Below are 57,671 nucleotides of genomic sequence, written 5' to 3'. Positions count from 1 at the left end.
GCCGGAGCCGAGGAAGAAGCCGCCGCCCACGATGTGGCCCGAGGTGCCCGAGCCGACGATCGTCTTGTCGGAGGCGACCTTGATCTCCTTGCCCACCGGGTTCATGTCGATCGTCGCCGCCACGACGATGACGTACGGCTCGGGTGCGGTCGCGTACTTCTCCAGGTCGGCCAGGGTCCGCACCGTGACCGTCTTTCCGTCCCGGCCGCCGTAGGTCCCGTTCTGGCCCAGCGCGTTCACCGAGGCGAAGCCGTCGGCGGTCTCCGTGGCCCAGGCGGCGGTGGCCGCCGCCGCACGGGGCTGCGCGGCCTCGCCGAAGACGCCGAGGACCGTGCCGTAGGCCAAGGTCCCGGCGGCGGCCAGGGTCAGGGGGACACCGGCCACGAGGGCCGTCTTCCTTCTGCGGTGGCGGGCCTTGCCGTGGTTGTCGCTCACGCGTCGCTTCCGTTCCGTGCGGGGATGGCCGTCAGCCGAGCAGTCGCCGCCCACGGGGGAGAGGTTGCCGTCCTTCGGCGCGAATTTCGGTCAGGTGAAAGGAACTTCGAGGCGAAGGTGAAGTGGCTGAGAATCGCCCACCGCGGAGCGGGTGGAACGGTTCAGTTCGCTCGGGTCGGGCCCATGACGGCCGTTGACACGTGCGCGCAGGTCAGGCCGGTGGCTGTCACAGCAATACATCGATTCCGTTGTTCACTTGACTACCGGGCGTCACACGCGATTGGCTCCGCCCAGCGATAGTCAGCCAGTCGCCGCACGTCATCGCGGTGGCGGCGACGATTCCGCTCTCCACAGCCGTTCCACCCCGGTCGCACAGCGAGGTGCCGCGCCCCCATGAACCCACCCCCCGCCTCCCGAAGGATCTTCACGGCGTTCCGTGCCACGGCGCTCGCCGCGGCCCTCTGCCTGACCGTCGCCGGCTGCTCGGTGTTCGGCGGATCGGATGCCGATTCGGACACGGGTACGTCGGGATCCTCGGGCGGGATGAAGATCGCACTGATCACGCACAGCGCCGAGGGGGACGCCTTCTGGGACCTGGTCCGCAAGGGGGCGGAGGTCGCCGCGGCGAAGGACGGTGTCGAGCTGACCTTCGTCAGCGACCCGGACCCCGCCGGGCAGGCGAAGCTGGTGCGCGACGCGATCGCCGACAAGGTCGACGGCATCGCGGTGACCCTCGCCAAGCCGCAGGCGATGCGCGGCGCGGTCGCCGCGGCCCGCGCCGCCGGTATACCCGTGGTGGGCCTCAACTCCGGTATCGACGCCTGGCAGGCGCAGGGTCTGCTGGCCTTCTACGGCCAGGACGAGAGCGTCGCCGGCCGGGCCCTCGGCAACGAACTCGACGCCCGCGCCGCCAAGCACGCCCTGTGCGTCATCCACGAGCGCGGCAACGTCGCCGTCGAGGCCCGCTGCGCCGGTGTGCGCAAGGCCTTCGCCGGGCGGACCGAGAACCTGTACGTCGACGGCACCGACATGGGCTCGGTGACCGACTCCATCGCCGCGAGGCTCCGCCAGGACCCCACCATCGACGAGGTCGTCACCCTCGGCGCCCAGTTCGCGCTGGCCGCCGTGGACTCGGTGGACGAGGCCGGCAGCAAGGCCCAGGTCGCCACCTTCGACCTCAACAAGGAGCTGGTCGAGGCGGTGAAGAGCGGTGACGTCCAGTTCGCGGTGGACCAGCAGCCCTACCTCCAGGGCTATCTCGCGGTCGACGGGCTCTGGCTCTACCGGACCAACGGCAACATCAGCGGCGGCGGTGTCGAACCCGTGCTCACCGGCCCGGCGTTCGTCACCAAGAAGAACGTCGCCGGAGTCGCCGCGTTCGCGGCGAACGGGACCCGGTGACACCGACAAACGGAACCTTCCGTTCGGACATGACCTCGCCCCAGAACCCAAGCATCCGGAACGGTCGTGTAACGGCGACCCCAAACTTCCGGCCACCCCTGCGACGTGCGTTCACTTGTGCGGATAACATCCTGCGCATCCCCTGTGCGCCGTACTGACAGGTGTCCACCCACCACCCCCGGACCCCTGTCACCCCCGCTCTCCGTCTCTTCCGCTCCCCGCCAACCGCCCAAGGACGACGATGCCCTCACGGACCGGCGCCCGGCGCCGTCTCGGCTCCATACGTCTCTCGCTGATCCTCCTGGCTCTGATCCCCAGCGTCACGCTGGCCGCGACCTGGGGTGTGACGACGACCCAGATGTTCTCGGAGGGACTGCGGCTGCGGACGCAGACCGGACTGAGCAAGTCCACCGGCGCCATGGGAACCGAGGCGACCCTCGCCCTGCAGCGTGAACGCGCCCTGTCGGCGGCCTACATGGCGGCCCCCGGCAGCTCCATGGACATCCTGGACCAGCAGCGCCGGGTGACCGACCGGGCGGTCGCGAAGCTCGCCTCGCGCGCCGGCGCCATCGAGGACGCCCCCGACCGCATCGGCGACCGCCTGTACTCGGTGATGGCCGGCTCCGGCAGCCTGGAGTACTACCGGGACCAGGTGGACAACCCCACCGACATCACCCCCGAGCAGATCCTCGACCAGTACACCGAGATCATCGACGGCCAGATCCACGCCTTCCAGGCGCTGTCCCAGGTCGACGACGGTGACCTCACCTCGCAGGCCGGACCGCTCGTCACCCTCGAACAGGCCGCGGAACTGGTCTCCCAGGGCGACGCGATCCTCACCCTCAACTGGCCCTCGGGCGAACTCGACGAGGCCAGTCGCCAACACTTCGCCCAAGTGGTCAGCGCCCGCCGCTGGCTCGTCGACGACCAGCTCGTCCACTCGGTGGAGGGCGAGGTGAAGAGCAAGATCGAGAAGATCACCCATGGCAAGGACTGGCAGACGCTGCAGAAGGTGGAGGACCAGGTCCTCTCGGCCCACACGGCGGGCACCGGGGACGCCCGCAGAACCAGGCTGCCGCAGGCACAGGCCGAGTGGGACGCCGCGATGACGCGGCTGTCCGTTCAGTACGAGAAGCTGATCCGCGAACAGACCGGGGCGCTGCTGGACCGCAGCGGCGAGGAGGCGCGCGAGCTGCTCATCACGGCCGGTTCGCTGAGCGCCGGCGGTCTCGCCGCGCTGCTGGTGTGCGTCGTGATGTCCTGGCGCATCACCCGCTCCCTCTCCCGGCGCCTCACGGGCCTGCGCACGGCCACCCTCAGCCTCGCCGAGCACCGGCTGCCCGACGTCGTCGCCCGCCTCGACCGGGGTGAGAAGGTCGACGTGGACGAGGCCGCGGCGCCGTTGGACTACGGCACCGACGAACTCGGCCAGGTCGCCAAGGCGTTCAACGCCGCCCAGCGCACCGCCGTGCACACCGCCGTGGAACTCGCCGACACCCGGCGCGGTTTCCAGCGCGTCATCCTCGGCATCGCCCGGCAGAGCCAGAACCTGGTCAACCTCCAGCTCGCCAAACTCGACAAGCTGGAGCGCCAGCACCAGGACCCGGAGATCCTCAAGGGCCTGTACGAACTGGACTCCACCGCGAGCCAGTTGCGCCGCTACGAGGAGAACCTGGTCATCATCAGCGGCGAGCGGCCCGGCCGCAGCTGGACCGAACCGGTCGCGCTGATCGACATCCTGCGCAGCGCCGTCGGCGAGGTCGCCCAGTACCAGCGGGTGGAGGTGCACACCGACGACGAGGTGTGGATCGCCCCGCCCGCCGTGGCCGACGTCATCCACCTCCTCGCCGAACTCATCGACAACGCCACCTCCTACTCGCCCGCGCCCAGCCCGGTGAGCGTTCGCGCCGCGACCGTCGCCAAGGGCCTCGCCCTCGAAGTGGAGGACCGGGGGCTCGGCATGTCCGAGGAGGACTACACCTCCTTCAACGCGCAGCTGGCGGTGCCCCCGCAGTTCGACGTGGTCGCGCTCGCCGACGACCTCCGGCTCGGCATGTTCGTCATCGCCCGGCTCGCCACCCGGCACGGCATCACCGTCACCCTGCGCGCCTCGCCGTACGGCGGCACCACGGCGATCGTGCTGATCCCGGACGAGGTCGTGGTGCGGGAGGCCCCCGTCCCCGACGCGGACGGCACCGATCCGGTCGAATCCCCCTCCCGTACCTCGGCGGTGGCCGCCCGGGTCGCCGCCGCCACGGCGGCGGAGCCGCAGCCAGAAGCCGTACGGCAGGACCCGGACCGCGTGACGGAGGACCGTACGCCGGAGGAACGGTCCGCCGCGCACGCGCGGGCAGCGGACACCGTCGAGGACGCGAACGGCACCCGGCCGGCCCCCGCCGAGAAGCCCCGAGCCGAGAAGGCCCGAGCCGAAAAGCCGCGAGCCGGGAAGAAGGGCGGCCCGATGCCGTTGCCCCGCCGGATCCCGCAGACCAGTCTGGCGGCGGAGCTGAAGGAGGAGGCGGAGCCCTGCCCGGACGGCGACGCCGACGACTTCACCGCCGAGCGGGCCGCCTCCTCGCTCGCCGGTTTCCAGCGCGGAACGCTCCAGGCACGTGACGACGACGCGGAACCCGATCACGCACCAGGGGAGGAAACCGCATCCGAAGACCCAGGAGACCGAGTCCCCGCCTCCGGCACCTGACGTCCCCACGACTCCCTCCCCCGCAGACCGCTCATCGAAGGACACACAGATGACACGCCCCATCCCCGCCACCCACAGCCAGCTCGACCAGCTGCTCACCGGTTTGGTGGACCGGGTCGCCGAGGTCGACCACGCCGTCGTGCTCTCCGAGGACGGACTGGTCGTCAGCAAGTCCACCGCGTTCCTGCGCGACGACGCCGAGCGGCTGGCGGCGACCGCGTCCGGCCTGATGAGCCTCAGCAAGGGCGTCAGCATGGACTTCCGCGGCGGGCCCGTCCGCCAGCTGCTCATCGAGATGGGCAACGCCTTCCTGATCCTCACCAACGCCGGACCCGGCGCCAACCTCGCCGTGCTGACCCGGCAGGGCGCCGACGTCGGCGTGGTCGCGTACCAGATGAACATGCTGGTGAAGAAGATCGGCGAGCACCTCAGCGCGGCGCCGCGCGCCGGTGTCGTCGCGGCCGACAGCGGCGAGTGAGGTGAACGGAGGCGACGCGGCGGGCCGGCTGGTTCGCCCGTTCACCCTGACGGGCGGCCGGACCCGGCCCGCCCGTGGCGACTTCACCCTCATCACCATGGTGACGGCCGTGGACCCGCAGCCGGCGGGGGGCACCCGGCCGCAGCCGGAGCAAGCACGGATCGTCAAGCTGTGCGCGAGACCGATCGTGGTGGCGGAGCTGGCCAGCAAGCTGGACCTCCCGGTCAGCGTGGTCGCCATCATGCTCTGCGACCTGCTGGAAGCGGGCCGGATCAGCGTCCGCCAGCCACGCCTGATCGCCCGCGCCCCCGACCTGGACCTGCTGAAGAAAGTGAGGGACGGCCTTGGCCGGCTCTGACCACACCGCACAGGGCATCTCGGCACCCGACACGGTGAAGATCCTCATCGCCGGCGGGTTCGGCGTCGGAAAGACGACCATGGTCGGGTCGGTCAGCGAGATCGTCCCACTGCGCACGGAGGAACCCCTCACCACCGCCGGGCTCGGGGTCGACGACCTCGACGGCATCCCCGAGAAGCACGCCACCACGGTGGCCCTCGACTTCGGCCGGATCAGCATCGGCCAGGACCTCGTGCTCTACCTGTTCGGTACGCCCGGACAGCAGCGGTTCTGGTTCATGTGGAACGACCTCGCGATCGGTGCCCTCGGCGCCGTCGTCCTCATCGACGTACGCCGCCCCGAGTCCAGCTTCGCCGCCATCGACTTCTTCGAACGCCGCAAGATCCCCTTCGTCATCGGCGTCAACGGCTTCCACGGCGAACACCCCTACGAGCCCGACGTCATCCGGGAGTCCCTGGCCCTCCCCGAGAACACCCCGGTGCTCCTTTTCGACGCCCGCGAACGCACCTCGTGCCGCGACGTCCTGATCGCCCTCCTGGACCAGCTGATCGCGGCGTCGACCCACTGAGAGCGGGCACGGGCGCGCCCCGGTAGGCCGGGGCGCCCGGCTACGGAAGGGCCCGCTGGACGTCGGCCAGCATGCTCTGCGCGAGCTGCGCCGCGCCGGCTCCGGCACCGGTCACCGCCCCGGTCGCGAGCACGCCGAGCACCGCCCGGATCCGCTCGTGGAGCCGGTGCAAGCGGCCCGGGTCGGGGGCGTCGGCGGATGCCTCGTCCAACAGCGCGTCGGCGTCCGTGCGCACGGACACCGTGTCGGCGGGGGACAGCCCGAGGTCGTCGAGCCGGTCCAGCAGGGTCTGGACGCTGACCTGGAGGTCGTCGAGGGCAGGTGCGGAGTCGAGCCGCTGGTTCTGCACGACGTCCCGGTTGCCCCAGGCGATCTGGCTGCCGCTCACCGGTCCGTGGAACACCGGCCCGCCTCCGACATCAGCCACGGAGGCCACCTTCCTCCTCGGGAGCGTGGGGAGCGTCAGGGGCCGGGGTGGCGGTGGGCAGAGCCGGGCGCAGCACGTCTGCCAGCTCCTCGGCCTGTGCCGAGCGCTCGCCTTCGACCGTGTCCAGAGCTTCGACGACGACGGCGACGAGGCGCGTGGCAGCCTCCCGCAAGCGGTCCGGTCGGGGCACGGGGCTGGTGACCTCGTGGTGAAAGGCGTGTGCGGCCTGGCGGACTTCCCGCAACTTCTCGGGCTTCACCCCGACACGGCGGACGGCGCCCATCATGGCCCGCACCTGAGGGAGCGTGATCAGCTCTGTGACGACGACCTGCTGGACGACCTGTTGGATGACCTGGTGCTGGTGGACGGTGCCGTTGTTGACGGCGATCTGGCTGCCCGTCACGGCCTTCCTGAAGACGACGAAGTGGTTGTGGACCTCCGCCGTGAGGGGGACGGTACCGGGCTTCGGCCGGGACTCCGATGAGGGAGGGCCGAACACCGCCGGTTCCGCCGGGACGACGGCCCCGCGGCCCGTACGCCGGGTGTGTTCCGGCGAGGGGGTGGGCGAGGTCGGTGTGCGGGGTGCCGGCGAGGTGGTGTTTGGGGTCCGTGTTCGTATCGGCGAGGTGCTGGGCGTGCTCTGTGTGCGTTCCTGCGGGGTGGTGCGCGAGGTCTGTGTGCGTTCCTGCGAAGTGGCGGTCGAGGTCTGTGTGCGTTCCCGCGAAGTGGCGGTCGAGGTCTCCTGGCGCCCGCTCTCAGTCGCCTGAGCCCCGGGGCGCCGTCCGGCTGTTGTCCGCTGCGACGGAACGGTCTGGTTCTTGGGTGCTGATGGTTTGGGAATCAGCATGCGCTCCCCCTCGCGCTGCGCGAACCGAGCGACAGGTTCGCATGGATCGTCCGATTCTTATGCGAATCGGGCGATACGCCTAGGGGTTGGGTGTGGTGGCTTCCTCCCGTACGAGCCCCGCCACATGGTCCGTGATCGTGTCCAGGATGTTCGTCCACGCCGCGTCGTCGCCCAGGACCAGGAAGTTCAGGGTGAGGCCGTCGGTCATGGCGGCGAGGTAGCGGGCCAGGACCGGGACGGGAACCGTCAGTTCGAATCGCATCGACAGCCTCAGCTGTTCGATCAGGTCGGCGTAGGTGTCCTGGTACAGCACGTACTGCCGCCGGGCCAGGTGCTCGAAACCGGGCTCGCGCAGGGCGTACTGGGTGAGCTCGTAGGTCAGCATGTGTTCGCCCGGGTGGGCGGAGACATGGTCCCAGTAGGCCTGGAAACCGGCCCGGACGGTCTCCCTGAGCGTGTCACGGGGGCGGAGCGCCTCCCGTACCAGCGTGACGTAGTGCCCGGTGATGGTGGTGATGACGGACTCGAGCAGTTCCTGCTTCGACTCGAAGCAGTAGTGGAAGACGCTCAGTGACACGCCCGCCTCGGCCGCGATGGACCGGGTCGTCGTCCTGGGGACGCCGTCCCGGGTCATCGCGCGGATCGCGGCCTCGGTGAGCTGTCTGCGCCGTTCGGCCGACGGCAGGCGTGCCATCTGGATCCCTCTTCCCCCGTGGTGTGCGGTCAGCCGCTGTAGACGCCGACCTCGTAGAGGGAGTAACCCCAGTCCGTGCCGCGGTCGGTCCCCAGCATGCGAACATATCTCGCCGACACCGAGGAGAACGTCGCCGTGTCCAGACCGCCGTCACCGGAGGTCGTGGACCACACGGTCCTCCAGGTCGAGCCGTCCGTGGAGACGTCGACCTGGTACGCCTTGCCGTAGGCACGCTCCCAGTCGAGGGTGACCTTCTTGATGACGCGCGAGGAACCGAGGTCCAGCTTCAGCCACTGGCTGTCGCTCCAGTCGCTCGCCCAGCGGGTGGAGCCGTCGCCGTCCACCGCCCGGCCGGGCTGATAGCTGGTGACGGGGTTGGACTCGGACGAACTGGCCGTCGCCGGCACGCCCTTGGCGAGGTTCACGCCCGCCTGGTGGGCCTCGGAGGAACCCCAGGTGCCGAGGTAGGACTCGGCGCCCTTGAAGAGGTCGTCCACGACGCCCTGGCCGCCGACGAGTCTGATGTCCTCGATCCAGTCCGGGACCATGCCGACATGGGCCGCACCGTCGGTGTTGTAGTTCCAGGTGCGCCGGCCCGTGGTCTGCTTGTCGATCGTCGAGCCGCCGTCGGCGCTCTTGAAGGGGTACGTCACCGGGTTGGAGGTGTTCGCGCCGCGCGGGGCGGGGTGGTCGCCGATCCCGTTGAAGTCGGTGCCGAAGCCGTAGCCCACGTCGTACTTGGTCCGCAGCGCGTCGGTGCGCTTCGCCTCCGTGCTGAACTCCTCGGAGCCGTGCATGTACTGGGCGACGAAGCCGCCGAGGGAGTAGACGCGCTCTGTCCAGTTGAGGTCCATCCAGCTGTGCGAGGACAGCACGCCCGGGTAGGACGCGGCCTCGAACATGTCCAGCACCTGGCCGGTGGCCTTGACGCTCATGTGGTCGATCTCGAGCATCATCTTGCGCTTCATCATGCCCTGGACGGCGTACTCACCGAGATCGGTCAGCCCCCGCACGTTGCACTGCGCGTCCGCGTCGTACTCCGGCACCTCGGTGCCCGCCGGCAGGTCCTCCTCGGCCTCCGTCGAGGCGCCGCCGATCGGGTTGTCCTTCTGCGGACCCTTGCACTTCTCCGTCTGCCAGAACGTGCCGGTCGACAGGAACTGCCCGACGTTGATGGCCGTGCCGAGACCGTGCTCGTCGAAGCGGACCCCGCAGAGCGCGTTGTCGAACTTGTGGCACAGGAACATGCTGCGCACACCCAGGTCGTACAGCTCGTCGAGGCCCTTGTCGATGTCCTCCTTGCCGCACTGCGGGATGTCGAGGATCTGCTTGCAGCCGAACGGCTCGGAGGTCTCCACGCCCAGGACGACGGCGAGCTTGCCCTGCTTGACCACCTCACGGGCCTGCGCACTGTCGGTGACGATGCGGAACCAGCCCTTCCCGGTGCCGCCGTACTGCGCGTCGATGTACGCCTGGAGGTCGTACGTCAGCTTCGCCTGGAGCCGGATCGAGGTCATCTCGTCGCAGCTGCGGTCCTTGAACGGGTAGATGGAGCAGATCATCCCGTTGGTGACCAGGTCGTTGACCAGCACCCGCTGACCGCCGCGCCAGGCGCGCTCGATCCAGGCGTAGTAGTTGGCCTGGTGGGTCATCGAGTCGTACGCCGGCCAGTCCTTGAACGTCGGGTAGCCGACCGGGTCGTGCTTGCCGTCGCCGCCGTGGGTGATGTAGTCGAAGATCGCGAGGGAGCCGTCCGGGTAGTGCTCGGGACAGTCCTTCAGCGCGTCCGCGATGCCCGTGGTCGAGAACACCTTGCCGCAGATGAGCCGGCCGCCGAACGCCTCGTTGGAGAACAGATGGTTGTGCGCGTCGACGAACCCGCGCACGTCACCCGCCGAGTCGGTCCCCTTGAACGGCTCGCCCGTCACGTTGATCTGGGAGTCGGGGGACGGCCGTGAGGTGGGCAGCCACCATTCACCGGTGGCCGCCGAACTCGACGACGGGCTGAGCAGCATGCCCATCGCGGTCAGGAACAGCGCCAGCACCATGAGGGGTCTGCGTCTGCGGTGGGCGCGTGGAGTCCTGGTCATACTCACGTCCTCGGTCGGGGGATGCGCGGTCGATCGGCCAGACCTTCCGGGACGCGTTGAACACCCACGACGCCATAGTCCGATTGTCATGGCTGGCACAAGCGATGTGACGAGAATCGCTACTGTGGTGATCCGAGTCAATAGTCCGGGACGGTTGACCTGATGGCGCCTGCCGTCCTACGACGGAGTGACGCTTCGTCAAAATCCTGTGGCGAGGTGGAGGTTGTCCCGGGTTGTCGCGGCCTCGGTCGTCACCGGCCGGTGGCCACGCTCACGAAGCGCGCGGGCGATCCGCCGGATCACGAGAGTGCCGTACCGGCGGGCGGATCACCAGAGCGTGCGTACCGGTGGGCGGATCACCAGAGCGTGCGTACCGGTGGGCGGATCACGAAGGCGTGCGTACGGACTGGCCGATCACGAAAGCGTGCGTACGGACTGGCCGATCACGAAAGCGTGCGTACGGACTGGCGGATCACCAACTGCGTGCCCAGCACCACATGGTCGTCGCCGCCCAGGCGTTCCTCGCGCTCCAGCGCCAACCGGACCGCCGTGCGCCCCAGATCCTCGTACGGCACCCGCACCGTGGTCAGCGCGGGGGAGAGGTCGGCGGCGAACGGGACGTCGTCGAAGCCGATCAGGGAGACGTCGCCCGGGACGTCGAGCCCGGCCTCGCGCAGCGCGGCGAGCGCGCCCGTGGCCACCATGTCGGTGCCCGCGAAGACCGCCGTGAAGTCGAGCCCGGCCGCCAGCGCCTCCCGGGTGCGCTGGTAACCCGAGACCCGGGTGTACGGGCCGGGCAGCTCCAACTCCTCGGCGTGTTCGACGCCGTGGGCGCGCAGGGCGTGCAGGAAGCCGTCCCGGCGCTGGTCGGCCGTGCTGAGCCCGGGGTCGCCGCCCAGAAAGAGGACGCGCCGGTGCCCGGCGGTCAGGAGGTGGTCGGTGGCCTGGAAGGCGCCGCCCCGGTTGTCGTACTGCACCACCGTGACCGGCAGGGAGCCGGGCAGCGGCGGACGGCCCACCAGCACCAGCCGGGAGCCCGCCGCGTCCAGCGCCGTCGCGTACTCGGCCATCCGCTTCCGGTACGCCTCGTCCTGCCGGGCGCCGCCGACGAGGAGGACCGCCGCCGCGTGCTGCTCGCGCATCAGCTGCACCAGGTCGTCCTCGCGGGCCGAGTCGTCGTGCGTGGCACACACCAGGCTCAGTCGGCCCCGATCGGCGGCCGCCTGCTCCACCCCCGCCGCGACATGGGCGAGGGAGGGGCCGGTGATGTCCTTGATGACCAGGGCGACCGGTCCGGCGACGCGGCCGGAGAGCGCCTTGGCGTGCACGTTCACCACATAGTGCAGTGACTCGACCGCCGCCATGACCCGGGCCCTGGTCTCCGTGGAGACCGGGTAGTTCCCGGCTAGGGTGCGGGAAACGGTTGCTACGGAGACCCCGGCCCGCGCGGCGACATCCCGGATCGTGCTGGGCCGCTCCCCGCCCGAGGTGCTGCTCCGTCGACGCCTGGCACCGCCGGATTCGGCGCTGCTCCGGCGACCGTTTTCATTGACCGTCACGGTTCGACGTTACTGCATGGCAGCCTGGGGACGGCGCGCGGTTGCGTAACTGACGCCCCGAGGAAGGGTAATCGTTTACTTCGCTCCTCTCTTGGGGGCTCCGGTCAGTGTGCTGCGTCTCCCGCCGGAACGGTGGCGGGCGCGGCGACCGTGATGGCGGGGCCGGCCGTGGGTCCGGGTGCAGCGGGTCCCGGTACGGCGGGGAGCGGTGCCTGGGCGCGCCGGCGGCCGGCCAGGCGGCAGCCGAGGCAGTCGACGTGGCCGCCGCGCGCGGAGCGGTCGCGGACTCGGAGGCTCCACTGGTCGCGGGGGCGGGGGCCCGGAGGCTTGCCCCAGCCGGCGAGGTGCAGGACCCAGGTGACGACGAGTGCCGCGACCGAGACGACGGCGCCGAGGGCGAACCCGGGGGCCCAGCCGCAGACGCCCAACCCGAGTGCCGTCGCCCCCACGGCGCCGACGGCCGTGCCCGTCCAGCCGGCGACGGTGTGTCCCTCGTCGTAGAGACTCATGGTGTCCGCTCCCCTCGCGCGCCGGGGCGCACCACGGCATGCCGCGGCCACGCCCAGGGCGCCGTAAGATATCTTAGCGAGTAAGGAATTTAGCCCGCCCCGGAGGCAATTTCAATGGAGGCCGAACGCCGCCCCACCGTCCCTGACGCGATCGGTGCCATGGACGGCCTGATCGCGACGATGATCGTCGGCCAGCAGGAGTTCGCCCGGAACCTCGGGCTGAGCGTCACCGACCTCGTCTGCTTCGCGTACGTCCTGGAGGCCGGGGACACTCCGGTCACCGCCGGTGATCTGGCAACGCGCGCCCATGTCACCACGGGGGCGGTGACCGGTGTCCTCAACCGTCTGGAGCGCGGCGGCTTCGTGACCCGGCAGCCCGACCCGGCCGACCGGCGCCGGGTCCGGGTCGTCGCGGTGCCGGACGCCGCCGAGCGGGTGGTGGCCGTCTACGGTCCGTTCTACGCGCGCCTGGCCGAACTCTTCGCCCGGTACTCGCCCGACGAACTGGCCCTGCTCGTCGACTGGTTCACGCGCGCGGGCGAGCTGGCGCGCGGGTATCTGGACGAGTCCTGTTAGACGACTTCGGCCGGGGTGCGGCGCCCGAGGTGCGGGTGCGGGTGGGGGTGCGATGGGTCCCCCGTGGTTTTCGACCGGGGCCGTCACTACCGCGGTGCCCTCACGACAGCGGTGCCGTCGAACCCCTGATCACCACCTTGCAGGGGAGGGTCTCGACCCCGGTGCGGGGCGTGCCGGCGATCGCGGCGAAGAGGGCGTGGGCTGCGACGCGGCCGACCTGTTCGAGGTTCATGTCGACGCTGGTCAGCGGGGGGCGCGAACCGGCGGTCATGATCTGCCAGTTGTCGAAGCCCATGACGGCGATGTCCTCGGGGACGCGGTGGCCGCGCTCCCGCAGCACGTCCATGACGCCCCGGGCTATCTGGTCGCTGCCGCAGAGGACGGCGTCGATCTCGGGGTGCCGGTCGAACAGCATGGCCGTGGCGGCCCGCCCCCAGCCCTCCGACCACGCGCCGAACCGGGGCTCACCGATCAGGGCGAGTCCGGCGTCGTCGAGCGCGGCCCGCGCCCCATCGGCCCGGTCCCGCGCGGCGAGGTAACCCGGGTCGCCGGTGATGTGGGCGATCCGGGTGCGGCCGCAGGCGAGGAGGTGCTCCACGGCGATGCGGCCGGCGCCGACGCTGTCCGGGACGACGGAGAAGTCCGCCGGGTCCTCGGAGGGGGCGTAGGCGTAGACGACGGGGACGGGCACCTCACGGCCGAGCGAGGGACGGGGGTCGGTGCGGCTGCCGACCACGATGAGACCGTCGACGCGGCGGCCCAACAGGGCGCGCAGATGGTGCTGTTCGCGGATCGCGTCGCCGCGCGCGTCGCACAGGAAGACCGCTACCTCGCCCGCGCCGAAGGCGTCCTCGGCACCCATCAGGATCGGTATGCCGAACCGGCCCTCCAGGTCGCTGGTCAGCAGCCCCACCGTGCCGGTGCGCCCGGCGAGCAGCCCGCGCGCCACCTGGTTGGGGCGGAACGACAGCCGCTCGGCGGCCTCGACGACCCGTTGTCTCGTCTCCGCGCGCACCTGGCTGCGGCCGTTGAGCGCCTTGGACGCCGTGGCGATCGAGACGCCCGCCAACCGGGCGACGTCGCCGAGCGTGGCGGGCTGCGAACGAGAGGGGCCGGTGGCCTGTGCCATGGGTGATCTCCTGTCTCGCCACGCGTGTCGACCTCGCCGAGGATGACACGCCCCACCTCGAACCTTACGGGAAACGTTTCGGTCCGGATGCCCGAACGGTTTTCCGTGGCCCCCGAAAACCGCTCTCCGCAAGGGGATTGACGGGTATTCGGGTGCCGCCTAGCGTCTCAGAAAGCCTTTTCGGTTTCTTTCGTCTCCGTCACCCGGTTCAGCGCCACCGCTCTGTGACACCACTTTGTGACAAGGGGGATCGAACATGGGGAGCACGGTCGGACCACGTGGCCGAGCGGGGCGTCTCGCCGCCGGGGCCGTCGCACTGCTCGCCGCCGCGAGCCTGGTCACCGCCTGCGGGTCGGGGGACGGCGATTCGGGCGGGGGCGGCGGAGACGGCGGAGCGGCGAACGCCACCGGCGTGGACGACGGCGCCACCCTCACGATGTGGACGCGCGCCGCGACCCGGCCGCAGAGCGAGGCCCTGGTGAAGGCCTACAACGCGAGCCACAAGAACAAGGTCGAACTGACCGTCGTCCCCACCGACGACTACCAGGCCAAGGTCGGCGCCGCCGCCGGCTCCCGCGACCTGCCCGACCTGTTCGCGTCCGACGTGGTCTTCGTCCCCAACTACACCTCCAGCGGCCTCTTCGCCGACCTCACCGAACGCGTCGACGCCCTGCCCTTCGCCGAGAACCTGGCACGGTCGCACATCGAGGCAGGCACGTACGAGGACAAGAAGTACGTGGTGCCGCACACCCTCGACCTGTCGGTGCTCTTCTACAACAAGGACCTCTACCGCAAGGCGAAACTCGACCCCGAGAAGCCGCCGACCAGCCTGCGCGAGTGGGACGAGCAGGCGCGCGCCGTGGACGGGCTCGGCGGAGACGTCAACGGCACCTTCTTCGGCGGCAACTGCGGTGGCTGCGGTGTCTTCACCTGGTGGCCCTCCATCTGGGCGGCCGGTGAGGAGGTCCTCGACGAGGACGGCACCGAGGCGCTCCTCGCCTCCGCCACCGCCAAGAAGGTCTACGACACCTACCGGGGCTGGGTCGACGACGACATCGTGGCGCCCGGCGCGAAGGACGAGACGGGCACCACCTGGACGGGGATCTTCCCGAAGGGGAAGGTCGGGGTCATGCCCATGCCGTCGACCACGCTGGGGCTGATGCCCGCGGACCTCGACCTCGGTGTCGCCCCCATCCCCGGCCCCGACGGCGGCAGGTCCACCTTCGTCGGCGGCGACGCCGTCGGGATCTCCGCGACCAGTGGGAAGGCCGACCAGGCCTGGAACTTCCTCGCCTGGACCCTCGGTGACAAGGCGCAGGTCGATGTGGTCGCCGCCCACAAGGACGTGGTGGCCCGCACCGATCTGGCGTCCAACAAGCACTCCGCCGCCGACCCCCGGCTCGTCACCATCAACGAACTCGTCGCCGACGGGCACACCCCGTACGCGCTGAAGTTCGGCCAGACCTTCAACGACCCCAACGGGCCCTGGCTGACGCTGATGCGCGACGCCGTCTTCGGCGACGGGACGTCCGTGGACGAGCACAACGAGGCGGTCAGCGCCTCGCTGGCCGACTGAACAGGTCGTCGAGGTGAGGGTGGCCGTCCGAACAGGGGCGTTCCGGTGACGGTGGCCGAGCGAACAAGGCCGTTCCGGTGACGGTGGCCGAGCGAACAGGGCCGTCCGGTGAAGGCGCCGGTCGAAGAGGGCCGTTCCGGTGCGGGTGGCCGACCGAGGAGGTTCATGCCGGTGAAGGTGTCCGACCGAGGAGGTTCATGCCGGTGAAGGTGTCCGACCGAGGAGATTCATGCCAGTGAAGGTGGCCGAGTCCGCGCCCGCCGCGCGCCGGCCCCGGCCGGACCACCGGGGGCGCCCGGCGCGGGCGTCGGTGCCGAGGTGGAGCTCCCGCCAGGCCAAGGGGCTCGCCTACGCCGCCCCCACGGCCGTGTTCGTCGCGGTCTTCTTCGTCCTGCCGCTTCTGCTCGTCGGGCAGATGTCGCTCAGTGACTGGCCGCTGCTCGCGGGGGACCGAGGGGGCAACGCCCCCGAGAACTACACGGACGCCATCGACTCCACCCTGTTCTGGCCCGCCGTCCGCTTCACCCTGCTCTACACGGTGATCGTCACGGTGATCCTGCTCGGCCTGGCCCTCCTGCTCGCTCTGCTGGTGCAGGAGTCCCGCCCCGGCGCCGGGTTCTTCCGCACGGTCTACTTCCTGCCCGGTGCCCTGGGACTGGCCTCCGCCTCGCTGCTCTTCTGGGGCCTCTACAGCCCGACCACCGGCCCGCTCGGCGGTGTCCCGGAGCAGCTCGGCCTCGCCGACGAGCCCGTGTCGTTCCTCGGTTCACCGACCTCCGCACTGCTGTCGACGGTGTTCCTCGTCGTCTGGAAGTTCGCCGGCTTCTACATGCTGATCCTGCTCGTGGGCCTCCAACGCATCCCCCACGAGGTGTATGAGGCGGCCCGGATGGACGGCGCGAGCCGCGCCCAGGTCTTCCGCTCCATCACCCTGCCGCTGCTGAGGCCGTCCCTGGCCCTGTCGCTCCTGCTCTGTGTCACCGGATCGCTGCTGGCGTTCGACCAGTTCTTCGTCCTCACCAAGGGCGGACCGGACAACAGCACCGTCACCGTCGTGCAGTTGATCTACCGCGAGGCCTTCCAGCGGATGGACCTGGGCACGGCCGCGGCCCTCTCGATCCTCGTCCTGGCCGCGCTGCTGCTGCTCAACGCCCTCCAGTTCCGCGGTCTGCGCCGCGCCGACGAGTCATGAGAGGGGACCGGACCGTGCTCGCCCGCGCCCTCGGCCGTACACCCCACTATGTCGTCGCCGGAGGTCTGGCCGTCATCTTCCTCTTCCCGCTGCTGTGGAACACCTGGGCCTCGGTCAGCCCCCAGCCCGGCACCGCCCAGGAATCCGGCCACGGCCTCGGCAACTACCGGACCCTGCTGGAGTACGACGCGGGACTGTGGCAGTACCTGCTGAACAGCACGATCGTGTCCGCACTCACCGTCGCCCTCACCCTCGGCGTCTCCCTGCTCGGCGGCTACGCCTTCGCCCGCTTCGACTTCCCCGGCAAGAACCCGCTGTTCCTGCTGACCCTGGCCATCCTGATGGTCCCGTACGCCACCCTGCTCATCCCGCTCTACGTGCTGCTCGGCAAGCTGCACCTGCAGAACTCGCTGATCGGGCTGAGTCTCGTCCTCGCCATGTTCCAACTGCCGTTCGCCACCTTCATGATGCGGATCTCCTTCGAGGCGGTCCCGCGTGAACTGGAGGAATCGGCGCTCGTCGACGGCTGTGGCACGGCGGGCGCGCTGCGCCGGGTGCTCCTCCCGGCGGTACGGCCGGGGCTGATCACCGTGGGCCTCTTCGCCTTCCTCGCCGCCTGGAACGACTTCATCGCACCCTTGATCCTGATCTCCGACAGCGAGAAGGCGCCCCTGCCGCTGGCCGTCGCCAACCTGCGGCAGCAGAGCATGGGCGCCGTCGACTACGGCGCGACCGAGGCGGGCGTGGTGGTGCTCGCCGTGCCCTGCCTGCTCCTCTTCCTGCTCCTGCAACGGCACTACGTCCGGGGCTTCATGTCGGGCGCGCTCAAGGGCTGACGCATCCGCGTGACCGGCGTGACCCGCGTGACCGGGCGCGACCCGCACGGCCCACCGACGACCGAAGGGACGAACCGGAGGCATGAACAGGTGAGGGAGAACGGGGTGATGTCATCCGTCCTGCCCGTGGCGCCGACCCGTGGCCGACTGCGGCCGCTCGGACTCGACGAGGTCAGGATCACCGGGGGCTTCTGGGCCCGACGACGGCACACCAACACGACCGTCACGCTCGACCACTGCCGCGACTGGATGGACCGCGTCGGCTGGACCGGCAACTTCCGGGCCGCCGTAGAGGGCAGGATCGAACGGGACCGGCGCGGCCGGGAGTTCGCCGACTCCGAGGTCTACAAACTCCTCGAAGCCATGGCCTGGGAGGCCGCGAACGGCGGCGACACCCCGCTGGACGCCGGGATCACCGCCCTCACCGACCTGATCGCCCCCGCCCAGGACCCCGACGGCTACCTCGGCACCGCCTTCGGCCGCCCCGGACAGCCCGCCCGCTACAGCGATCTGGAGGAGGGCCACGAACTCTACTGCCAGGGCCACCTGATCCAGGCCGGCGTCGCCCAGGCCCGCGCCCGGGGCGAGGGCGAACTCGCCAAGATCGCCCAGCGGGCCGCCGACCACGTGTGCGCCGCCTTCGGGCCGGGCGGCATCGAGGGCGTCTGCGGTCACCCCCAGATCGAGTCGGGCCTCGTGGAACTGGCCCGCCTCACCGGACGGCAGCGCTACCTGGACCAGGCCGCGCTGTTCGTCGACCGACGCGGCCACGGCACCCTCGTCGAGGGCGAGTTCGGCCGCGCGTACTTCCAGGACGACCTCCCCGTACGCCGGGCCACGACCCTGCGCGGCCACGCCGTCCGCGCCCTCTACCTCGCCGCCGGCGCCGTCGACGTGGCCGTGGAGACCGGCGACGACGAGCTGCTCGCGGCCGTCGTACGCCAGTGGGAGGTCACCGTCGCCCGCCGCACCTACCTCACCGGCGGCATGGGCTCGCACCACCGCGACGAGTCCTTCGGCGGCGACTTCGTCCTGCCTGCGGACCGCGCCTACTCCGAGACCTGCGCCGGTGTCGCCTCCGTGATGCTCGGCTGGCGGCTGCTGCTGGCCACCGGCGAGCCCCGCTTCGCCGACCTCGTCGAACGGACCCTGTTCAACGTGGTCGCGACCTCCCCGGCCGAGGACGGCCGATCCTTCTTCTACGCCAACACCCTGCACCGGCGAGACCGGGGCGTCGCACCGCCGACGGACGCCGACAGCCGGCGGGCCGACTCGGGGCTGCGCGCCCCCTGGTTCGCCGTGTCCTGCTGCCCGACCAACGTGGCACGTATCCTGGCGCAGTTGCCGGGCTATCTGGCGACGGCGGACGACGAGGGCGTGCAGCTGCACCAGTACGCCGACGCCGAGATCGCCACCTCCCTCACCGGCGGCCGGGGCGTCGCCCTGCGGGTCCGTACCGACTACCCGTCCGGCGGGACCGTGACCGTCCGGGTCGACCGCTGCCCGGCCCGGCCCTGGACCCTCTCCCTGCGGGTGCCCCGGTGGGCGATCGGCGCCACCGCCTGGCTCATCGCCCCGGACGGTGCGCGCCGCCCGGTCACCCCGGGCACGGCGGCCCTCACCCGGGTCTTCCGGCCCGGCGACGAGGTACGCCTCGAACTCCCCGTCGCCCCGCGCTGGATCCGCGCCGACCCCCGCATCGACGCCGTACGCGGCACGGTCGCCGTGCAGCGCGGGCCGCTGGTGTACTGCGCCGAGTCCGTCGACCTCCCCGAAGGCAACGATGTCGACGCGGTACGGGTGGACACCTCCGTCGACCCCGAGGACGGGGCCGGCGGTACGGCTGACACCGCCGGCACGGTCGTGGTCGCGGGGGAGGTCGCCGGGGGCACGGGGCCGAGCGCGCGGGCGTGGCCGTACGAGCCGCTCGGGCACGCCCCGCAGGAGCCGCCCGCCGAGCGCACCGGGATCGTCCTGGTGCCCTACCACTCCTGGGCCAACCGGGGACCTTCGACGATGCGGGTGTGGCTACCGACGACCGAGGAGGACCCGCCCCGGGGCTCGGACGACGGCCCCGGATCCGCCCCCGCCCCCGACCCCGCCTCAGGGAGGTAGCCGTGCCCGGATCCCGAAGACGGCGTCGTGCCAGGGCTCTGGCCGGGGTGCTGGCCGCCGGGCTGCTCGTGACGCTCGTCGCTGTTCCCGCCGAGGCGGACAACTCGGCCATCGGGTACCCGGTCTACTCCGGATCCGCCGAGCCCGTACCGGAGTTGCCCGCCGGCTTCACGGTGCGCCGTACGATGCGCGCCCAGTACGACGCCGACCGCCGAGCCGGGGACGGCACCGATTTCTGGATGGACCGCATGCTGGCCCGCAAGGGCGACGACCCGGCGGGGGACTGGCTGTTCACCCGGGGCCGGGCGGTGTTCATGAAGGAGCACGACCCAGGCCGGCTGGGCTTCGCCGGACAGGTCGCGTACTGGGAGAGCATCGACAACCGGTCCGCGTACACGGTCGACCTGATGGTGGACGGCGAGCGGCTCACCCTCCGGGAGGACGTGGCCGCCCGCGTCCAGACACCGAGTCACTGGCGCGGCGAGTTCACCCACGAGGCGACCGGACTGAAGGTCGTCCAGACCAAGTTCATCACCGACGCCAATGTGGCCGTGACACGGATGGAAATCAGTCACACGGGCTCCGGCGGCCGTGAGATCACCCTGCGGGCCTCGTCGCCGTACACCGGCACCCCGGAGGGCCGTGAACTCACCGGCACGGTGCCCGCGAAGAACAACCTCACCACGGTCTTCCCCAGGCTCAGCGGGGACGGCTTCACACCCGACGGCGACACCCTGACCCGTACCGTCACCGTCCCGGCGGGCCGCACGCTCACCACCAAGGTCCAACTCGGTTTCGTCACCGAGGAGATCACCGCGTCCCGGCCGGCGTACGACGCGGTGCGCACGGCGTCCCCGGGCGCCGCCTTCCGCGCGCACGTGCAGGCGTACAACCGCTGGTGGGCCGAGAACCTGCCGTTCATGGACCTCCCGGACGACAACATCGAGAAGACGCTCCACTACCGCTGGTGGCTGCTGCGGTACAACTACCTCGACGCCGACATCCCGGGCAGCGACTACCAGTTCCCCACCTCGATGGAAGGCGTCCTCGGCTACAACAACGCCATCGCGCTGACCGTCGGCATGTTCGTCGACGACCTCAAGTACCTGCGGGATCCGAGCTATGCGTACGGCCCCTGGGTGTCCGCCGGCGAGGTGTCGAAGAACGGGAAGTACACCGACAACCCCGGCGACCCGGAGAACTGGTCCAACAGCTACACCCAGTACATCTCGGAGGCCGCCTGGCGCTCCTACCAGGTGCACGGCGGCCCCGACGGCATCCCGCGCAACCTCGCCCGGTACGCGGAGAAGGACGTCGAGGGCCAGCTCGCGGCCTACGACCACGACGGCAACGGGCTGGTCGAGTACGACTGGGGCGCGATGACCGGCAACGACGCCGACGCGGTGTCGTTCGACTGGAAACCGGGCAACCTGGACCGCGCCGAGTCGGCGTACGTGTACAGCAACGCCATGGCGGGGGCCCGCGCGTACGACGTCCTCGGTGAGAAGGCCGCAGCCGACAGGATGCGGAGCGTCGCGCAGCGGGTGAAGGACGCCGTCCTCGAACACCTCTGGGACCCTCGGGACAAGCTGCTCAAGCACCGGCACGTGGCGAGCGACAGCCTGGTGCCCTGGAAGGAGATCAACAACTACTACCCGTACAGCGTGGGCCTGATGCCCACGCCGGACGAGGACCCGCAGTACCTCGAAGCGCTGCGGCTGTGGGCGGACGCGAAGCAGTACCCGGTCTTCCCGTTCTTCACCGCCAACCAGGCCGACAAGGCGGAGGCCGCCGAGCAGGGCCACCCCGGGAGCAACAACTTCTCCGTCATCAACTCCACGGTCACCTTCCGCTTCCTCTCCTCCGTGCTGCGCGAGTACCCCAACCGCTACATCGACCGCACCTGGTACAAGAAACTGCTCTCCTGGAACGCCTGGGCCCACTACGTCGACGGCGACAACCGGTGGCCCGACCAGAACGAGTTCTGGGCCGACGGCGGCGCCGACCCGCAGAAGATCGGCTACCGCTCCTGGATCCACCACACCATCCTCGGCACCACCAACTGGACCGTCATCGAGGACGCGATGGGCTTCCGGCCCCGCGACGACCGGAAGGTCGAGCTGTCCCCGATCGACGTCGACTGGCCCCACTTCGCCGTCACGGACATCAACTACCGCGGCACCGACGTGGCGGTGATCTGGGACGAACCGGGGGACGGGAAGCGGCCGTACGGCCGTCAGGTCCCCGAGGGCTACTCCCTCTACCTCGACGGCAGGCTCGCTCTGACCGCCGACCGGCTCACCCGGCTCGTCTACGACCCGGTCACCCGCGAGGTGACGTTCCCGGACGGGGGAGGGGCCAAGGCCCGCACCACGGGGCTGCGGACGGCCGTGGCTGCCCCGCAGGACGTCGAGTTCGACCGCGAGGACCGGGTCACCGACCTGTTCGCCAAGGCCGGACGGGACCTGACCGGCACGGCGACGGAGAACCTCGCCGCCGGTGCCACGGCCCGCGCCTCCCACGAGGCCGAGGGGCGAGGCGCGGCCGGGGCCGTCGACGGGTTCACCGTCAACGAGCCCCACTGGGGCGCGCGCGGCTCGGGGAACGCCGAGGACTGGTACGAGATCGACTTCGGACGACCCCGCGCGGTCGACGACGTCCGGCTGTACTTCTCCAGCGACAAACGACCGGGCGGGTACGCCGAGCCCGCGCTCTACACCGTGCGGTACCAGGACCGGGAGGGCCGTTGGCGGGACGTGGCCCGGCCCGCCAAGACACCCACCTATCCCCGGGCCAATCTGAACCAGGTGCGCTTCACGAAAGTGACCGCGCAGAAGCTGCGGGTGTCGATGCGGCACCGCGACGGGCACACCAGCGGCCTGAAGGAGATCCAGGCGTTCCACACCGGTGCCCGGCCCCCGGCGGCCCGCGACCGGGCCCCCTACGTCGAGGCGTGGCGGGACACCACGTACAGCCGTCCCGGGCAGGTGCGGCTCACCGGCGTCGTCGAGGACGACGGCCTGCCGGAGGGGAAGCTCACCTCCGTGTGGCAGGCGGTGGACGGGCCCGACGGCGGCGCGGTCATCTTCGACGACCCGGGCACGCCGACGACCGTCGCCCGCTTCACCGCGCCCGGCACCTACACCCTCGAACTCACCGCCACGGACGGCGCGTCGGGCTCCTCGAAGAAGGTCGTGGTCAGAGCCGAGGGGCCGTCCGACGGGCAGGTGAACGTGGCGCCCTTCGCGACCCCCACCGCCTCCTACACATCCGGCTGGGAGTCGGTCGCGGCGATCAACGACGGCCGGGAGCCCGCCTCCTCCTCCGACGCCCCGCGCTGGGGCAGCTGGCCGCAGAAGGGCACCCAGTGGGTCCAGTACACCTGGGCCGAACCGGTCCGCGTGGACGGCTCCGACCTGTACTTCTTCCGCGACGCCCAGCCCGGCGCGGGCGACGGCGTCGGCGTGCCCGCGTCCTGGGTCATCGAGTACCGGGACGGTGACACCTGGCGCGAGGTCGCCGCGCCCAGCGGCTACGGCACCGCCGAGGACGGCTACAACAGGACCACCTTCACCCCCGTCACGACGACGGCCCTGCGCGCCCGGCTCACCGGGCATCCGAACCTGGCCCTAGGTGTCCAGGAGTGGAAGGTGTACGCGCAGACGCCGGATGCGGTGCGCGAGATCCACGTCCCCACCCCACGCGGCACGATTCCCGAACTGCCGGACGAGGTGACGCTGGTGTACGAGGACGGCGCCACGGCCCGCTCACCCGTCGCCTGGCCCGCGCTGACGGAGGAACAGGTCGCCGTGGGAGGCACCGGCGTCCGGGTCACCGGGATCGCCGACCTCGTGGCACGCCCGGTCACCGCGACCGTGTGGGTGCGGCAGACCGACGCGGTCGAGATCACCAGCGTCGCCGAGGAGCATGTCACGACCCGGGCCGGCCGGGCGCCCACTCTCCCGGCGACCGTCGTCGCCACCTACAACGACGGCTCCAAGGACAGCCGCGTCGAGGTCACCTGGGACCCGGTGGAACCGGGCCGGTACGCCGAGCCCGGCACCTTCGAGGTGAAGGGGACCGTGGCGGGCACGACGTACCGCGTGACGGCGACGGTCACCGTGACGGGGCCGTCGTGACCGCCCCACCGCGGCTCGACCGCCCCACCGCGTCGTGACCCCTCACTCCACCCCGCACCCTGCGCCGCCACATCCCCCACCCGCCGAACGAGAGAAGATCGGAGTCCAGAGCATGCCCCAACCCCCCACCCGGCGACGGCTGTTGAGCCTGGCCGCCGGCGCGGCCGCCGTCGGCCCGCTCACGCAGGCCACCTCGCTCGCGCACGCCGCCCCGGCCCACCGAGCGACCGCCCGGACGCAGGCCGCCCCGCTGCCGATCCCGCCCACCTGGTCGGTGCACCCCTTCCCGCTGGACCGGGTCACCCTCGGCGACGGCGTGTTCCGGGCCAAGCGCGACCTGATGCTGAACTACGCCCGGTCCTACCCGGCCGACCGCATCCTGGCCGTCTTCCGCGCCAACGCCGGACTCGACACCCGGGGCGCCAGGCCGCCCGGCGGCTGGGAGACCTCCGACGGCAACCTGCGCGGCCACTACGGCGGCCACTTCCTCACCCTCGTCGCCCAGGCCTACGCCGACACCCGCGAGTCCGCCCTGAAGACCAAACTGGACCATCTGGTCGCCGCGTTGGGGGAGTGCCAGACGGCGCTGGCCGAGCGCGGCACGCCGAGACCCAGCCACCCCGGCTTCCTGGCGGCGTACCCGGAGACACAGTTCGTCCTGCTGGAGAGCTACACCACGTACCCGACCATCTGGGCGCCGTACTACACCTGCCACAAGATCATGCGCGGGCTGCTCGACGCCCACACGCTGGCCGGGAACGCCCAGGCGCTGACCATCGCCGCGAAGATGGGCGACTGGGTGCACAGCAGGCTCGGCGGGCTGCCCAGGGCGCAGCTGGAGCGTATGTGGTCCATCTACATCGCCGGTGAGTACGGCGGCATGAACGAGGTGCTGGCCGACCTGTACGCCCTCACCGGCAAGCCCGAACACCTGGCCGCCGCCCGCTGCTTCGACAACACCGCGCTGCTCGACGCCTGCGCCCAGGACCGGGACATCCTCGACGGGCGCCACGCCAACCAGCACATCCCGCAGTTCACCGGCTATCTGCGGCTGTACGACGAGACGGGGGAGGAGCGGTACGCCGAGGCGGCGCGCAACTTCTGGGGCATGGTCGTCGGACACCGGACCTACAGCCTCGGCGGTACCGGGCAGGGCGAGATGTTCAAGGCCCGTGACGCCGTCGCGGCCACGCTGAACGACAAGAACGCCGAGACCTGCGCGACGTACAACATGCTGAAGCTGAGCCGGCAGTTGTTCTTCCGGGAGCCGGACGCGGCTCGGATGGACTACTACGAGCGGGGGCTGACGAACCACATCCTCGCCTCCCGCCGGGACACCGCGAGCACGAGCAGCCCGGAGGTCACCTACTTCGTGGGGATGGGCCCCGGCGTCGTGCGCGAATACGGCAACACGGGCACCTGCTGCGGCGGCACCGGCATGGAGAACCACACCAAGTACCAGGACTCGGTGTACTTCCGCTCCGCCCTCGGCGACGCGCTGTACGTCAACCTCTACCTCGCCTCGACCCTGCGGTGGCCGGAGCGTGGGCTCGTCGTCGAACAGACGAGCACCTATCCGGCGGAGGGCGTGCGCACCCTGGTCTTCCGCGAGGGCGGGGGTCGGCTCGATCTGCGACTGCGGGTGCCGTCCTGGGCAACGGCCGGGTTCACCGTGACGGTCAACGGGGTGCGGCAGCCGGTCGAGGCCGTGCCCGGGACGTATCTGTCGCTGAGCCGGGAGTGGCGGCGCGGTGACCGGGTCGGGATCTCGGCGCCGTACCGGCTGCGGGTGGAGCGGACCCCGGACGACCCCACGGTCCAGTCGGTGTTCTTCGGCCCGCTCCTGCTGGTCGCGCAGAGCACGGAGGCCGCGTTCCGCGGCTTCTCCTTCTACAAGGACTTCACCCTGCGCGGCGATCTCGCCGACGCCGTGCGCCCCGAGGGAAGACCCCTGCACTTCACCACGCACGGGCTCACCCTCGCGCCGTTCTTCGCCGGGAACGACCTCCGCTACCACGCCTACTTCCGGCGCTCCGAGCCCGTGGTCGTGTTCGGTACGGCCGGTTCCGGGATCCCGAACCGGAGCCGTGGGGACGGGCTGACCTTCCTCGACGTGCTCTGGGCCCGGGCGCCCTTCGCGACGTCCGAGGCGTTCGTACGGGCGGTGCGGGTCCTCGCCGACGGCTGGGTGGCCGAGGGACGGTTCACCGGCGCCGAGCGGGACGCGGTCGTCGCCGCCGCGGTCCGGGCGGGTCTTCGCCGCTGACCGCGCGCGAAGGGTTGACGTGTACGGGGCGAGATGGGTTTATGGGAGCGCTCCCATAGGCTCATCTCCTCGGCACCCCCACCTTTCGATGCCTGACCTCTCGGCGCCCACCCCCACCTGGAGTCGCAGTGAGAACTGGAAGAAACCCCCTGAGTACCCTCCTGACCGGCCTCGCGAGCCTGCTCGCGCTCACCCTCCTCGGCGTCCTCGCCCCGGCCGTCGCCCTGGCCCAGTCGGCCCCCGACGTCCGGGCCACCGGCCTGCACATCAGCGACGGCCGGCTGCTGGAGGCCAACGGCAACGATTTCGTGATGCGCGGCGTCAACCACGCCCACACCTGGTACCCGGGCGAGACCCAGTCGCTGGCCGACATCAAGGCGCTCGGCGCCAACACCGTCCGCGTCGTCCTCTCCGACGGGCACCGCTGGACCGAGAACAGCCCCGCCGACGTGGCGAACGTCGTCGCCCAGTGCAAGGCCAACCGGCTCATCTGCGTCCTGGAGGTGCACGACACCACCGGATACGGCGAGGAGGCCGCCGCCGGCACGCTCGACCACGCCGCCGACTACTGGATCGGTCTCAAGGACGTCCTCGTCGGCGAGGAGGACTACGTCATCGTCAACATCGGCAACGAGCCCTGGGGCAACACCGACCCCGCGGGCTGGACCGCCCCCACCAAGGCCGCCGTGCAGAAGCTGCGGGCCGCAGGCTTCGAGCACACGATCATGGTGGACGCGCCCAACTGGGGCCAGGACTGGCAGGGCGTCATGCGCGCCAACGCCCAGTCCGTGTACGACGCCGACACCACCGGCAACCTGATCTTCTCGATCCACATGTACAGCGTCTTCGACACGGCCGCCGAGATCACCGACTACCTCGGTGCCTTCGTGAACGCCGGACTGCCGCTCCTCATCGGCGAGTTCGGCGGGCCCGCCGACCAGTGGGGCGACCCCGACGAGGACACCATGATGGCCGCCGCCGAGCAGTTCGACCTCGGTTACCTGGCCTGGTCCTGGAGCGGCAACACCGATCCGATCCTCGACCTGTCGATCGACTTCGACCCGACGCGGCTCAGCGCCTGGGGCCAGCGCATCTTCAACGGCGCCAACGGCATCGCGCAGACGGCCGAGGAGGCCACCGTCTTCGGCGGCGGCACCCCGGGCGACACCCAGGCGCCGAGCACCCCGGGCACCCCGGCCGCCTCGGCGGTGACGGCGACCTCGGCCACGCTCTCCTGGACGGCCGCCACCGACAACGTCGGGGTCACCGGCTACGACATCGTCCGGGTCAGCGGCTCCACGGAGACCAAGGTCGCGGCCTCCACCACCAACTCCGTCACCCTGACCGGCCTCACCGCCGACACGGCGTACACCTTCGCCGTCTACGCCCGGGACGCCGCCGGGAACCGGTCGGCCCGCTCGGCGACCGTGAACGTCACGACGGACGAGGGTGGCGGCACACCGGCCGGGAACTGCTCCGTGACCTATCGGGCCACCAACGAGTGGCAGGGCGGCTTCCAGGGCGAGATCGTCATCCGCAACACCGGCACCACCGCCGTCAGCGGCTGGACCCTGGCCTTCGCCTTCGCCGACGGCCAGACGATCACCAACATGTGGGGCGGGACCGCCACTCAGAGCGGCGGTTCGGTGAGCGTGAAGCCCGCCTCCTACACGTCCACCATCCCGGCCGCGGGGTCCGTGACGGCCGGGTTCATCGGGACCAAGGGCGCGACCAACAGCGCGCCGACGGCCTTCACCCTCAACGGGGCGAACTGCGCGAGCAGTTGACCAGCCCGGTGAGGTGACCGATTCTCGCGGGGCCCCGGTTCCTGCCAGGTGGCCGTTCCTCGCGAGGTGACCGGCGGGGGCCTGCTCGCGGCCCCCGCCGGTCACATCAGCGTCGTACGAGCGTGATCCGGTACGTCCGGGTCCGTGAGCCGTCCTCACTGGTGACCGTGACGACGGCGGTGGTCCGGCCGACGCGGTCCACGGTGACGGTCGCGTACGGGTCGCGCGCCGTCGCCGTGACCCGCGCCCGGTTGGGGTCGTCGGTCGCCACCCGGTAGGCGGTGGTGTCGGGGTCGAAGGACCCGAGCGGCCGGCCGGCGACCTCCACGGCGGTGGCGGCCGCGTCCGAGGAGGCACCGGCGGCCTTGGCGTACACCTCGATCTCGCCCATGGTGATGTAGCCGCCCGGACGCGCGGTCATCACCACGCGCACACCGGTCACCGGGCCCGCGGCGAGCGGGACGTCGATCACCGGGGTGCCCTCCGTGCCGACCGCCACGGAGCCGCCCGCGTCCGTCCAGGGACCGTTCTCGGTGGCCTGGACCTGCACCTTCAGGCTCTCCGGGAAGGAGACATTGCTCCCGTCCCGGTGGAAGTGGGCGACGATCCGGGTGAGATCACGGGCCTTCGGGAGACCGAAGGTGATGGTGTCGGACGGGTTCTTCGTGCCCGACCTCCAGTTGGACCAGGCCTTCTCGGCGGTGGTGCCGTTGCGCAGCCGCTCGGCGGAGTAGCCGCTCTCGGTGAAGGTGGCGCCCACCGAGACGTCCGGGTCGGTCGCGATGTTGCCCTGTGTCGCCTCGGTGACCTGGACCCGTACCGTCGCCTCGACCGTGCCACCGCCGACGACCTCCGCGCTGCCCGGCAGGGTCACGACCCCGGCCTCGTCGAACGCCTCCTCGGGTGCCGCGTCCCAGCTCACCGGGAGGGTGGTCCGGCCGCCGTGCCGGCCGACGCCGACGACCGTCGCCGGCAGCTCCGGTGCGCCGCCCACGTACGTCTTGGCGCGGGCGGGCAGGGTCGAGGCGATCGTGTCGACGGTGACGAGGGCCTTCGCGGGAAGCTTGCGGCCGAGGGCGTCGGTCGCCGCACCCCGCACGCGTACCGTGCCGGGCTCGCGCCACTTCCGGTCCGACGGCAGCTCCCACTCGACGGGCAGGCTGCCGCGGGCGCCGTCCCGGTACACCGGGGTCACCGTCCGCGGCAGCTCCGGCCGCAGCCCGGGGACGGTGAACGCCTCGGCCCGTTCGGTGCGCAGCACGGTCTCGTCGGTCACCGCCCAGCGCTGGTTGGGGGCCGAGGTCGGGGTGTACGTCGACACCTTGGCGCCGTCCGCCGAGGACTGCCCGGTGACGTCGAGGAGGCGGCCGGTGGCGGCGTTCACGAAGGTCCAACTGCCGTCGCCCGTGGTCGACATGATCCACTGGGCGGCCGCGGGGACCTCCCCGGCGACCGGCTCCTCCAGGACGGCCTGGTGGTCACGGACGGCGAGCCGCCTGCCGGTGCCGGCGTCGGTGAGGGCGTAGCGCTCGCGGTTGTCGCGGCCGGGGGTCAGCTTCTGGACGGACCACAGCTGCCGGGCGCTCGCGGCGTCGGTCGTGCGGATGACGACGCCGGTGCCGTCCTCCGACGGGGTCAGCGACTTGCCGCTCTGGGCGCCCTGGAGCCGGTACACGTGGCCGGGCTGGACGAGGGCGGCGTCCTTGGCCACACCGCTGACGCCGTCGACCAGGAAGGTGGTGACGGACTTGGCCGGCACGTCGAGGGTGGCGGCACGGTCCTTCACCCGGACCGGCGTGCCCTCGACGAGGGCCCCGTCCGCGCTCGTCACCACGGGGGTGACGGTGGCGCGGGAGGAGACCTTCCCGAAGCGCGAGAGATCGAGGGTGACGGAACGCCCGGTCGTGCCGCTGTTGACGTGGACCACGGAGGCCGCGCGGCCGGACTTCTTGACGGCGGCGACGCTGGAGGGGTCGTCGACCTTCACGAAGCGGTCGCCCGGGCGGATGTGGTGGGTGAAGTTGCGGATGGTGTGGAACTTGGAGTTGGCCCGGATCGGGCAGGTCTCCAGGGTGTCCGTGGCCGTGCAGTTGAACGGCACATGGATGCTGCCCCAGTTCTTGCCGGCGGCGGCCTGTGGGATCGAGTCCTCGATCGGCTGCCAGAACACCCAGGCGGAGGGCTCCAGTTCCCGCATGTCGTCGACCATGCGGGTGGCGATGCCGAGACCCGGTTCCATGCCGGTGAAGTCGGTGCCGGTGCCCCAGGTGCCCTCGACCTCGCTCATCCAGAGCTTCTTGTCCGCGCCCTTGGCGATGTCACGGGCGCTGGTGCGCATGCCGGTGCCGTAGGTGTGCACGTTCAGCTGGGGGACCGCCGCCCGCGCGGAGGTGTCGTACGCGTTCCAGTTCTGGGTGAAGATCGTGGGGTTGGTCTCGTCCATCGCGGAGATCTCGGCGTCGGTCGCCGCTCCCCGCAGTGCCTCGTCGAGCGCGAGGACGACCTTCTGCTGGAGCGCCGGACCCGCGTGCGCGCCCTCCTGGCGGCCCCCGGTGGGCTGGCCGTTCGCGCCGATCTGGGTGCCCCAGTAGTTGGTGTTGGGCTCGTTCAGCGGGGCGATGGTGTCGAAGTCGATGCCGTGCCGCTTCTCCAACTCCTCGGTGACGCGCACCAGGTACGTGGCGAACTCGTCGACGCGGTCGGCCCGGATCTGGTCCGTGTTCGCGTCGAAACCGCCGGAGACATAGCCGCTGACGGTCTGGAACCAGGGCGGCGAGTTGCTGAACGCCTCCCAGGTGTCGACCTTGTCCTTGATCTGGTCCACCCACCAGCGCTGGCCCGAGTCGGCGTCCCAGTCCCAGTGGTCCGGATCGTTCGGGTCCCACCACTCCATGTCCTGCCGGGTGGTGCCCTCGGGTGCCTTCCAGAAGCCGTCCATCGTCGCGCCGGCCTTCATGTAGTCCTTGCGGACGTCCGGGGCGTTGCCGCCGCCGATGTTGTAGCGGGCGATGGTGAGTCCGAGGCCGTCCTCGCCGAACAGCATGTCGACCAGCTGTCTTCGGATGGGCTCGGGGTAGTTCCCCGTGGCGTTGGCGAACCAGACGAGGCTGGTGCCCCAGCCCTCGAACTCCTGCTGCCGGTACGACGGGTCGATCCGCACGGTGACCGCGCCCGGCGCCGCCTGCGCCGCCGATGCCGTCGCGTCCGCGCTCGCCGGGGGCGCGGTCACGAGGCCCGCGCCGAGTACCAGGGGGGCCATGGCTGCCAGAGCCCGGGCGGTGCGATGTCGTGGGGTCACGACACTCCTTCCACAAGAGAGGCGAACGCGATCTCGTTGACATGCCCAAAACACGTGCTTAGCATTCAGGAAACTGAAAGCGCTTTCTAGCCCTTGTGTGCACGGATTCACGCGAATTCGCAAGACCCAGGAACGTCCCCCACTCGTCCCGGGAGGAACCACATGAGGTCGTCGTCACGCACGGTTTCCGCACTCACGCTCGCCCTGCTGCTCGCCGCCGCCGCGCCCGTCGAGGCCGGCACGCCCCCCACCGCGCCGCCCGCATCCCTGGCGGAGACGTCCCCCACCGGCTTCGCCGCCGTCAACGCGCTCGGACAGAACGGCACCACCGGTGGGGCCGCCGGCCCCACCGTCACCGCCACCACCACCGAGCAGTTCCTGGAGTACATCGACACCACGGGCCCGCTGGTCATCCGGGTCCAGGGCACGATCGACATCACCAGCAAACAAGGCGTCCGCCCGAACAAGACCATCATCGGGGTCGGTTCCTCGGCCGTCATCAACGGCGGCGGCCTGGAGTTCTACCGCTCCTACAACGTCATCGTGCGGAACATCAGGTTCACGAACGCCGAGGACGACGCCATCAGCGTGGGCCGGGAGTCCCACCACATCTGGATCGACCACAACGAGTTCGTCGCCCCGCTCGACGGCGCGGTCGACGTGGTCCGCGCCGCCGAGTACGTCACCGTCTCCTGGAACTGGTTCAACAAGACCGACAAGAGCATGCTGCTCGGGCACTCCGACGGCAACGGCAGCCAGGACACGGGGAAGTTGAAGGTCTCCGTCCACCACAACTTCTTCGACGGCTCACGGCAGCGGCACCCCCGGGTCCGGTTCGGCGAGCCGGTGCACGTCTACAACAACTACTACAAGGGCAACGCCATCTACGGCGTCGCCTCGACGATGAACGCGGGCGTCGTCGTCGAGGGCAACCACTTCGAGGGCGTCCCCCACCCCTGCTATTCCGCGAGCGGTTACGACGCCTCGGGGCCGGGCCGACTGGTCCAGCGCAACAACGTCTTCGCCGGCTCCGGGGCGTGCGAGACCAACGGCACGGTCGTCGAACCCCGCACGTACTACGCCTACACGCTGGACCCCGCCGCGGACGTCCCGGCCCTCGTACGGGCCGGGGCAGGCACCGGAAAGATCGGTGCCTGAACTCCCCACCCCCCCCACGAAAAACAGGAGAGCCCCATGAACTCACCGCGCAGGCAGGTGGTCGTGGCCGCCCTGGCGGCCGCGCTGCTCGCCGGACCCGGCGTCGCGCAGGCGGCCCCGCAGGCCGGGCCCGTGCCCGGCGAGCGGGCGGCCGCCGCCACCATCACCTGGACCCTCGTACGGGCGAGCAACCCGACGCAGGACCAGCAGTCGGCGTACGCCACCATCACGACCGCCATGAACGCGGCCGTCGCCCGGTACAACAACCTCAGCGACCTCGGCAAGAACATCACCGTCCGCTACGAGCCGGGCGTCCCCACCGCCGACGGCAACATCAACGGAACCATCCGCTTCGGCTCCAACCGCAGCTACATGAACGAGCGGACCGCGCTGCACGAGATCGCGCACACCATAGGCGTCGGCACCAGCGCGGGCTGGTCGCGGCTGGGCGGCAGCGGCACCTGGACCGGCGCGGGAGCCACCGCACTGGTCCGGCAGTACGACGGGGCGAGCGCGAAGATCTCCACCGGGGGCGGCCACTTCTGGCCGTACGGCCTGAACTACGACAACGAGTTCTCCGGCACGGCGGCCGACCGGCACGTCCGCATCGTGTCCGCCATGGTCAGCGACGGGCTGTGACCGCGTCGACGGCGGCGGCGGTTGGTGCCCGGTGACAAAGGCGCCGACGGTGGCTGCGTTGTTGTGAGCATGGGGCGGTGGGGCCGCGTTCGCGGTCCTACCGTCCCAGCATGAACACGAGTCACAGCAGAGGAAAGACCTCACGACCACTGCGCAGCGCCGCGCTGGCGGTGCTGCTGACCGTCGGGGCGGTCACCGGCGCCGCCCCGGACGCCCGGGGCGAGAGCGCGCGCACCGAGACGGCCGTCGCGACGACGAGCCCCGTCGAGGGGGTGACCGAGACGCTGGTCCGCGTGCGGGCGCCGCTGCCGGCGTCCTTCGGCGCGCGCCCGGCGGCGTGCGACTGGCTGTCGTACCTGCGCTACCGGTCCGCCGACGGGCCCGCCGCCTCGGCCGACGCCGACCGGATCCTCGTCGCCCAGCCGGGCATCCTGGAAGGCGCCGGAGCCTTCGACAGCGTCGCCCGCAACACCGTCGCCCGCGCCGCCGAACAAGGACGGCACATCGAGTTCTGGGCTCTGGACCGGCGCTCCAACTGCCTGGAGGACCGCACCGGCGTGGCCTCCGGCGACCAGCACACGGCCGTCGACTACTACTACCGGGACAAAGAGGTCGAGGGCCGCACCTTCGACGGCTACGTCGGCAACGGTGAACTGGGCTGGATGGCGAAGCTGGGCATCGAGCGGACCGTCCGCGACCAGTACGACCTGCTCACCGCCGAACTGCCCGACCAGGGGGTGCGCAAGGAGAAGGTGCTGTGCGGCGGGCACTCGCTGGGCGGTGTGATCACCGGCTACTTCGCGACCGCCGACTTCGACGGCGACCGGACCACCACGGCCGACGCCGGACACCGCCAGTGCGCCGGCTACTTCGCCCTCGACACCACCGTCTCCACCTCCCTCGCCGACCTCAGCGGCAGCATCCCGGACGACACCAACCTGCCCGACGTGGGCCTCGGTTACGGCGCGGTGCAGGCCGGGCTCGACAGCGGACTGCTGCCGCGCACGCTGTCCGCGCCGGTGCTCCTCAACCCGGAGATGATGACGCTGCTGGCCATCGCCGGCCTGGGAGCGTTGCAGGACCCGGGCGGCGAGGCCACCCTGCCGGGCTACCTGCCCCTCAACACCAACATCGAGGTCACCAACCGCTTCCTGTTCTCCGAGGACACCGCCACCTTCCTCTCCGGCTCACCGGCGGTGAGGGACTTCCGGCTCACCAACGAGGCGATCCTCGGCGCGCTGATGGACGACCACTCCGTACCGCTGGCGTTCCTCCAGAGCAGTGTGGGCTTCTTCGACGGCGGGCCGGTCGTCGACAAGAACTTCCCCGTCGCCAACGGGAGCACCGGGCAACCGGCGCTGTTCGGCAGCGAGTACAAGGCGATCCCCGACCGACCGGGCGGCCCGCTCTACACCTGGCGCAACTACGACCGGGTCGGCGACCCCGACGACCCCGGCTACCGATCGGCGGACGGCACCCCGTTCACCGGCGCGGGCAAGGAGGTCACCGACATCCAGGAACTGGCCCGCAGCATGGCCCAGCAGCCGCTGGACTTCACCGAGCAGTACTTCCCGACCAAGCTGGTCACCGACCTTCAACTGTCCACCTCGCCCCAGGTGAAGCGCCTCGTCGTCCACCCCGACGGACTCACCGCCAACCCGACGCTCACCGTGCTCGCGGGCGACGGACTGCTCGCGGGCCGCGTCCCCGCCGACCTCGACCCCGTGGTCGCCGACGGCTACCAGCACCTCGACGTGCTCACCGCCGCGCCCACCCAGAACGACGGCCGTCCCGAACCCGTCTCCACGAGCCTCACGGAGTTCGCGCGGGACACCGAATAGCCATCGCCCCCATGGAGGAAGGGCCCGGGAGGATCTCCTCCCGGGCCCTTCGCCTGCGTGCGTGGGGTCGGTCAGACCTTGGTCGCGGCGAAGGCCGCCGCCGCGTCCGCGTTCGCCCGGTAGCTCAGGTGCGCGCCCGTGTCGCCCCCACCGTTCTCGCAGACCGGGTCACCGGCCGCACAGAAGTCGATGGTGCGGCTCTGGTAGGTGCCGGTGACGCTCTTGCCTATGGCCCGGATCGGGTTGCCGAACAGCAGCACCGAGGAGACCTTCGGTTCGAGCGTGGCGGGAATGGTGGCCACGATGGGGCTGCCGACCACCGCGCCGGCGCTGCTGATGCCGATGGAGTTGTCGACGACATTCGCGCCCTGCGAATAGCCGACCAGAATAAAACGCTGGTTCGGACAGGCGGCGGCCTGGCTCCTGACATGGTTCACCAGGTCTGCGTTTCCCTGCGCGGCCGAGGTGAGAGAAAGGTCCGCGGGATAGTTCACCTTGTAGCTGGACAGGGATTTGCCCGTGAGTTTCTTCTGCAGCGCCGAATACACGGGGTCGCCGACGATGAAGCCGAGCGTGCCCGGCTCGAACGTGCCGCGAGCTGAGACGACGTCGATGTCCGTGCAGGCCGCAGCTGCGGCCGTGGGCATCGAGACGGTGGCCAGTCCGGCCCCGCCGGCCAGCGAGAGCGCGGCGAGGCACAAGCGGATGCGCATGGGGATCCTTTGAGGGTGGGGCGCGTGGTGCGCCTGTGGAAAAGGACGTCCCGAAGGTATTCGCTGTGCCAGGCCGAGTGTTATGGACGAGAATTCAAAAATCGCTTTCGTTTTTGTGCCGAGGTGAGTCGATGATTTTATGCGGTGAACGTGTCGTCGTCCCGCACGGCCTCCGCCCGCAGGGCGAGGATGAGGTCCAGTCGGGTAGCGGGGTCGTGCAGGGCCTCGCCGAAGAGCTTCTCCAGCTGCCGCAGGCGGTAGCGGACCGTCTGCGGGTGGATGTGGAGGCGGGCGGCGACATCGGGCACGTTGCTGCCGCCGAGCAGCCACGCCAGCAGGGTCTCGGCGAGCCGGCCGCGCGGCCCCTCGGCGACCGAGTCCAGCGGGGCCAGCACCTGGGACCGGAGGTGGTCGAGCATCGGCTCGTCGCTGTGCAGCAGCAGGGTCGAGAGATGGTCCGCGCAGCGCACCACGCCCTGCCGGGGCAGGATGCCACGCCCCATCAACCCGAGCGCACGGGTGGCCCAGCGCAGTGAACGGGCGGCCTCCGTGAGCGGAACCGACGGCCCGATCGCGGCCGGCCGCCCCCGCAGTGCGAGCGTGAACGCCCGGCCGCCGAAGCCGCCCGAGCCGTCCGGGTCGGGCACGAGCATCCGTGGTGGCCGGGACTCCATGTCCACCAGCGCCCCGGCGGCGGCCAACGGCCGCTCCTCCCGTCGGTCGGGCGAGGCCGCGAGGACGACGACCGCGACGTGCGTCGGCACGGACCACCGGGCGCCGTGCGCCAGGTCGCGCACCGCCTCCGGCAACACCGGCCGCTCGCCCAGCAACAGGGCGAGCAGCCGCCCTCGGCGCCGTTCCAGCTCGTCCGTGCTGCGCAGCTGCCCCTCCGCGTACCCCGCCGCCGCGGCCTCGGCCACCTCGTGCACCGTCCGGAACGCCAGTTCACCCAGCCTGGCCATGACGGAGGAGTCCAACCCGAGTTCCTCCGTCGTGCGGCCCAGCAGCCGCCAGGCGTGCAGCCCTCCGACCCGCAGCGCGGACTGCAGTGTTTCGAGGCTGTGGCCCTCCAACGCCTCGCCACGCCCCAGCTCGTGATAGATCGCGGTGATCGAGTCTCCCCGGCCGCGCGGATCGGCGATGTGGTCGACGAACAGGGTCAGCGCCTGCACGACCCCCGATCTGAGCAGTGCGCGGCTCGCTCCGTCGAGCGACCGGGAGGCGTACTCCGGGACCTGTCTGCACACCTCCTCCTCCACCTGGTCGGCGACGTCCTTCAAGTGTTCGCGCAGCAGTTTGACCAGTTCGGGCGGCACCGGGGCGGCGCCGGGACCGTTCGGTACGCCGTACGGCGGGATGGGGGCAGCCACGGCGGACCCTCCTTTCGCCCGGAAGCGGCTCACCCGCGGGCTGACGCCCGTGGGGCGAGGGACAAGTCCAGGGTTGGACGGATGTCCCCTGCGCTCCGTTCCGTGCCCCGACGGCACCGGCCTCACGCCGGCACCCCCAGCGCACCGGCGAGCATCGGCCATGATGCGCCGAACTCCCGTTTCCAGTAGGCCCAGCCGTGCCCTCCGCCCGCGTAGAAGTGGGTCGTCACCGGCACCCGGAGCGACGCGAGCGTGTCCGTGAAGGCGTGGGCGGACGGCCAGAGCAGGCTCTCCAGCGCCTCGGGGAGCCAGTCGCCGATACCGCCGACCACTCCGCTGCCGCTCGACACGTACAGGGGGGTGCCGCGCAGCCCCGCCGCCCGGGAACGCGGGTTGAAGTCCCGCCAGGTGAGCACGTTCAGGATCGGGCTGCCCCACAGCGACCGGGGAGCCAGGTTCTCGCGGGACACGATGGCTTCCATCAGGTTCGGCACCCCGGGTGCCATGGTGTCGAGGATGCCGCTGTACGAGGCCGCCGCGGCGAACCTCCCCGGGTGACGTGCCGCGTGGGCCATCGCGCCGTAGCCGCCGGTGGAGACACCGGCGATCGCCCGGACCCCGGACGCGCGGTAGTCGCGGGCGAGCAGCGCGGGGACCTCGGAGACCTGGAACGTCTCGTAGTCGGGTCCGTCGCGCCAGGCGGTGGGAATGCCGGTCGGCCCCGCGTCCGGCATCGCCACGATCAGCTCCCGGCCCGCCGTGAACGCCTCGATGTCCGTCTCCCGGGTCCAGGACGTGTGGTCGTCGTGCGCGCCGTGGAGGAGGTACAGCACGGGATATTTCCGGGTGGGCTGAGCGTCGAAGGAGGAGGGGAGGATCAGCCGCACGGGGGCGCTGCGGCCCAGGGCCGCGGAGGGCAGGGAGACGTCGAGGGTCCGGGGGCCGAGGCGGGTGACGGTGCCGCTGCCCGGGGCGCCGGTCGCGGTGGCCGCCGCCCGGCCCGCGCGCCGGGCGGGGGCCGGCCGGGAACCGGAGGCGGCCGCCCCGGCGGTCCCGGTGGTCGCGGCACCGAAGAGGGCGGCGACGCCCGTCACGGCGGCCGCTCTGGTGACGGCACGACGGGACATCGCGGTGGTGCGGTCGGTGGAGTCGGACATGGCGGCTCTCCTCGGCTCGGGTTCAACGGTGTTCCTCGGCGAGCTCCCGCCGCAGATGGGCGGCGATCTCGTCGACGTGCGGGGGGTCGAGCAGCGACAGATGGTGACCCGTGACCGGGACGACCGTCAGACGCGGGCACACCTCGTCCCAGCCGAGCGCCTCGTCGTCCCGCTCGTACGCGGGGTCACGCACGGTGTGCGGGGCGGGCTCGGTGGCCCGGTACAGCACCACCCGCCCGTCGTGGCGGCCGGGACGGTGGGCCTCGCCGATCCGCAGGTCCACATAGGAGGACCGCTGGTGATCGAGGGCCGCGCGCGGCACCTCGACGGCCTCGCGCAGGGCCCCCAGCACGGTGTCGATCCGCTCGCCGTCGTCCTCGGTCGCGGCCAACTCGTCGTACGGCAGCTCCAGTTCGACCCCGTAGGTGTCGGCGACGTGGCGTGCGAAGCCGGTGAAGTGGGCGCGGATCCGCTCGTCCGGTGTCTCCCCGGCGCGGGGGAGCGGCCGTACGGAGTCGATGAGCACCACCCGCCGCACGTCCCGCCCGGCGGCCGTGAGCTGCCGGGCCGCCTCCTGCGCGACGAAGCCGCCGAACGACCAACCGCCCAGCAGGCACGGCCCGTCGGGGTGCACGGCGGCCACGGCCTCGGCGTACCGCCGGGCCTTCTCGACGACCGTACGGGCCTCGTCGACCCGCTCCATCCCGTACACCGGCCGCTCCCCGCCGAGCCGTTCGACGAGGCCCCGGTAGACGTCGGTGGTCCCGCCGGCGGCGTGGACGAGGAAGAGCGGAGGCTGGGAGCCGGAGGGGTGGAGGGGGCGGAGGAGGGGATGGGGGAGGGGGCCCAGGGGACGGCCGGGCCGGGGCAGGGGGTGCTCGGCCGTCACCGCCGTGGGCGGTGCGACCGGGGCGGCTTCGGCCGGCCCCTCCTCCCTCGACAGTGCCCGCTGGATGCGGGACGCCGTCTCCTCGACCGTGCCGGCGCCCAGGAGGTCGCGCAGGGGGAGTTCGATGGCGAACTCGCGTTGGAGGGCGGAGCGGACGCGGACCGCCATCAGCGAGTCCAGGCCCAGTTCGGCGAAGGCGGTGGCCGGGGTGATACGGGTCGCCGGGTGCCCGGTGACGGCCGCGATGTGGTGACAGAGGCGAGCCGAGACGGAGGCGTCCCGCTCCTGCCCGGTGAGCCACGTCGCGGGCGCGGGGCCGACGTCCGCGCCCTCGGCACGGCCCTCCCACGCCGCGCGGTCCCCGCCCGCGACCCCCGCCCGGCCGTCCGTCCACCAGTGCCGCGCGTGTCGCCAGCGCGGCGCGGGCAGGTCGATGACGCGACCCGGCGGCTGGGGGAGCCCCGATCCGGCGGTGTACAGGGTGCCCAGCCGGGTCAGGAAGTCGGCGGAGGTGTCGGCGTCCCGGTGGAGCGTGCCGAGGGCGAGGGCGCCGGGCGCGTTGTCCGTGATCGCCCGGGCCAGGACCGGGTGGGGGGAGACCTCGACGAACGCGGTGTGGCCGTCGGCGGCGGCCGCGGCGACCGCCCGGTCGAGACGCACGGGCCGCCGCAGGTTGGCGGCCCAGTGCGCCGCGTCGAACACGCAGTCGCCGCGTGGGTCGTCCAGCACGGTGGAATAGACCCGGACGCGAGGGTGTCCGCCCCGGACGTCGGCCAGCTCCGCCGTCAACTCCGGCAACAACGGGTCCACCTGGGCCGAGTGGCCCGCCCCCACCACCCGCATCGCCCGCGCGGCCCGCCCCTCCTTCTCCAGCCGCTCCACCAGCCGGGCCACCGACTCCCCCTCCCCGGCCACCACCTTCTGGCAGGGGGAGGAGTGCACGGCGACCTGCACACCCGGGAAGTCCCGCTCCAGCATGCGCAGTTCGGTGTCGTCGAGGTCCACCACCGCCATCGCCCCGCCCCGCAGCCCGCTGAGCAGCCGTGCCCGTACGGCCACCACCCGGGCCGCGTCCGACACCTCCAGCGCGCCCGCGCACACCGCCGCGGCCACCTCGCCCAGGGAGTGCCCGATGACGGCGGCGGGCTCGACACCGTGCGCCCGCCACAGCTCCGCGAGCGCCAACTGCATACCCAGCAGCACGGGTTGGGCGACCTCAAGACGGTCGAGGTCGCCGCCGGAGACCAGGTGGTCGTAGAGCGAGAAGCCGCACGCGGGGGCCAGCTGTCCGTCCAGTTTCTCCACGGCCGCGGCGAAGGCGGGCTCCTCGGCGAGCAGCCGGCGTCCCATGCCGGTCCACTGGCTGCCATATCCGGAGAACACCCACACCGGCCCGCGCCCGACCACCTCCCGGTCGCCCACCGTCACCCGCTCGTGCGGTCGGCCCACCGCCAACGCACGCAGTCCGTCCGCCAGTTCGGCACGGTCCGCGGCGACGACCGCCGCCCGCACCGGCCCCCGCCCCGTCCGCCCGGCGAGGGTGCGCGCCACGTCGGCGGGGTGCGCGCCGCCGCCCTCGGGCGTGTCCAGCCAGTCGGCGAGCCGGGCGGCGGTGTCACGGACCCGGTCGGCGTCGACGTCGGAGAGGAGGTGGAGCCGGGCCGGGGGCTCCTCCGCCGGGGGCGGGAGCAGGGCGCCGGGCCGCCATTCCTCCAGGACCGCATGGGCGTTGGTGCCGCCGAACCCGAACCCGGAGACCCCGGCGGTGGCCGTACCGCCGTACCGGGGCCACGGCTCGGCCTCGGTGACCACCCGCAGCCGTACGTCGCCGTCCAGGGCGCTGCCCTCGGCGCAGTGCAGCGAGGGCGGGATCAGGTCGTGGTGGAGCGCGAGCACCGTCTTCACCAGCCCGGCGATGCCCGCCGCGGACTCCAGATGGCCCAGGTTGCCCTTGACTGAGCCGAGGAGCAGGGGCTGATCGGGGTCGCGGCCCGTACCGAGGACGGCGCCGAGCGCACCCGCCTCGATGGGGTCGCCGAGGGGGGTGCCGGTGCCGTGGGCCTCGACGTGGTCGATGTGCGCGGGGGAGAGCCCGGCCCGCGCGTAGGCAGTGCGCAACAGGGCTTGCTGGGCGGCCGGGTTGGGGGCCAGGAGGCCGTTGGAGCGGCCGTCGGAGTTGACGGCGGTGGCCCGGACGACGGCGAGGATCCGGTCGCCGTCCCGTTCGGCGTCGGACAGGCGCTTCAGCAGGACCGCCGCACAGCCCTCGCCCCGGCCGATGCCGTCGGCCGCCTTCGAGAACGGCTTGCACCGTCCGTCCGGCGCGAGGGCGCCGGCCCGCCGGAACGCGACGGTGACGGTCGGGGAGAGCAGCAGGTTCACCCCGGCGGCGATCGCGAGATCGCTCTCGCCCGTGCGCAGACTGACGCACGCCTGGTGCACGGCCACCAGCGACGACGAACACGCGGTGTCGACGGCCAGACTCGGCCCCCGGGTGTCCAGGACGTACGCCAGCCGGCCCGCCGCCACGCTCAGCGCCCCGCCGGCCGGCGCCCAGGGGTCGACGGCGGCCGGGTCGGCGCCGGTGAGCTGCCCGTACTCGGGCGCGGAGACACCGACGAAGATCCCGGTGGCGCTGCCCGCGAGGGACGCGGCCGGGACGGCGGCGTGGTCGAGGGTCTCCCGCACGACCTCCAGGAGGATGCGCTGCTGCGGGTCCATCACCGCGGCCTCGCGCGGGGTGACACGGAAGAAGTCGGCGTCGAACCCGGCGATGTCGTCCAGGTACCCGCCGTACGGCAGCGCGTCGGCGGGCGGGTACGGCGTGAAGTCCCGCCACCGGTCCTCCGGGACGCGCCGGATCGCGTCGACACCGTCGAGGAGCGACCGCCAGTACTCCGCCGGGCCGTGCACCCCACCCGGCAGCCGGCACCCGACCCCGACGACCGCGACGGGCTCACCGGGCGCGGGCGCCTCCCGCGACGGGGCCGCCCCCGGAGCGAGGTTCACGGCGGGAACGAGGTCCGCCGCCGCGTCGCACAGCCGCGCCACCAGCGCGTCCCCGGTGGACGCCTCCCACAGCAGCGTGGCCGGCAGCTCCCGGCCCGTCGCCCGGGACAGCTCCCCGGCCAGCACGACCGCGTCCCGTGAGGACATCCCGAGATCCGCGAGCGGCCGGTCCATCGGCACGTCCTCGGCGGCCCCACCGCTCCAGCCGGCCACCTGCGCCGCGATCAGCCGCCGCACCACGCCTTCCCGCCCGTCGCCGGACAGCCTCCCCGGACCGCCCCCGCCGGCCTCCCCGCCCCCGAGCCCGTCCCCGAGCCCGCCCCCGTGCCCGTTCCCGATCCGGCTCCGCCGCTCGTCCGGGCCGTCACCCTCGTCCCCGCCCCTGCCTCCGCTCCCGCCCACGACGCTCATCCCCCGACCCCCGCCGCGTAGGCCCCCGCCAGATAGCGCTCACGGGTCGACGCCCGCGAGACCTTCCCACTGGACGTCCGGGGCACCGCTCCCGGCGGGACGAGCACGACGTCGGCGAGCCGCAGCCCGTGCCGGGCGGAGACGGCCGCGCGGACGGTCCGCACGAGGGCGGGCACGTCGATGTCGGCGAGCGACACGGTCCGCGCGTGCTCCGCGACGACGACCACCCGCTCCCCGGCCCCGCCCGCCACACCGAACGCGGCGAGCCGGTCGCGCCGTACGGCCGGATGCGCCTCCTGGGCCGTGGCCTCCACGTCCTGCGGGTAGTGGTTGCGCCCGTCGACGACGATGAGGTCCTTCAGCCGCCCGGTGACGATCAACTGGCCGTCCAGGACCGTCCCGAGGTCACCGGTTCGCAGCCACCCGCCCGGACCGGACGCGGCGTCGGCGAGCTCGGCGCCGAAGACCCGCAGGGTCTGGCTGTCCTGGTTCCGGTAACCCCGGCCGACATTGGGGCCCTGCACCCAGATCTCGCCGACCTCGCCCTCGGCCAGCGCGACCCGTGACACCGGGTCGGCGATCCGCACCCGCTGCCCCGCCGGCGCGCCGCAGCCGGCCAGCAGCACGGCCCTCGGGTCCTCCGGGCGCGCGGGCAGGGCCTTGCCCGCGGCCAGGGCGTCCCGGTCGAGCGCGAATCCGCGCAGCGGCTCGCCGGGCCGGGCCGCGCTGACGAAGACGGTCGCCTCGGCCAGACCGTACGAGGGACAGTGCGTCCGCGGGGCGAGGCCCTGGGCGGCGAACGCCGCGTGGAAACGGTCGGCCGTGCCGGGACGGACCGGCTCGCTGCCGTTGATCAGCGCCATGACCCCGTCCAGGCGCAGCCCCGCCTTCTGTGCCTCGGTGACCGCCGAAGCGCAGTAGTCGTAGGCGAAGTTGGGTGCCGCGCTCAACGCGAGCGGGTGGGCGGCCAGCAGCCGCAGCCAGCGCACGGGCTCGTGCAGGAACGCCACCGGGTCCATGAGGACCGACAACAGCCCCCGCACCACCGGCGCCGCGACACTGAGCACCAGCCCCATGTCGTGGTAGAGCGGCAGCCAGCCCACACAGGTCGCCGGGTGCGCGTCGGCACCGTAGGCGGACAGCGCCTGGCGGGCGTTGGCGACGACGTTGGCATGGGTGATCTCGACTCCCGCCGGGGTGCGGGTCGAACCGGAGGTGTACTGGAGGTAGGCGACGGCGCCGGCTTCGGGCGTGCACGGCGGCCGTGCGTCATCGGCGGCCGCGTCCGGGATCCGGTCCACGGCGACGACCCGTGCGGCCCCGCCCTCGCACAACTCCCTTACCTCGGCCAGGGACTGGACCGTGGTGACGACGACCGCCGGGGACGCGTCGGCCAGCACCGCCGACAGCCGGTCGCCCTGCCCGGGCAGCCCGGGCGGATACAGCGGTACGGCGACCAGTCCGGCGGCGAGCGCCCCGAGGAAGGCGGTGACGTACTCCGTCCCCTGCGGGCACAGCACCGCGACCCGTTCCCCGGGCTCGGCCTCCGCCGCGAGCCGCGCGGCCACGGCCCGCACCCGCAGATCCAGTCGGCGCCAGGTCAGGGTGCGGTGGACGCCGCGCGACTGAGGCGCGGGATGGTCGACGAAGGTGAACGCCCGGCGGTCGGGAGTGGTCTCGGCCCAGTGCCGCACATACTCCGGCAGACTCCGGAAGGCGGGCGCGAGCGGGGGGCGGCGGCTGTCCATCGGGCATGGCTCCTCACGTCGCGGGACGGCTTGCGGTCACGGCGGTGACGGCGATGACAACGGTGACGGCGGTGGCAGGACTGGGCGGGACGCGGCGCGCGCACCGGGACGCGCTCGGGGACGGGCGCGTTCAGAGCGGAATGTTGCCGTGGCGCCGTTCCGGCATCGGGGCGCGCTTGCCGCGCAGGGCGCGCAGCGCGCGGCAGATGTGGGCACGGGTGTCGCGCGGGGCGATGACGGCGTCGACGTAGCCGCGCTCGGCGGCGAGGTACGGGGTCCCGTACGTGCCCTCGTACGCGGTGACCAGGCGGGCCCGCAGCGCCTCGGGGTCGGCCGCGGCGGCGAGTTCACGGCGGTGCAGGATCCCCACCGCGCCCTCGGCGCCCATGACGGCGATCCGGGCGGTGGGCCAGGCGAGATTGATGTCGGCGCCGAGGTGCTTGGACCCCATCACCGCGTACCCGCCGCCGTACGCCTTGCGCACCACCACCGTGACCTTGGGGACGGTCGCCTCGGCGTACGCGTACAGCAGTTTGGCGCCGCGCCGGATGATGCCGGCCTGCTCCTGGCGGACGCCGGAGAGATAGCCGGGGACGTCGGCGAAGGTCAGCAGGGGGATGCCGAACGCGTCGCAGAACCGTACGAACCGCGCGGCCTTCTCGGAGGCGTCGATGTCGAGGACCCCGGCCGAGCACAGCGGCTGGTTGGCGACGACCCCGACGCTGGCTCCCTCGACGAGGGCCAGCGCGCAGATGATGTTCGGCGCGAACAGCTCCTGGATCTCCAGGAGTTCACCGTCGTCGACGACCGCGCGCAGCACGTCCCGCATGTCGTAGGCCTGACCGAGCCGGTCCGGCACCACCGTGTCGAGGCACGGCCCGGCGGGCGCGGCCCCCGGCGCGTACTGCGGGGGCCGCTCCAGGTTGTTGGCGGGCAGATACGACAACAGGTCACGCACGGTGTCGAGGGCGTCGACCTCGTCGGCGGCCAGGAAGTGCGCGTTGCCGTTGACGGTGTTGCTGGTGCGGGCGCCGCCCAGCTCCTCGGCGCTGGTGCGTTCACCGGTGACCGTCTCGATGACGTCGGGCCCGGTGACGAACATGTGCGAGGCGCCGTCCACCATCACGGTGAAGTCGGTGATGGCCGGCGAGTACGCGGCCCCGCCCGCACAGGGGCCCAGGACGACCGAGATCTGCGGGATCACCCCGGAGGCCTGGACGTTCCGGCGGACCAGTTCGGCGTAGAGCGCGAGGGAGGTGACGCCCTCCTGGATGCGCGCGCCCCCTCCGTCGTTCAGACCGATGACCGGACAGCCGGTCTTCAGGGCGAGGTCCATCAGCGCGAGGGTCTTCTCCCCGAAGGCCTCGCCCATGCTGCCGCCGTACACGGTGGCGTCCTGGGCGAAGACACAGACCTGACGGCCGTCGATCGTGCCGTGCCCGGTGACCACCCCGTCGCCGTACGGGCGCCGTGCGCCGTCCCCGGCGGACCGTGCCCGCACGAACAGGCCCGTCTCCGTGAACGATCCCGCGTCCAGCAGCAGGTCGATCCGTTCGCGGGCACCGTACTCCCCGCGTCTTCTGGGCCCGCCCGGCGCGACCGCCCGCGTCCGGCGGCCCTCCAGATCGGCGATGCGGTCGACGGTCCGGTCGGGTGCCCGGTCGGGGGTCGGACCGGGTGCCCGGTCCGGGGTCGGGTCAGGTGCGGGGTCGGGGATCCGGTCGGCGGTATGGTCACGGACCGGCTCGGGGACCGGCCCGGGGGCCGGTTCCGGGACCGGCTCGCGCACGCGGCCGGGCGTACGCTCCGCCACCTGCCCCGCCCGGGATGTCGTCACCTCTAGCGTCACAGCCACCTCCGAAGTGGCTTTCGAATATGGCAGCGGAGGAGGGCCGGAACGGGCCGATCCGCTTTCTGTTTGCGGGAGATGAGTCCTGCGGGGCCCGGGTTAGTCCGTGGGTGACAAGGGCCCGAGGGCGACTCGGGTGTTCCGGGCGTATGGCCGTATTCGCGCTTCTCTTGAGGGTTCAACGATGCCAGGATCGCGGCCCCCGAGCACGCCCCACCGTTCGCGAAAGGCATCGACATGCGCAGTCGGCTCACCCTCCTCGCCGCCGCCACGGCCCTGCTGGCGGCGGCCCCCTCACCGGCGTACGCCAGTGTCCGGCCCGGCGTCACCTACTCCGGCGAAGGCACCTTCTACGGCGCGACCGGCGTCGGGAACTGCCTCTACGACGCCACGAGCGACATCGCCGTCGCCGCCCTCAACCACACCGACTACGACACCGCCCGCATGTGCGGCGCCTTCATCCGGGTCAAGGGCCCGCGCGGCGAGCTGACGGTGAAGATCGTCGACCGCTGCCCGGAGTGCCGCCCCGGCGACGTCGACCTCGGGCAGCAGGCCTTCGCCCGTATCGCCGACCCGGTGGCCGGCCGGGTGCCGATCACCTGGACGCTGGTGAGCCCGGACCTCGCCGGACCCGTCTCCTACCGCTACAAGGAAGGGTCCACACAGTGGTGGTGCGGCATCCAGGTGCGCAACCACCGCAACCCCGTCGCCACCCTGGAGGTCCGCACCGGCACCACCTGGCGGCAACTCCCGCGCCAGGAGTACAACTACTTCGTCTCGGCGGACGGCGCCGGCTGCGGCTCCGACATCCGCGTCACCGACATCCACGGCCAGACCCTCACCGACACCGGCGTCACCCTCACCCCGAACGTCGACCAACCGGGCCGCGCCCAGTTCACCAAGCACTGACCCAACTGACCCATGGGAAGGGTGTGGGCATGGACATCGACGCACTGCGCCGGGACACCCCCGGCACCGCCCACCGACTCCATCTCAACAACGCCGGAGCCGGTCTGCTCTCCCGGCCGACCCTGGACGCCGTCACCGCCCACCTGGAACTGGAAGCCACCATCGGCGGCTACGAGGCGGCCCGCCAGGAGCAGCACCGCATCGACGCCACCTACACCAGCCTCGCCCGGCTGATCGGCGGACGCCCCGACGAGATCGCCCTGTTCGACAACTCCACCCACGCCTGGAACGCCGCGTTCTACGCGCTCACCTTCAAGCCGGGCGACCGCATCCTCACCGGCCGGGCCGAGTACGGCAGCAATGTGCTCGCCTACCTCCAGGTCGCCCGGCGCACCGGCGCGGAGATCGTCGTCGTCCCCGACGATCCCTCCGGACAACTCGACACCGCCGCCCTCGCCGAGCTGATCGACGAACGCACCCGACTGGTCGGTATCAGCCACGTCCCCACCAGCGGCGGCCTGATCAACCCGGCGGCCGAGATCGGCCGGATCACCCGTGCCGCCGGTGTCCCGTTCCTCCTCGACGCCACCCAGTCCGTGGGCCAGTTCCCGGTGGACGTCGAGGCCATCGGCTGCGACATGCTCACCGCCACCGGCCGCAAGTTCCTGCGCGGCCCGCGCGGCACGGGCTTCCTCTGGGTGCGCTCCGAGGCACTGGAGCACCTCGACCCGCACGTCGTCGAGATCCATTCCGCCACCTGGGACGGGGGACGCGGCTTCACCTGGCAGCCCGGCGCCCGCCGCTTCGAGACCTGGGAGACCGCCTACGCGAATGTCCTGGGCCTCGACGCGGCCGTGCGTCAGGCCCTCGACCTGGGCCTGGACCGCATCGGCGAACGGGCCCTCGCCCTGGGCGCCCATCTGCGGGACCGGCTCGACGACCTTCCCGGCGTGACCACCCACGACCTCGGCGAACACCGCTGCGCCATCGTGACCGCCACGGTCGACGGTCTGTCCGCGACCGAGGTCGCCGCCGGCCTCGCCCGGCAGCGGATCAACGTCACCACCACCGTCCCGGAACAGACCCAGTTCGACACCGAACACCGAGGCGTCCACCCCCTGGTCCGGCTCTCCCCGCACTACTACAACACCGAAGCCGAACTCGACCGCACCGTCGAGGTCATGGCCGCCCTCGCCCGCACCGCACGCTGAGACCCCGCCCGGCGAGCGTCCGTCAGCCCCGCGGCTCCGCGAGGAACTCCCGCGCGCCCCGCAGCCGGGTGCGCAGGCCCCGCCGGGTGACCCGGCTGTCCAGCCGGACGTCGAGGGCTCCTCGCCGGGCGCCGTCGACCTGGCGTCCGGCGGGCAGCCGCGTCGGATCCAGTCCGTCGCGGCGGGCGACGAGGACGCCCAACTCGTGCCGGGTGAGAGCCTCCGGCCCCGCGACGTGCCGCACGCCGACCGCCTTGGACGCGGCCAGTTCCAGCAGCGCGTCGGCCAGGTCGGCCACCTGCACCGGACAGCGCACCACATCGGTGAACAACACACCGTCGCGGGCACCGGCCACCAGATCGTGCACATGCCGTTCATGCACGGACAGAGCGTTGCCGTCCCCGATGATCAGCGAAGTACGCACCACCGCGGCGTCGGGTACCAGCAGCCGGACCCCGGTCTCCGCCGCCGCCTTCGCGGCACCGTACGGCGTGACGGGATCCGGTGGGCAGGTCTCGTCGTAGGGGCCGCGGTCACCCGAGAACACGGCGTCGCTCGACACATGGACCAGCCGGCAGCCCCGCCCGGCCACGGCCCGCGCCACCCGGACCCCGCCCTCGGCGGTGACCGCCCAGTCCGGCCCGCCGCTCGACACATTGACGACGACCGAGGGGGCCGCCCGCGCCAGCACCTCGGTCAGCCCCGCGGGATCCCGGAGGTCGAGGGCGTGCCAGGAGACCTCTGCCGGCACGCCCCGCCGGGTGTCCGGCGGCCGGGTGGTGCGGGTCGCGGACGTCTCGTGGCCCGCCGCCACGGCCCGGCGCGTCAACTCGCCGCCCAGGAAACCGCTGCCGCCGATGATCAGAAGCCTCATGACCGGCAACGGTATGCCCCTCAGGACTCCTTGCCCCGGCCGCTCAACGCGTCGCGCATCCGGTGGACGAGGCCGAGGCCCGGCGCGAGGATCCTGTTGGCGGGCGGCTAGGTCGGAGCCCCGGGGTGGGGACGGGTCGGCGCCAGCTTCTTGGCCCGTCGGACCTTGTCGCCGAGGTCGTCCAGCACCGAGGCGGAGCACGCCTTCGCCAACTGCGGGAAGAGATTGCCCTCCTCGTCCCGGACGTGATGCCTGACCTCGGCCATCAACCGGGTGATCAGACGGTCGAACTCCGGGTCGCCGGCGGCGCACCGCTCCAGGTCCTTCATGGTGCGCTCGGCCGAGGCGAGATCCACCAACTCGTGGTGGGCGACCGCGTCACCGTCGTTCGTTCCGGTCCGGACCTCTGTGGAGGTCAGTGAACCCTCGCCGTCCCGCACACGTCGTATGTGACGTCCGGTGAGTCAGGGCGGCGCACAGGTGTGGCCCAGGACACGTGCGTTCCGTGGCCTGCGCCATTTCGGGGTGGGCGGCGCTCGACTACGTTGTGCCGGCGTTCCCCAGTACCCACGGATGGCCCAGCGTGCTCGCAGATCTCTCCCCTCTCATAGCGGCGACCACCCAGTGGCTGACGCGCGCCTACCCGGCGGGCGGCGGCGCGCTGGACGGCGCGCTCTGCGAGGCGCAGGCCCGCCAGGCCGTCACCGTGGCCGCCTGGCTCCGCTACCCGACACCGATGGACGCCGCCCTCGTCGGCGTGGCCGGACCGGGCGGCTCCGCCCGCCTCGACTGGGTCACCGGCTACGACGAGGCCCCGACACCCGAGGAGTACGCCTGGCGGACCTGGGTCGACGAGGTCGTGGCCAGCTGGGCGGCCTGCCTTCTGGCCGATGCCGCGCTGGCCCGCACCGCCGTGGACGCCCTCGACGGGTCCCCGCACACCGCCGGCCCGTCCGCCGCCTTCCGCCGCCTCCTCGACCCCGACGAGCTCGACCGGCGGGCCGCCGCACTCCTGCGCCATCCCGACCTGCTCGCGCCCGTCGCGACCCTGCACCACACCGGCCTCCTCGCCGCGCTGCGGCCGGGCCGGCCCCTGCCGGCCTGAGCCGGTCGGCCGCGGACCCCGTGCCGGCCCACGGGACGCCGGTCCACGGGAGCCGGCCCCCGGGACGCCGGCTCACCGTTCGGTCGAGGCCGCGAGGCGGGCGCACCCCGGTGGAGGCCGCGCTACCAGCGCAGCGGCAGCCCCGCCACGTGGGTGTCGAGCAGTCCGGAGATGATCCGGTGGTCGTGGAGCGAGGGATGCCAGTCGCAGCCCAGGTGGTCGAGGCCGGGATCCTCGTAGTACCAGTGGCTCACCCGGTCGTCGCCGCGTCGGCCCCGCTCCTCGACGATCCGCAGGGTCGCCTCCGCCAGCGCGGTGGTGTTCCCCAGACGGGCGGCGGCCACCACGAGGAACGTCCTCGGCCCGTACCGGGCGCGCAGCTTGTCGAGGAACCCGTGGTAGGCGCTCTCGTAGGCGGCGACCAGCTCGGCCGTCGTGCTCCAGCGCTCACCGGGGTTCAGGGCCGTCGAGAAGTCGTTGATGCCGAGTCCGACCACGACGACCTGCGGACACCAGCTGTGCGGTTTCCGCCAGACGTCGCCCTCGACGTTCAGCAGGGCACGGTCGTAGTACGTGCGAAAGTCGGTTCCGGGTTCGCCGCCGTTGTAGTTGCGGACCATTCCCCGACCGGAGAAGGCGTTGATCTGGAAGTCGGCGTCCAGTTCTCGCGCGGTGAGCGCGCCGAAGGAGAGATCGGCGTTGCTGTTCCGGTTGACCCCGCCGTTGCCGGAACAGTCCCGGATCTCGGAGACGTTTCCGTAACCGGCGGTGTACGAGTCGCCGATGAACTCGATCTGCCGGCGCCGCGCCCGGGGGCTCGGGAGGATCCCGCCCCCGGGAGCCGCGACGAACCCGCCGAACCGGCCGACGGCCCAGGGACTCTCCGTGCGCTTCACGACCCGTACGCGGTGGGCGCCGTCGGCGAGGCCGTCGACCCAGGAGACGGTACGGCCCGGGGTGACGAGCGTGGCCACGGTCGCCCCGTCGACCTGGACGTCGTAGTCGTTGTCGGCGTCGTCGAGGACCACGCCGACGCCGGTCCCGTGGAACCGCCCCTCGAAGGAGACGCCGGGCCAGCTGTACCGGACGGTCCCGTCGGCGGCCCGCCTGACCCGGCCCACCGTGTGGAACCGCGCCGTTTCGGCCTCGGCGGCACGCGCGGGGGACACGACGGTGGTGACGAGACCCGCCGCAGCGGCCGCGACCAGCGCCCGTCGTGACACCGTCCGGCGGGATAACTCGTGAGGCGTCTGCATGGCCGTCCCTTCGACGCGGATATGGGAGCGCTCCCATAGGGGGAAGCGCTATCGAAGGTGACCGCCTCACGCGACGCCGTCAACCCCAGCGACGACATCCGTCACGATCGCTTGCAGCTCCCCGGGGGCGCCGCCCGGACGGGGGCCGCCGCCGTCCGTCCGCCGCCCGGACAGGGGCCGCCGCCGTCCGTCCGCCGTCCGCCGTCCCACGGACGACGGCGAGGGCCGACCACAGCGGCGTCACCGAACGGTTCGGTGCCCTCGGCGCCTGCCGGCCGCCTCCAGTTCGCGACGCAGCCGCTCCGGTTCCCACGCCTCGTCGACGGCCTGCCGGAGCAGATCGGCCTGGGAGGGTGGGGCCAGCCCGTCGACGGGCGGGTCGAGGTCCAGATCCGTGGGGAAGGGGTAGCCCTCGGCGGTGGCGGCGACGACGCGGCGCACCCAGTCGTCCGTGGCGCCCTCGGACCTGCGCCGCACCAGGACGGGGAACACGGCGTTCACCATCGCCTCGCGGTCCACGGTCTCCATGGCCCGGCCGAACGCGGAGGAGATCTGGAGCAGGTTCGCCATGCGCCGGATGTCCGACGAGCGGTTGTGCCCGGCCGCGTGGAAGAGAGCCGGGTTGAAGAAGGCCGCGTCGCCCTTGTCGAGGGGGAGTTGGACGTGGTGGGAGTCGAAGTACGCGACGAACTCCGGGAGCCGCCAGGCGAGGTAGCCGGGCTCGTACTTCTGCGAGTGCGGCAGATAGAGGGTGGGGCCCGACTCGACGGGCATGTCGCAGTGGGCGACCGCGCCCTGAAGGGTGAGCGCGGGGGAGAGCCGGTGGACGTGCGCCGGGTAGGCGGCCGCCTGCCGCTGGGAGAGGAAGCCGAGGTGGTAGTCGCGGTGCGGGCTCTGGGCGGCGCCGCCGGGGTTGACCACGTTGACCTGTGAGGTGACCTGGTAGGCGGGGCCGAGCCAGGCCTCGGCGACCAGGGCCAGCATGTCATTGGCGTAGTAGTCGGCGAAGACGTCCGGCGCGCGTACGGCCAGCTTGTCCAGGGCGCTCCAGACCCGGTCGTTGGCGCCGGGCCTGGCGAAGTGGTCGCCCCGGGCCGTACCCGAGGCGCGCTCCTCCTCGATCAGTTCGCGGAAGGCGGCGGACGCCCGGTCCACGACGGCCGGGTCGGTGAACGCGCCCTTGAACACGACGATTCCGGGGCCGTCCAGGAGCGTCCTGACCAACTCCGTCCGGACGTCCCGAAGGCCCTGCGGGGTGGCCGTCAGGGCGCGGAGCCGGTCGCTGTCGTAGAGCGGCACGTTCCCCTCGACCCGCTCGGCCGAGGGGTGGTCGGCCGGGTCGGTGCTCCGCTCGACGAGCGCCCGGAACGTGTCGAGATCGCAGTCCGCCTCGGTCAGCCAGGTCCGTGACACCGCAGCTATGGGGGACATCGCGGCTCCTTTCGCAGCCTTGTGTTGCTGCCAGTCTGAGGACCTTGAATCCCTCATTCAATGCGCGAAAACCCATCAAAAACACGTCACGACCACCTCGGGACGCGCCTTCGGGACCCGCTTCGGAACGCGCATGCGGAACATGAGCGGTGCGGCGCGGTGCCCGAGGTGGCCGGCTCGTGTCGCCCCGGTGTCGGTCGCCGTGGGCGACGTAGCGTGGGCCGCGCAGGTGTCGGGCGACCCCGGGGTGGCGGGATGTGCTGGAGCGCGACGGCCGATCTCGTGGCGGGTGCCGCGGTGGCGGCGGTCGGGGTGACCGGTGTGGTGCTCGCGCCCGACCGGCGGGCCCTGCCGCTGGCGGCGCTGCCGTTGCTGCTCGGCGCCCACCAGATCGTGGAGTCGGCGGTCTGGTCCTCGGGCGGCGGCAGCGGACCGGCGACCGTGGCCTGGGCCGTCGTCGCGCTGCCGCTGCTGGCCGTGTGGGTGCCGGCGGGCGTCTTGTGCGTGGCTCCGTCGGGGGCCCGCACCCGGCTGGCCGTCCTGCTCGCCGTCGGGGTCGCGACCGCCGTGCCGCTCGCCCACGCCCTCGCCACCCGCCCGGTGACGGCCGAGATCCGTGGCCGCACCGTCGGGTACACGGTCGACCTCTCCCACCCGGTGCTCCTGGTCGCCGGCTACCTCCTCGCCACCGTCGGCTCCCTGCTCCTCTCCGGCGACCGTCGGCTCGTCGTGCTCGGCCTCCTGGCGGCCGCCGGAGCCGCGGTCTGCTGGACCCTGTGGCGACTGGAGTTCATCTCCACCTGGTGTGCTTTCGCGGCCCTGTGCTCGGTGGTCCTGCTCGGCTGGGTCCGCGCACGCGCGAGAGCGTCCTCGCGGCCGCGCCAGAACGCCTGAGTCGTCGCCCGTACGCCTTGGCGCCGCCTCCTGGCGCTTGGTGAATCAATCATCCATCGAACTGTTGACTTTCGGCTTGGCCAGCCAGAGGATTCCGGAGGTGACACACTCCGCCGCCGGGCCCCTCGGCCCGGTTCTCCCCGCGGCCCTCGACGAGGCAGCCCACCGCTGCCTCGTCGCGGGCTTCGACGGTACGACGACCGTCCCCGACACCCTGAAACGGCTGATCGACCGCGGGCTGGGCGGGGTCATCCTGTTCACCCGCAACATCCGCGACGCCGACCAGGTCCGCGAACTCACCGGCACCCTGCGGACGTTGCGGCCGGACCTGCTGGTCGCCATCGACAACGAGGGCGGCGGCATCGGCCACCTCGTCGCCGCGGGCGCCCCCGAGGTGCCCGGTTCATGGGCGCTCGGCGTCGCCGACGACCCCGGCCTGACCGCCGCGTGCGCCGACGCCCTCGCCGGGCACCTGCTCTCGCTCGGGATCACCGCCTCCTACGCCCCCGTCGCCGACGTCCAGAGCCGGCCCGAGAACCCGATCGTGCGCACCCGCGCCTTCGGCGACGACCCCGAGCTGGTCTCCCGGCATCTGCGCGCCTGGATCGAGGCCACCGAGCGGCGCGGCGTGGCCTCCTGCGCCAAGCACTTCCCCGGCCACGGCGGGACCGTCACCGACAGCCACCACGCGCCCGCGGTCGACCCGCGGCCGTACGAACACCTCGACCTCGCGCCCTTCCGGGCCGCCGTCGAGGCGGGCGTGCCCATGCTGATGAGCGCCCATGTCGTCTTCCCGGCCCTCGACGCGGAGCTGCCCGCCACCCTCAGCCCGCGGATCCTCTCCGACCTGCTGCGCGGCGAACTCGGCTTCGAGGGCGTCCTCGTCAGCGACGCGCTGGAGATGAAGGCCATCGCCGACCGCTACGGCGAAGCGGCCGGCGCCCGCCTCGCGCTCGCCGCCGGAGCCGACCAGGTCATCGTCGCCGTACCGGATCTGGAGGTCACCCTCACCTGCCGGGACGCCGTGCTCGACGCGCTCGGGGCGGGCGACCTCGCGGCGGAGAGGGTGACCGAGGCCGCGGAACGGGTACGGCGGCTCGCCCTGCGGTACGCGGTGCCGTACCGGCCGGGTGCCGTGGCCGCGTGGGACACCGGCGCCGGGCTGACGGCGGCGCGGCGGGCCGTACGGAGCGGGCGGCCGTCGCCACGGCCGGTGCCGGGCGCCCATGTCGTCGACTGCTTCCCGCCCCCGCACCCCGCTCTCAACTGGGGCGGCGAGGATCTGTTGACCGAGATCCGCGCCCTCGACCCGACCGCCACGGGGACGGCGGTCGCCGGGGAGCCCGCCGACCTCGCGGCCGTCGCGGAGGCGGTACTGGGGGCCGCCGGGACGCGGCCGCTGGTCCTCGCCCTGTGCGATGCCGGGCTGTACCCCTGGCAGATCCGTCTCAGGGACGCGCTGCTGGCCGCCCGGCCGGACACACTCGTGGTCTCGACCGGGCTGCCGGAAGAGGGAGCCGCGGTGGCCGCGCACGGGAGGGGACGGGTGAACCTGCGGGCGGCGGCCGAGCTGGTGACGGGCCGGACGTCCTGAGCGGGGCTCCCATTGCGGGCCCCCGGGCGCGGCAGGTCCCCCCCGTGGCGCGACGCGTTGCTCCGCCCAGCTCCGGCTCGCTCCGGCCCGGCCCGCCCCCTCACTTCCCCTCGATCAACTCAGTGATCCCCCGCGCCGCCAGATACGCGGCGTCCTTCACGCGCTCCGTCAGGACCACCGCCGGGCGGGTGCCTTCCTGTCGCAGGCGCATCCAGGTGTCGAAGAAGGCGCCGCCCGGGCCGGAGACCGAGCGGGTGGACGGGGTGCAGTCCAGGACCAGCGCGGTCGTGCGGGGCGCGGGCCGGACGGCGGCGGTGCGCAGCTCGGCCACCGTCGTGGACAGGGCCTCCGCGATCGGCTTGGGGCGCCCGTGGGAGTCGAACAGGCCGAGCGTGTACTCCAGTTCGGGGAAGTCGGCCAAGGAGCGGTCGACGTCGTGGGAGCACCACCAGGTGACGCCCCACAGGGGGGCGCAGCCCGCCGCGTTCAGCAGGGTCGCGCGGGCGAAGTCGGGGGCGTCGGCCGCCGGGATGTGCGGCTCGGGGGCGCCGGTCTCCTGCACCCAGACCGGGCGGGCCGGGTCGGTGGCATAGGCGGCGGCCAGCTCCGTGCCGTACTCCGCGAGGTAGTGCACCTCGGGTGAGCGTGGGCCGTAACGGCGGGCGCAGTCCGCAGAGAAGACCCAGGGGTGCACCGTGGTGAGGTCGCCCTTGCGTGCCGAGGCCTCCGGGGTGAACGGGTGGTCGTCGCCGTACCAGGCGGCGTCGTACGCCGAGTGGGTCACCAGGCCGCCGGCCTCGCCGAGCCCGTGCCGCGCGGCGCCGAGCAGGGTGTCGAGGTAGTGGTCGACCTCGGCCACGGTCACCGGGTTGTGCTCGACCAGGTTGTTGAGCTCGTTGCCGAGCTGGAGGCCGATGAGGCGGGGGTGGCCGGAGAGGGCGCGGCCGAGCGTGCGCAGCAGCAGCGCCTGGGCCTCGATCGCCTCGGGGTCGGTGAAGACGTTGCGGTGGTGCCAGCCGCGGGTCCACTCGGGGTAGAAGTCGAAGCTCGACAGATGGCCCTGGACGCCGTCGACGAGGACGTCGAGCCCGCACTCGCCCGCGAGATCCACCAACCGGACGAGCTGGTCCACGGCCGACGCCCGGACCACGGCGCGGTTCGGCTGGAGCAGGGGCCACAGGTGGAAGACGCGGACGTGGTCCAGGCCCAGCCCGGCGATCTGGGCCAGGTCCTCGCGCGCGAGCCCGGGGTCGAAGTCGTGCCAGGCGTGGAACCAGCCCCTGCGTGGGGTGTAGTTCACTCCGAAGCGGAGCGCGGGCTCGGGCTCCGGCGCGGGCGAGGGTGGCGTGCTGATGGCGTCCTCCTCAAGAGACGGACCTTGTCTCCGGCGAATGTATCAACCACCATGGACGGCAATGAATAGTGATTTGAACCAAGATTCCGAGGATCTCCCGGCGCCCGCCGCGCGGTCGGTGGCCGAGACCGCCCCCGCCTACGTGGTCGGCATCGACGCGGGCGGCACCCGTACCCGCGCCGTCCTGGCGGAGCTCGACGGCGGCCGGGTCCGGGGCGAGGGCGCGGCCGGGCCGGGCAACGCGCTGACCGTGCCCGGCCCGTCGCTCGCCGACCACCTCGCCGAGGCCGTGGCGCACGCCGTGCCGGAGGAACTGCGCGGACGGGTGGTGGCGGTGGCGGGCGGGTTCGCGGGGGCCGGCCACCGGGCCCAGGGTGCCGACGAGCCCGGCCGACTGCGGGCCCGGGCCGCCCTGACGGCCGCGCTCGCCCGGCTCGGTGTCACCGCCGCGTCGGTCGGTGTCCACAGCGACATCGAGACGACGTTCGCCGCGGCCCCCGGCCATCCCGCCGACGGGCTGGTCCTCGTGGCCGGCACCGGCGCGGTCGCGGCCCGGATCGCCGGACGGGTGCCGACCGCGACCTCGGGCGGCGACGGCTGGCTCCTCGGGGACGACGGCGGCGGCTTCTGGATCGGCCGCGCGGCCGTACGGGCGGCCCTGCGCGCGGCCGACGGCCGCGGCGTGCCCACCGCGCTCGTCCGCGCCGTCGGCCGGGACCTGGGGCTGCCGGAGGAGGTGCTCCCGCCGGAGGGATACGGCCTGACCGGGGCCACCGTGTGGAGTGCCGAGCGGCGTACCGCCTACCGGGCCGGGTTGCTGCCCGCCGTCATGGACCGGCCGCCCGTCCGTCTCGCCGATCACGCGCCCGTGGTGGTGCGGACCGCCGAGGAGAGGGACGCAGTGGCGGTGCGGATCCTCCAGGAGGCCGCGCGCCACCTGGCCGAGACCGTCGCCGCCCTGGCGCCCCGGCCCGGCGAGCCCCTCGTCGCCACCGGCGGCCTGCTCGCCCCCGACGGCCCCCTGCTGTCCCCGCTGACCGAACGCCTCGCCCCCCTCGGACTCACCGTCACCCCGGTCGCGGACGGCTCCCCGGGCGCCGTGGCCCTGGCCCGCCTAGGGCGCTTCTGATGGATCTCCGCGGCGTCGCGATGCCCGGCACGCCCTCTCGCCGCACCGCGCGAAAGCCCACGTACGTCCAGTACGCGGGCTTCCGCGCGGCACGCCGAGAGCACGCTCCCCCAGTCTCGGCTTCGCTCGACCGGGAGGGGCCCCCACGA

40 protein-coding genes and 2 pseudogenes (1 of these 42 running past the window's edge) are annotated in these 57,671 nt (G+C 72.3%); 22 read left to right on the top strand and 20 right to left on the bottom strand.

Translation table 11 applies throughout. The features are described 5' to 3' along the window. Positions 1-435, bottom strand: a pseudogene (locus RM704_RS28435) (pectinesterase family protein) (it extends 1,628 nt beyond the left edge of the window). 393 nt (positions 436-828) lie between these two features. On the opposite strand from RM704_RS28435, the gene RM704_RS28430 reads away from it, so the two are divergent. The 5 genes from RM704_RS28430 to RM704_RS28410 all read left to right on the top strand — a co-directional run bounded on the left by RM704_RS28430 (position 829) and on the right by RM704_RS28410 (position 5,941). Beyond that, entirely contained in the window at positions 829-1,836 is a 1,008-nt protein-coding gene (locus tag RM704_RS28430; protein WP_033529068.1) for a substrate-binding domain-containing protein, read from the top strand. Positions 1,837-2,077: 241 nt separating this feature from the next. Next, the gene (locus RM704_RS28425) at positions 2,078-4,537 is read left to right on the top strand and encodes a sensor histidine kinase (protein WP_033529069.1); all 2,460 of its coding nucleotides are present in this window, start codon (positions 2,078-2,080) and stop codon (positions 4,535-4,537) included. Between the two features lie 49 nt (positions 4,538-4,586). After that, positions 4,587-5,015, top strand: a complete 429-nt coding sequence (locus RM704_RS28420; RefSeq protein WP_020114533.1) for a roadblock/LC7 domain-containing protein — start codon at positions 4,587-4,589, stop codon at positions 5,013-5,015. 1 nt (position 5,016) lies between these two features. Beyond that, positions 5,017-5,373 carry a DUF742 domain-containing protein gene (locus RM704_RS28415; protein ID WP_033529070.1) on the top strand — a complete coding sequence of 119 codons (357 nt, stop codon included), beginning with the start codon at positions 5,017-5,019 and terminating at the stop codon, positions 5,371-5,373. After that, on the top strand, positions 5,360-5,941 hold the full coding sequence (locus tag RM704_RS28410) for a GTP-binding protein (protein ID WP_033529071.1): 582 nt from the start codon (positions 5,360-5,362) through the stop codon (positions 5,939-5,941). The genes RM704_RS28415 and RM704_RS28410 overlap by 14 nt, the downstream gene beginning before the upstream one ends. Before the next feature lie 40 nt (positions 5,942-5,981). Here RM704_RS28410 and RM704_RS28405 read toward each other — a convergent pair whose 3' ends face one another. The 6 genes from RM704_RS28405 to RM704_RS28380 all read right to left on the bottom strand — a co-directional run bounded on the left by RM704_RS28405 (position 5,982) and on the right by RM704_RS28380 (position 12,067). Beyond that, a complete protein-coding gene (locus RM704_RS28405; RefSeq protein WP_157856728.1) occupies positions 5,982-6,368 on the bottom strand; it encodes a hypothetical protein in 387 nt (128 codons plus the stop codon). Further along, positions 6,361-6,867, bottom strand: coding sequence for a hypothetical protein (locus RM704_RS28400; protein ID WP_033529072.1), 507 nt, complete (start codon positions 6,865-6,867; stop codon positions 6,361-6,363). Before RM704_RS28400 ends, RM704_RS28405 begins: the two co-directional genes overlap by 8 nt. 427 nt (positions 6,868-7,294) lie before the next feature. Beyond that, positions 7,295-7,909: a TetR/AcrR family transcriptional regulator gene (locus RM704_RS28395; RefSeq protein ID WP_033529074.1), complete on the bottom strand. Its 615-nt coding sequence runs from the start codon at positions 7,907-7,909 to the stop codon at positions 7,295-7,297. Between the two features lie 29 nt (positions 7,910-7,938). Continuing rightward, on the bottom strand, positions 7,939-9,999 hold the full coding sequence (locus RM704_RS28390; protein WP_192829722.1) for a galactose-binding domain-containing protein: 2,061 nt from the start codon (positions 9,997-9,999) through the stop codon (positions 7,939-7,941). Between the two features lie 443 nt (positions 10,000-10,442). Further along, positions 10,443-11,558: a LacI family DNA-binding transcriptional regulator gene (locus RM704_RS28385; protein ID WP_078937243.1), complete on the bottom strand. Its 1,116-nt coding sequence runs from the start codon at positions 11,556-11,558 to the stop codon at positions 10,443-10,445. A 104-nt stretch (positions 11,559-11,662) separates the two neighbouring features. Beyond that, a complete protein-coding gene (locus RM704_RS28380) occupies positions 11,663-12,067 on the bottom strand; it encodes an HGxxPAAW family protein (RefSeq protein ID WP_033529077.1) in 405 nt (134 codons plus the stop codon). A gap of 114 nt (positions 12,068-12,181) precedes the next feature. Between RM704_RS28380 and RM704_RS28375 the strand changes: the two genes are divergently transcribed. Continuing rightward, positions 12,182-12,643, top strand: coding sequence for a MarR family winged helix-turn-helix transcriptional regulator (locus RM704_RS28375; RefSeq protein WP_033529078.1), 462 nt, complete (start codon positions 12,182-12,184; stop codon positions 12,641-12,643). A 100-nt stretch (positions 12,644-12,743) separates the two neighbouring features. Here the strand turns inward: RM704_RS28375 and RM704_RS28370 are convergent, their stop codons facing one another. After that, positions 12,744-13,772 (bottom strand): LacI family DNA-binding transcriptional regulator, encoded by a 1,029-nt coding sequence (locus RM704_RS28370; protein ID WP_033529079.1) that lies wholly within the window; start codon positions 13,770-13,772, stop codon positions 12,744-12,746. A 256-nt stretch (positions 13,773-14,028) separates the two neighbouring features. Here RM704_RS28370 and RM704_RS28365 point away from each other — a divergent pair, with 256 nt between their 5' ends. From RM704_RS28365 to RM704_RS28335, 7 genes are all read left to right on the top strand, one after another. Beyond that, positions 14,029-15,348: an ABC transporter substrate-binding protein gene (locus RM704_RS28365; protein WP_033529080.1), complete on the top strand. Its 1,320-nt coding sequence runs from the start codon at positions 14,029-14,031 to the stop codon at positions 15,346-15,348. Positions 15,349-15,577: 229 nt separating this feature from the next. Further along, positions 15,578-16,540, top strand: coding sequence for a carbohydrate ABC transporter permease (locus RM704_RS28360; protein ID WP_033529081.1), 963 nt, complete (start codon positions 15,578-15,580; stop codon positions 16,538-16,540). Between the two features lie 14 nt (positions 16,541-16,554). Next, a complete protein-coding gene (locus tag RM704_RS28355; protein WP_033529119.1) occupies positions 16,555-17,376 on the top strand; it encodes a carbohydrate ABC transporter permease in 822 nt (273 codons plus the stop codon). Between the two features lie 108 nt (positions 17,377-17,484). Next, positions 17,485-19,491 (top strand): glycoside hydrolase family 127 protein, encoded by a 2,007-nt coding sequence (locus RM704_RS28350; protein WP_052146197.1) that lies wholly within the window; start codon positions 17,485-17,487, stop codon positions 19,489-19,491. Between the two features lie 2 nt (positions 19,492-19,493). Next, on the top strand, positions 19,494-23,630 hold the full coding sequence (locus tag RM704_RS28345; RefSeq protein ID WP_157856729.1) for an Ig-like domain-containing protein: 4,137 nt from the start codon (positions 19,494-19,496) through the stop codon (positions 23,628-23,630). Between the two features lie 112 nt (positions 23,631-23,742). Beyond that, on the top strand, positions 23,743-25,896 hold the full coding sequence (locus RM704_RS28340; RefSeq protein ID WP_311591355.1) for a beta-L-arabinofuranosidase domain-containing protein: 2,154 nt from the start codon (positions 23,743-23,745) through the stop codon (positions 25,894-25,896). Positions 25,897-26,024: 128 nt separating this feature from the next. Beyond that, a complete protein-coding gene (locus RM704_RS28335) occupies positions 26,025-27,683 on the top strand; it encodes a cellulase family glycosylhydrolase (RefSeq protein WP_033529083.1) in 1,659 nt (552 codons plus the stop codon). Positions 27,684-27,789: 106 nt separating this feature from the next. Here RM704_RS28335 and RM704_RS28330 read toward each other — a convergent pair whose 3' ends face one another. Further along, positions 27,790-30,942: a glycoside hydrolase gene (locus RM704_RS28330; protein ID WP_033529084.1), complete on the bottom strand. Its 3,153-nt coding sequence runs from the start codon at positions 30,940-30,942 to the stop codon at positions 27,790-27,792. Between the two features lie 201 nt (positions 30,943-31,143). Here RM704_RS28330 and RM704_RS28325 point away from each other — a divergent pair, with 201 nt between their 5' ends. From RM704_RS28325 to RM704_RS28315, 3 genes are all read left to right on the top strand, one after another. Further along, entirely contained in the window at positions 31,144-32,139 is a 996-nt protein-coding gene (locus tag RM704_RS28325; protein WP_033529085.1) for a pectate lyase family protein, read from the top strand. Between the two features lie 36 nt (positions 32,140-32,175). Continuing rightward, positions 32,176-32,778, top strand: a complete 603-nt coding sequence (locus tag RM704_RS28320; RefSeq protein WP_033529086.1) for a zinc metalloprotease — start codon at positions 32,176-32,178, stop codon at positions 32,776-32,778. Positions 32,779-32,888: 110 nt separating this feature from the next. Continuing rightward, positions 32,889-34,619 carry a hypothetical protein gene (locus RM704_RS28315; protein WP_052146199.1) on the top strand — a complete coding sequence of 577 codons (1,731 nt, stop codon included), beginning with the start codon at positions 32,889-32,891 and terminating at the stop codon, positions 34,617-34,619. Between the two features lie 71 nt (positions 34,620-34,690). On the opposite strand, the gene RM704_RS28310 is transcribed toward RM704_RS28315, so the two are convergent. The 6 genes from RM704_RS28310 to RM704_RS28285 all read right to left on the bottom strand — a co-directional run bounded on the left by RM704_RS28310 (position 34,691) and on the right by RM704_RS28285 (position 45,549). Next, positions 34,691-35,332 (bottom strand): cutinase family protein, encoded by a 642-nt coding sequence (locus tag RM704_RS28310; protein ID WP_033529088.1) that lies wholly within the window; start codon positions 35,330-35,332, stop codon positions 34,691-34,693. A gap of 137 nt (positions 35,333-35,469) precedes the next feature. After that, complete coding sequence (locus tag RM704_RS28305; protein ID WP_192829723.1) at positions 35,470-36,702, bottom strand: PucR family transcriptional regulator; 1,233 nt, start codon at positions 36,700-36,702, stop codon at positions 35,470-35,472. 122 nt (positions 36,703-36,824) lie between these two features. Further along, positions 36,825-37,859, bottom strand: coding sequence for an alpha/beta hydrolase (locus tag RM704_RS28300; RefSeq protein ID WP_033529089.1), 1,035 nt, complete (start codon positions 37,857-37,859; stop codon positions 36,825-36,827). Between the two features lie 22 nt (positions 37,860-37,881). After that, a complete protein-coding gene (locus tag RM704_RS28295; RefSeq protein WP_107072351.1) occupies positions 37,882-42,168 on the bottom strand; it encodes a type I polyketide synthase in 4,287 nt (1,428 codons plus the stop codon). Then, on the bottom strand, positions 42,165-43,916 hold the full coding sequence (locus RM704_RS28290; protein ID WP_033529090.1) for a fatty acyl-AMP ligase: 1,752 nt from the start codon (positions 43,914-43,916) through the stop codon (positions 42,165-42,167). The genes RM704_RS28295 and RM704_RS28290 overlap by 4 nt, the downstream gene beginning before the upstream one ends. 130 nt (positions 43,917-44,046) lie before the next feature. Further along, the gene (locus tag RM704_RS28285) at positions 44,047-45,549 is read right to left on the bottom strand and encodes an acyl-CoA carboxylase subunit beta (RefSeq protein WP_033529124.1); all 1,503 of its coding nucleotides are present in this window, start codon (positions 45,547-45,549) and stop codon (positions 44,047-44,049) included. A 453-nt stretch (positions 45,550-46,002) separates the two neighbouring features. Here RM704_RS28285 and RM704_RS28280 point away from each other — a divergent pair, with 453 nt between their 5' ends. Together RM704_RS28280 and RM704_RS28275 are read left to right on the top strand one after the other, a co-directional pair. Next, the gene (locus RM704_RS28280; protein WP_052146200.1) at positions 46,003-46,674 is read left to right on the top strand and encodes an expansin EXLX1 family cellulose-binding protein; all 672 of its coding nucleotides are present in this window, start codon (positions 46,003-46,005) and stop codon (positions 46,672-46,674) included. A gap of 29 nt (positions 46,675-46,703) precedes the next feature. Then, positions 46,704-47,885, top strand: coding sequence for an aminotransferase class V-fold PLP-dependent enzyme (locus RM704_RS28275; RefSeq protein WP_192829724.1), 1,182 nt, complete (start codon positions 46,704-46,706; stop codon positions 47,883-47,885). Between the two features lie 22 nt (positions 47,886-47,907). On the opposite strand, the gene RM704_RS28270 is transcribed toward RM704_RS28275, so the two are convergent. Together RM704_RS28270 and RM704_RS28265 are read right to left on the bottom strand one after the other, a co-directional pair. After that, the gene (locus tag RM704_RS28270) at positions 47,908-48,759 is read right to left on the bottom strand and encodes an SDR family oxidoreductase (protein WP_033529092.1); all 852 of its coding nucleotides are present in this window, start codon (positions 48,757-48,759) and stop codon (positions 47,908-47,910) included. Positions 48,760-48,779: 20 nt separating this feature from the next. Beyond that, positions 48,780-49,145: pseudogene (locus RM704_RS28265) on the bottom strand (hemerythrin domain-containing protein); the annotation flags it as partial. 197 nt (positions 49,146-49,342) lie between these two features. Here RM704_RS28265 and RM704_RS28260 point away from each other — a divergent pair. Further along, entirely contained in the window at positions 49,343-49,864 is a 522-nt protein-coding gene (locus RM704_RS28260; protein WP_033529093.1) for a hypothetical protein, read from the top strand. Positions 49,865-49,986: 122 nt separating this feature from the next. Here the strand turns inward: RM704_RS28260 and RM704_RS28255 are convergent, their stop codons facing one another. Both RM704_RS28255 and RM704_RS28250 read right to left on the bottom strand, forming a co-directional pair. After that, positions 49,987-51,120: an SGNH/GDSL hydrolase family protein gene (locus RM704_RS28255; RefSeq protein WP_192829725.1), complete on the bottom strand. Its 1,134-nt coding sequence runs from the start codon at positions 51,118-51,120 to the stop codon at positions 49,987-49,989. A 240-nt stretch (positions 51,121-51,360) separates the two neighbouring features. Beyond that, positions 51,361-52,551, bottom strand: a complete 1,191-nt coding sequence (locus tag RM704_RS28250; protein WP_033529094.1) for a phytanoyl-CoA dioxygenase family protein — start codon at positions 52,549-52,551, stop codon at positions 51,361-51,363. A 255-nt stretch (positions 52,552-52,806) separates the two neighbouring features. On the opposite strand from RM704_RS28250, the gene RM704_RS28245 reads away from it, so the two are divergent. Both RM704_RS28245 and RM704_RS28240 read left to right on the top strand, forming a co-directional pair. Beyond that, a complete protein-coding gene (locus tag RM704_RS28245; RefSeq protein WP_033529095.1) occupies positions 52,807-53,445 on the top strand; it encodes a DUF6629 family protein in 639 nt (212 codons plus the stop codon). 100 nt (positions 53,446-53,545) lie between these two features. Continuing rightward, entirely contained in the window at positions 53,546-55,039 is a 1,494-nt protein-coding gene (locus tag RM704_RS28240; RefSeq protein WP_033529096.1) for a glycoside hydrolase family 3 N-terminal domain-containing protein, read from the top strand. 100 nt (positions 55,040-55,139) lie between these two features. On the opposite strand, the gene RM704_RS28235 is transcribed toward RM704_RS28240, so the two are convergent. Continuing rightward, complete coding sequence (locus RM704_RS28235; RefSeq protein ID WP_033529097.1) at positions 55,140-56,393, bottom strand: glycoside hydrolase 5 family protein; 1,254 nt, start codon at positions 56,391-56,393, stop codon at positions 55,140-55,142. Between the two features lie 73 nt (positions 56,394-56,466). Here RM704_RS28235 and RM704_RS28230 point away from each other — a divergent pair, with 73 nt between their 5' ends. Then, positions 56,467-57,522 (top strand): BadF/BadG/BcrA/BcrD ATPase family protein, encoded by a 1,056-nt coding sequence (locus tag RM704_RS28230; RefSeq protein ID WP_438828958.1) that lies wholly within the window; start codon positions 56,467-56,469, stop codon positions 57,520-57,522. Positions 57,523-57,671: the final 149 nt, after the last annotated feature.

It is taken from the genome of Streptomyces gottesmaniae, from assembly GCF_031845845.1.
In the GTDB taxonomy this organism is placed as follows: domain Bacteria; phylum Actinomycetota; class Actinomycetes; order Streptomycetales; family Streptomycetaceae; genus Streptomyces; species Streptomyces akebiae.
Note: the sequence above shows the minus strand (reverse complement) of the source record. Positions and strands in the feature narration are given on the sequence as shown.

Coding starts and splice junctions, on each gene's coding strand:
- RM704_RS28320 (WP_033529086.1), top strand. CDS start 32,176: ATGAACTCACCGCGCAGGCAGGTGGTCGTGGCCGCCCTGGCGGCCGCG.
- RM704_RS28255 (WP_192829725.1), bottom strand. CDS start 51,120: ATGCAGACGCCTCACGAGTTATCCCGCCGGACGGTGTCACGACGGGCG.
- RM704_RS28430 (WP_033529068.1), top strand. CDS start 829: ATGAACCCACCCCCCGCCTCCCGAAGGATCTTCACGGCGTTCCGTGCC.
- RM704_RS28350 (WP_052146197.1), top strand. CDS start 17,485: ATGTCATCCGTCCTGCCCGTGGCGCCGACCCGTGGCCGACTGCGGCCG.
- RM704_RS28330 (WP_033529084.1), bottom strand. CDS start 30,942: ATGGCCCCCCTGGTACTCGGCGCGGGCCTCGTGACCGCGCCCCCGGCG.
- RM704_RS28390 (WP_192829722.1), bottom strand. CDS start 9,999: ATGACCAGGACTCCACGCGCCCACCGCAGACGCAGACCCCTCATGGTG.
- RM704_RS28395 (WP_033529074.1), bottom strand. CDS start 7,909: ATGGCACGCCTGCCGTCGGCCGAACGGCGCAGACAGCTCACCGAGGCC.
- RM704_RS28295 (WP_107072351.1), bottom strand. CDS start 42,168: ATGAGCGTCGTGGGCGGGAGCGGAGGCAGGGGCGGGGACGAGGGTGAC.
- RM704_RS28280 (WP_052146200.1), top strand. CDS start 46,003: ATGCGCAGTCGGCTCACCCTCCTCGCCGCCGCCACGGCCCTGCTGGCG.
- RM704_RS28290 (WP_033529090.1), bottom strand. CDS start 43,916: ATGGACAGCCGCCGCCCCCCGCTCGCGCCCGCCTTCCGGAGTCTGCCG.
- RM704_RS28245 (WP_033529095.1), top strand. CDS start 52,807: ATGTGCTGGAGCGCGACGGCCGATCTCGTGGCGGGTGCCGCGGTGGCG.
- RM704_RS28380 (WP_033529077.1), bottom strand. CDS start 12,067: ATGAGTCTCTACGACGAGGGACACACCGTCGCCGGCTGGACGGGCACG.
- RM704_RS28300 (WP_033529089.1), bottom strand. CDS start 37,859: ATGTCCGACTCCACCGACCGCACCACCGCGATGTCCCGTCGTGCCGTC.
- RM704_RS28420 (WP_020114533.1), top strand. CDS start 4,587: ATGACACGCCCCATCCCCGCCACCCACAGCCAGCTCGACCAGCTGCTC.
- RM704_RS28375 (WP_033529078.1), top strand. CDS start 12,182: ATGGAGGCCGAACGCCGCCCCACCGTCCCTGACGCGATCGGTGCCATG.
- RM704_RS28250 (WP_033529094.1), bottom strand. CDS start 52,551: ATGTCCCCCATAGCTGCGGTGTCACGGACCTGGCTGACCGAGGCGGAC.
- RM704_RS28370 (WP_033529079.1), bottom strand. CDS start 13,772: ATGGCACAGGCCACCGGCCCCTCTCGTTCGCAGCCCGCCACGCTCGGC.
- RM704_RS28310 (WP_033529088.1), bottom strand. CDS start 35,332: ATGCGCATCCGCTTGTGCCTCGCCGCGCTCTCGCTGGCCGGCGGGGCC.
- RM704_RS28275 (WP_192829724.1), top strand. CDS start 46,704: ATGGACATCGACGCACTGCGCCGGGACACCCCCGGCACCGCCCACCGA.
- RM704_RS28270 (WP_033529092.1), bottom strand. CDS start 48,759: ATGAGGCTTCTGATCATCGGCGGCAGCGGTTTCCTGGGCGGCGAGTTG.
- RM704_RS28365 (WP_033529080.1), top strand. CDS start 14,029: ATGGGGAGCACGGTCGGACCACGTGGCCGAGCGGGGCGTCTCGCCGCC.
- RM704_RS28315 (WP_052146199.1), top strand. CDS start 32,889: ATGAACACGAGTCACAGCAGAGGAAAGACCTCACGACCACTGCGCAGC.
- RM704_RS28360 (WP_033529081.1), top strand. CDS start 15,578: ATGCCAGTGAAGGTGGCCGAGTCCGCGCCCGCCGCGCGCCGGCCCCGG.
- RM704_RS28425 (WP_033529069.1), top strand. CDS start 2,078: ATGCCCTCACGGACCGGCGCCCGGCGCCGTCTCGGCTCCATACGTCTC.
- RM704_RS28325 (WP_033529085.1), top strand. CDS start 31,144: ATGAGGTCGTCGTCACGCACGGTTTCCGCACTCACGCTCGCCCTGCTG.
- RM704_RS28340 (WP_311591355.1), top strand. CDS start 23,743: ATGCCCCAACCCCCCACCCGGCGACGGCTGTTGAGCCTGGCCGCCGGC.